Below are 57,671 nucleotides of genomic sequence, written 5' to 3' on the forward strand. Positions count from 1 at the left end.
GAAAAGGCAACCCGTTTCGTGCATACGCTCAACGGTTCGGGTGTTGCTGTCGGTCGCGCCTTGATCGCAGTGATGGAAAATTATCAGGAAGAAGACGGAAGCGTTCGCATTCCTGAAGCACTTCAGCCTTATATGGGTGGCCTCACGCGTATTGAAAAAGCCGCCTGACCAAATTTCCAGTCTCGATAAAGGAGTGAAGACGTGCGTATTCTTCTGACGAACGATGACGGTATCCATGCCGAGGGCCTCGCAGTTCTGGAGCGCATCGCACGCCAGCTCTCCGATGATGTCTGGGTGGTTGCGCCTGAAACGGACCAGAGCGGACTTGCTCACTCCCTGACGTTGTCGGAACCGCTGCGTCTTCGTCAGATCGACGACCGCCGCTTTGCTTTGCGCGGCACGCCAACTGATTGCGTCATCATGGGCGTGCGCCACGTCTTGCCCGAGCCGCCGGATTTGGTTCTGTCGGGTGTGAATTCCGGTGCGAATATGGCTGACGATGTGACCTATTCAGGTACTGTTGCCGGTGCCATGGAAGGAACATTGCTTGGCATTCGCGCCATCGCGCTTTCTCAAGAGTACGACTATGAAGGTGATCGGCGCATCGTTCCCTGGGAAACTGCCGAGGCTCATGCGCCTGCTCTGATCAAAAAGCTGATCAAGGCTGGCTGGCCCGAAGGCGTTCTGCTCAATCTCAATTTTCCCAACTGCGCGCCGGAAGAAGTCAAGGGCACGCGCGTAACCGCACAAGGCAAACTTAGCCACGATGCGCGGCTTGACGAACGTCGTGATGGACGCGGATTTCCTTATTTCTGGTTGCAGTTTGGCCGCACCAAGGCGGAAGTTGCGCAGGATAGCGATATTGCGGCAATCCGTGCGGATTACATTTCCGTCACTCCGCTGCATCTCGACCTGACGGCGCAGAAGGTACGCGCTGAATTGAGCAAGGTGCTTGAGGTCGAAGCATGAATCAGGCTGTGTCTGAACGCCAGCAGCTTTCGGACAGAGAAGGATTTGCATCCTTTGTTTTGCGCATGCGGGGGCGGGGTATTGATGATGCCCGCCTTTTTGGGGCAGTCGAATCGACGCCGCGCCAAAGCTTTCTGAGCGCATCCTGGTCGCATCTTGCCTATAGTCCGCGTACTGCCCCGCTCGATTGCGGTGCATATATGGAAGGCATTGACGATCAGGCACGCATTATTTCCGCGCTCCAATTGGAGTCAGGTCATCGTGTGCTTGAAATCGGCACGGGTTCCGGTTTTACCGCCGCTGTCATGGCGAGCCTTTCCGGTCGGGTGACTACGGTCGAACGCTATCGCAAACTGTGCGACCGCGCCTTGCAGCAGTTTGTTACGCTCAAGCGCGAAAATATCATGGTAAAACATGCCGATGGCCGTCATGGCTTTCCGGGCGGGCCATTTGACCGCATCGTTGTCTGGCTTGCCTGCGAAGAGGTGCCGCGCCAGTTTGTGGAACTTCTGGCAACTCATGGCGTCTTGATCGCTCCTGTTGGCCCCGGTGACGGTCAGCAGATTGTGACGCGCATCGCGAAAGTGGGAAGTCGTTTCGAGCAGGAAAACATCATGCCGGTGCGCTATCAGCCCTTTATAGAAGGGGTTTCAGCCGTGCTGTGAGCCTTCGCTGGAAGGTGCTTGTGTGATTATGGTGTCTAATTGATGAATTTTTTTGCGCGCAAATTTCGATTCTTAACCAGCGAGTAACATTAACGCGTTTTAATCAGTCCCAGTGAGTATCTAGAGTGTGGGCGAGTTGAACATGCGTTTTCCAATATTGCAGCATACGTCCGAGCGCCTTCTGCGGAATGCAGCCATCGTTCTGATTGCCGGGTTTGGTGCAGGATGCAGCGCCGATACGATGCGCTTTACCGATGGACTTTATACGGGTTCCACGTCCAGTCAGCGCGTCGTGCAGCAGTCCTCCAATAATGTCTATGCGTCCGCGCCAGTTGCTGCCGCGCAACCAGTTTCAAGCGGTTCGGTCCAGCGCAACAGCCTTCCGCCAGTCTCTTCCGCCCCTGTGGCCGCTGCCGCGACACAGGCGCAAAACCAGGTGTATGAAGCACAGAATACAGCCGCCAACCGCGTCAATAATGCCGCGGCAAATGCGGAAACCAGAGTGGTGAGTGCCGCTGGGGCGGCGAACAATGTCGCTGTTGGCACGAAGGTGCTGGGCCAGTTGCCCGCGACCGCAGACGGGGTTCCGCTGCCAGCCCCCAACACTGCCGCTGTCCCGGCGCCTGCGCCAGCTGCCAACAATGCACCGAAAACCGCTTCGGCGAGTGGCTATACGGTCAAGAGCGGAGATTCTCTTTTCTCTATTGCGCAAAAACACAGCGTTCCAGTCGAACAGTTGAAGAAGGCAAACGGCCTCACCAATGGGGCTATCCGCGTCGGGCAGTCACTGGTTATCCCTCCTGCCACTGGCGCTGCGACGCAAGTAGCCGCCGTCTCGCCGCAGCCGCAAAAGCCAGCGACTACCGGAAATGTAAAGACGGTTTCGGCGCCGCCAGACGCTGCGGACGTCAAGCCTTACACGCCGCCGCAGGCCAGCAACAAGGTCATTGAGGAAGCCGAAAAAGATCAGGCAGCTGTGCCGTCTTCCACCGGCATTTCGCAGATGCGCTGGCCAGTTCGTGGTCGCGTATTGGCAAGTTTTGGCCAGCGTGACGGCACGTCTGTCAATGACGGCATCGACATCATGGTTCCGGAAGGCACGTCGGTAAAGGCTGCTGAAAACGGGGTGGTCATCTATGCGGGTGATGGTTTGAAGGAGTTCGGCCAGACAGTTCTCATTCGCCATGATAATGGCCTTGTCACCGTCTACGGCCATAACAGCCAGATTCTGGTGCAGCGCGGCCAGAAGGTCCGTCGGGGCGAGAATATCGCTAAGTCCGGCATGAGCGGCAAGGCGAAATCACCGAAGCTCCATTTCGAGGTTCGCAAGGATTCATCGCCCGTTAATCCGGCTAAATATCTGGAATCCTGAGAAGATTAGAGCGTATCCCGAAAAGTGTGAAGCGGTTTTCGGATAAGATGCGAGTCAAAACAAATAAGAGCGTGAGAGCTTCAAAAAAGGCGGGTCAATGACCCGCCTTTTTTGATTACATCGTTTTTCCGAGCCGACCGGTAAGATCTTGAATATATTGCCATGCGACACGACCGGAGCGATTTCCGCGGGTGGTCGACCATTCCAGCGCTTCCGCATGCATTTTTTTCCGATCATAATCGAGCTTATAATGGGCCGCATAGCCGTCCACCATGTTCAGATAATCGTCCTGGTTGCATTTATGAAACCCAAGCCACAGGCCAAATCGATCGGATAGGGAAACCTTTTCCTCGATGGCTTCGGACGGATTGATCGCCGTCGAGCGTTCATTGTCGATCATATCGCGCGGCATGAGGTGACGGCGATTCGAGGTCGCATAGAAAATCACGTTACCCGGACGACCTTCCACGCCACCCTCAAGTGCTGCTTTCAGCGACTTGTAGGACGTATCGTCATGATCAAAGGAAAGATCGTCGCAAAACAGGATAAAGCGATAGGGCGCGTCTTTGATAAGGTTCATCAGCGCAGGCAGGCTGCCTATATCCTCGCGGTGAATCTCGATCAGCTTCAAAGGTGCCTGATTGGATAGTTCCGCATTGACGCTCGCCTGTGCGGCCTTGACGAGCGAAGATTTTCCCATGCCGCGCGCGCCCCAGAGCAGAACGTTGTTGGCCGGATAGCCTTTGGCGAAGCGGCGTGTATTATCCACCAACTGGTCGCGTACCAGATCGACGCCGCGAATGAGCGATATATCCACTCGATTGACGTTTTTGACTGGATCGAGCGTCAGGCGTTCGGGTGCCCAGACAAAGCAATCGGCGGCTTCAAGATCGGGAATCGCGGGTTGTGGCGGTGCGATGCGTTCGAGTGCGGCGATCAGGCGGTCAAGTTTCTGGCTGAGTATATTTTCGGTTGTCATTTAATGCCCTCAAGTGATGGACAGGGCTTAACATGCCACAGCTTACGGGAAAAGTGTGCGACCTTGGCGCGGTTGAGCCTTCGCCGGTTGCAATTGCCGCACCAACCATTGTAATGCCGTAAATAATTGTCTTCGTGATCTTAAAGGAGTTTCTGATGTTTGTAACACCGGCTTTTGCCCAGGCACCCGGCGGCGGCGCTTTCGGACCAGATATGCTCATGAGCATTCTGCCTTTCGTTCTTATTTTCGTAATCATGTATTTCCTTATCATCCGCCCGCAGCGCACGCAGATGAAGAAACGCCAGGAAATGCTGGCTGCTGTTCGCCGTGGCGATACGGTTGTGACTGGCGGCGGTATTGTCGGCAAGGTCCAGAAAGTCAACGATGACGGCGAAATCGAAATCGAAATCGCTGAAGGCGTCCGTATTCGGGTTCTGCGCAGCACTTTGATGGAAGTGCGCGTCAAAGGCGAGCCGGTAGCCGACAATAAGAGTAAGTAAGCTCTTTCAAGGAGCAACGGGGCTCCGGAAATCATCGGCCCTTTCGAGCTGGTCCCACACGCCTTTCGATGACCGGAGTTCGGCAAAGTGATGCATGGCGCGCAGCCATGCATATTCGCTGGAGAGCAATATGCAATTTGCGCTCTGGCTCCTTTGATTCAAGCCGAAACGGAATTGCCGCTCTATGCTTTATTTTTCACGTTGGAAAACGGCGCTGATCTGGCTGGCGGTCATTGTCAGCTTTATTATTGCATCCCCCAATTTTTTCTCGCGTGAAACATTGGCGAATCTGCCGGGTTTCCTGCCCAAACAGCAGGTTTCCCTTGGCCTTGATCTTTCTGGCGGCTCCCGTCTGGTTCTTCGGGTGCAGAATGCCGGCGAGGGTGATACAGCCCGCGCCGCCGCCATCATGCACCAGCGTCTTGAAGAGCTTGGCTATGGAAAACCCATTGTTGAGGAAGAGGGGCGCAACCGGATTCGCGTCGAGGTTCCAGGTCTTTATGACGCGCAGCTTCTCAAGGATATTCTCAGCATTCGCGGGGATTTGGCTTTCCGCGCCGTCGATGATTCCATGTCCTCGAATGACGCCATTCAGGGAATTCCGCCTGCCGATAGCGAGGTTGTCTATTCCTATGATGATCCCCCCATTGGATACCTGCTGAAGAAACAGCCGGTTTTCACCGGCGCGGATATCACCGATGCCAAAGCAACGCTATCGCCGGACGATGGCGAGCCGCTCATCACGCTGACGCTGGACGAGAAGGGCCGCAGCAATCTCGCCGCAGCGACCGGGCAGGCACTCGGCACGCGCTTTGCAATCGTGGTGGACAACCAGGTTGTTTCCGCACCGGTTGTAAATGAACCGCTTGATACCAGCGAATTGCTGATTTCTGGTGCGTTTGATTTGCCGTCTGCCAATAATATGGCCGTGGTTCTGCGCTCGGGTGCCTTACCGCAGGCCGTTTCGGTGCTTGAAGAACGCACGATTGCTTCCGCGCTTGGCGATGATTATGCGAGCGCCGCCATACTGGCCATCGTTCTTGCAGCAGTGCTTGTCGGCCTGTTTATGGTGCTTTCCTATGGCATCCTCGGCGTTATCGCCATGGTTGCCCTTCTCGCCAATATCATCATTCTGACTGCCATTTTGTCGATGATTGGAGCGTCGGTCAGCTTTGCGAGTATTGCTGGTCTCGTCCTTACCATCGGTATGGCGGTCGATGCGAATGTGCTCATTTATGAGCGCGTGCGCGAGGATCGCCGCAAGGGCTATTCCGTGGTACAGGCGATGGAATCGGGGTTCTATCGTGCGCTTTCGACCATTGTTGACGCCAATCTGACGACCCTGATTGCGGCGATGGTGTTGTTTCTGCTTGGTTCGGGCGCGGTGCACGGTTTTGCGCTGACAGTTGCCATCGGTATCGGCACAACGCTATTCACCACGCTGACTTTTACGCGTCTTCTCATTGCGCAATGGGTGCGGACAGCTAAGCCCAAGGAAGTGCCAAAGCGCCGCCTCAAACTCGTCCCTACGGTTACGAAAATTCCCTTCATGCGTCTCCAGTTCGTCACGCTGGGCATATCGGTTCTGGCCTGCGCTATCGTCGTCGCTCTGTTCGTCAATATCGGCTTCAACTATGGCATCGATTTCCGCGGCGGATCTATGGTCGAACTTCAGGCGCGTAGTGGCGACGCTGACCTTGTGGATATCAATGATCGCCTAGCCGAACTCAATATCGATAGCGCCCATGTCCTCCCCGCCGAATCGACCCGCTCGGCATTGTTGATCATTGGTAGCCAGGAAGTGGGCGACGATGCGGAGCAGACGGTTGCGGTCAAGCTGCGCGGTGAATTCGAGGAAGATTATTCATTCCGGCGCGTTGAAGTGGTCGGCCCTACCGTTTCCGAACAATTGTCGCGTGCAGGGTTGCTCGCCGTCATTCTTTCGCTGATCGGCATTTTTGCCTATGTCTGGGTTCGCTTCCGCTGGCAGCTCGCTCTTGGCGCGGTACTGTCGACCCTGCATGATGTCATCATTCTCGCGGGTATGTTCATCGTTTTCCGTATGGAGTTCAATCTGTGGAGCGTGGCCGCTATTCTGACGATTATCGGCTATTCTCTCAATGATACCATTGTGATCTATGATCGTGTGCGCGAAAATCTACGCCGCTATAAAAGCGCGCCCTTACCCGCAATCATCGATGCTTCCATCAATCAGACATTATCACGGACCCTGCTGACGTCCTTTGTCACTTTCATTGCGCATATTCCGCTCTATGTATTTGGAGGCGTGGATATTCGCAGTTTTGCGCTGGCGCTTAGCGTAGGCATCGTTGTGGCAAGCTACTCCTCCATTTTCATCGCAGCACCTCTCTTGGTGCAGTTTGGGCTCAAGCCGCGTGGGTCCGCAGATGACGATGGCGTGGGGGAGGATTTGGCGCAGTCACTCAATCTGGATAGCATGTAATGGCAAAAGGCATAGAAATCCGCGAAGCTCATTTTCCGGGCCGCGCACCTATTGATGCATATGGCAATGGCGGCTTTCGCTTTGCTGATATGTCGCACCGGGGATCGATTTTCTGCCTGCCGACGGGCATTCATGGCTGGGAGCCGCAGACGCCGCCGATCCTTTCGCGCCGGGACATCGACATGATTCTGGAACAGGCAGCGGATATCGAAATTCTTCTGGTCGGCACCGGGATGGATTTGCGGCGCATCCCCGAAGAGGTGCGCGCAGTCCTGCGCGCCCATCACATTTCATCCGACCCGATGAGCACAGGTGCCGCCGTGCGCACCTATAATGTGCTTCTGGCCGAAGATCGCGCAGTCGCGGCGGCGCTGCTTGCTGTAGACTGAAACCCATGAACCAGAATGAGGCACATTGCCTGACCCTTCTGCGCGAAGCGGACCGGGATCGTTATCTTAGCGTGCTCTATGCGCCCGCAGACAAGCGCGGCGCACTGGCGGCCCTTTATGCATTCAACGCCGAAATCGCCCGCATTCGTGACCTCGTGCATGAGCCGCTCCCCGGCGAGGTGCGCCTGCAATGGTGGCGCGATCTCATCAATGGAGAGGCGCGGGGAAGCGCCGATGCAAGCCCGATAGCAGCGGCATTGATCGCAGCAATCGAAAAATACGATCTGCCGCGCATTGCGTTCGACAATTATTGTGAGGCGCGTATCTTCGATCTTTACGACGATCCCATGCCGAGCCGCAACGATCTGGAAGGTTACTGCGGGGAAACGGCATCGGCTTTGGTCCAGCTTGCGGGTTTCATTCTGGACCGCGATGCGGCGCAGTCGCATACGGAAACAATCGGCCATGCCGGCGTTGCGCAGGCCGTGACCGGTTTGATGCGCCTTTTGCCGGTCCATCGGCGGCGCGGCCAGCTTTATGCACCTGCCGATATGCTCCAGGCCGTTGGCGTCACGCGTGGGGCGATGCTGGGGAATGAGGATCATTCCGCGCATGAACGCGTAATCCGCGCCATGCTGGCCTTGGCGCGCGAGCATTTCGCCATCTTCGAAAAGGCGAAGAAAGACTTACCCAAAAGCCTTGGTCCGGCATTTCTGCCGATGGCGCTCATTCCCGCTTATCTGAAGGCAATCGAGCGATTGGGTGACAAAGCTGCCGAGCGAGTGGCCGATCTTTCGCCCATCCGCAAGCAGTGGCTGATACTGCGCGCGAATTTCCAGAACTAATCGGCGATTCCCAGCCATTTGCGGCAATCGGCCAGTGCGCGGGCAGAAAGCGCCTGCTTCTTGGCGATAGTCTTTTCCTTGCCGCGCAGGCGCTTGCCTTCAGGTTTTGGCACGTCCACGGGCGGAAAAAGTCCGAAATTGACATTCATTGGCTGGAACGAGCGCTTGCCTGGTTCGTCCTCTGCCACAATATGTCCGCCCGTAATATGACCTAGCAATGCACCGAAAGCGGTTGTGACCGGCGGCGGAGTAAACGCAACTCCGAGTTTTTCCGCAGCGGTAAAACGCCCCGCCAGCAGGCCGATGGCTGAGGATTCGACATAGCCCTCGCAGCCGGTAATCTGACCGGCAAAGCGCAAGGAGGGGCGGGATTTGAGCCGCAACACATTATCCAGCAACACCGGTGAATTGAGGTAGGTGTTGCGATGCAGTCCGCCCAGCCGGGCGAATTCTGCGTTCTCAAGCCCAGGAATCATACGCAATATATTGGTCTGTGCACCATATTTCAGTTTCGTCTGAAAGCCCACCATATTGTAGAGCGTGCCAAGCGCATTGTCCTGCCGCAACTGCACGACCGCATAGGGCTTGACCGTGGGATTATGCGCATTGGTCAGTCCCATCGGCTTCATCGGGCCGTGGCGTAGCGTTTCCGCGCCGCGTTCGGCCATCACTTCGATCGGCAGGCAGCCATCGAAATAAGGCGTGCCTTCCCATTCCTTGAAGTCGGTCTTGTCGCCTTCGATGAGCGCCGCAATGAATGCCTCATACTGCTCCTTGCTCATCGGGCAGTTGATGTAATCCTTGCCCGTGCCGCCGGGGCCAACCTTGTCATAACGAGACTGGAACCAGCAAATATCCATATTGATCGAATCGAAATGGATGATGGGTGCAATCGCATCGAAAAAGGCCAGCGCATCTGAGTCGGTTTCTGCGCTGATGCTTTCGGCCAGGGCAGGAGCAGTCAGGGGACCGGTGGCAATGATCGTTGTTCCCCATTCTTCTGGGGGCAGACCAGCAATTTCTTCGCGTTCGATGGTTATCAGCGGATGGGCTTCCAGCTTTTCTGTGACCGCTTGCGAAAAACCGTCCCGATCTACAGCAAGCGCGCCGCCAGCGGGAACTTGATGGGCATCGGCGCACGCCATAATCAGCGAGTCGGCCAGACGCATTTCCGCGTGCAATACGCCAACGGCATTGGTTTGCGCATCATCCGAGCGGAACGAATTCGAGCAGACGAGTTCCGCAAGTTGCTCTGTCTTGTGGGCATCGGTACCGCGAACGGGACGCATCTCGTGCAACACGACGGGAATGCCTGCGCGCGCGATCTGCCATGCGGCTTCGGACCCGGCGAGGCCGCCGCCGACAATGTGAATGGGAGAGGAAGCACTATCTTGTGACATGGCGAATTCTTTATCTCCTTTAAAGGCGGTCTTCAATGGGAGAGAGGCAGGAGATTTCGCGATCACAAAAACAAATGGCATCCGTCGTGGGAGGAACGACGGATGCCATTATTGTAAGACCGGCATTGGGAGGAGGAGAAGCCGGTCTTGTTACCGCAAAATATGGGAGGAATATCTTGCGATGTGCCGGACCTGATGGGAGGAGGATTCAGGTCCGGAAATTCGAAGTTCGATTAACGATGCTTGGGCTGGCGTGCGACATGCGGAATATCGGCGCGGGAAATACCCAGATCGTTGAGTTCGCGAGTCGAAAGCTGGCTCAGCTCATTGACGGTCTCGCGGTAACGGCGCCAGTTATTGTAAGAGCGAAAAAGGTTCATGGTGCTATTCCTTCACGGTTGAGGAACTGGTGTTCGGTTCAATTCATCTCGTTTGTTGCCCATGATATAAGCCATTGTTTTCAAAGCTTGTAGGGCCGAGTTTGCATAGCTGCCCTGCTGGGCATGCAAGCCATGCTAAATCGATTAGAACAGCCGGGCACAAATCTGCCGCAAAGCGATTGGTTCTATCTGCTTGCTGGCGGCGCAGTTTCCTGTATGTTCTCAAATATTTGGAACTATAATTTGCAGGCGCGCCGATATTCAGGAGATGTTTTGTCGTTTTCAATTTCCGTAGAACGCCTCGTTGACCGATGGCAGCATGACGGTCTCATCGATGGGGAAACCGCATCGCGCCTTCATGCCGACCTTGAAAAGAGCGCACCACGTTTCAGCCTCGGTGCGGTGCTGGCCAGTCTTGGCGGGCTTTTGCTTGGGGCCGCCGTCATCATGCTTGTCGCTGCCAACTGGCAGGATATGCCGCGACTCATGCGCATTGGTCTGGTATTCGCTCTGATCTGGGCAGGCTATCTGGGCGGCGCGTGGCGGCAATCGCGTGGCGACAGAATCCTGCCGCCCGCTCTTTATATCGTGGGCGCGGCATCATTTGGCGCAGGCATAGCACTTGTTGGTCAGATGTATCATATGTCAGGCGATATGCAGTCGGCTGCAATCCTTTGGGCGGGAGGTGTTCTTGTATCTTCCTTTCTCTTGCGTGCACCCGTGCTGGCGGCGTTTGGGGCCGGGGTGGCATGTTTCTACCTGTCCACATATATGATCGATCCCGCTTATGGCGATCTGACTTATCGCTGGGCAGGGCCCTTGCTGGCTCTGACCGGCATTATAACCGCGCTTTTTACCCGCTCCCGGCACGCGGCTCACCTTTGGGCGCTGTTCGTCATCGGTTGGGCGGTGCTGATTTATAGCGAAAATGAAAGCCGCGCCGTTTTGGCATCAATGATTATCGCAGGCATCGCATTGATGATGGCCGATGCATTTGCCCATGAATCGCTTCAGAAGCTGACCCGTTTTGCGCATCCTCTGGCATCTTATGGTTTGCTTCTGGCGCTTTTAGCGCTTGGTATTCTGCAAATGGACCGTCTGTTTTCATCCACGGCCTATGGCATGCTGACCAATGACGTCTTGTGCGGAATCCTGATTCTCGCGCTTTCAGTGGGCGCGCTTGCGCTGTGCGGGCGGAAAAACGGTGGCTTGCGTTCCATCGCCTACGCGGCTTTTTCGGTGGAAGTGCTTTATCTGGCTTTTGCCACAGTTGGCTCGATGATCGGCACATCGGGTTTCTTTCTTACGGCAGGCGTTTTGGTGCTGCTTCTCGCAGCCTTCGTGCGCCGCATGGAGAAGCGTTTCGGGCATGCACATGCCAATGGAGGCCGGCCATGAAAATGTTTCCGCGCAAATGGCTTTATGCCGGAGCAGCAACTGCTGCAATGTTGCAGACAGGAATTCTCTATGCCGGAATCGAGAAACGGGCGACGGTGCTGCGTTCGGGCCATGAAGTCGTGTTGCAGACCGAACCTGTTGATCCACGAGACTTGATGCGCGGCGATTATGTGAACTTGCGCTATGAAATCTCGGCTGTTTCTCGCAGGGATATTCAAGGTCAGCCTGCACAAGGGGCCCGTTCTGTTTATGTCGTCCTGAAAGCTGGAGAGAACGGTGTCTGGCATTTCTCCCGGGCGTCATTTGCGCCTTTTGATGATTTGGCTTCTGGCGAGGTGCAGATTCGGGGAGACACTACCTATCCCATTTCGGATGTTCCGAACGCGGCAATCCATCTTCGCTACGGTATTGAGCGCTATTACGTACCCGAAGGTGAGGGACGCGCAATCGAGAACAGCCAGCGCGCGCTCAAGATAACAGCGGTCGTGGCGATTGATGAGGCCGGCAAGGCGGTAATGAAAGCGCTGCGAGACGACGGGCGGCAGCTTTATGAGGAGCCGCTTTACTGATCGCTTGGGCGGACTTGGCTCCTCTCGCCAAAACGCTATATAGAGAGGTACGCAGCCATGCGCGCTGGCTTAATGGATCGTGAGCCGGGAAAGCTGTCAGTTCAATGCAGGAAGCATGGCTTTTTTCCTTTGAACCGGCAAAATTGAATGATATAGAGACGCGCGCTTTCGAGGGCGGTTCAATTTCTGAGACGGATTTGTTGCGTTCGAATGAATGCTGTTTGGCTCAGAGGCGGATGTGGCGAAATTGGTAGACGCACCAGATTTAGGTTCTGGCGGGAGACCGTGGGGGTTCGAGTCCCTCCATCCGCACCAACTGCCATAAGGCAAAGGAATTTCTCTCCCGCGACGAGGCAGATAAGCCGATGACGGCGGGACAATGACAGAAGTGAAGGTTTGACATGCAGGTTACCGAAACGCTCAATGAAGGGCTGAAGCGCGAGATTAAAGTCGTGGTTCCGGCCGGAGATCTCGAAGCCAAGCTCGCTGAGCGGCTCGAAACCGCTCGCGGCAACGCACGCATCAACGGCTTCCGCCCGGGTAAGGTGCCGGCAGCTCATCTGCGCAAGATGTACGGCAAATCCTTCATGGCCGAGATCGTCAACGAGATCCTCAACGATTCCTCGCGTTCGATTCTCGCCGACCGTAACGAAAAGTCGGCAACGCAGCCCGAAGTAATCATGTCGGAAGACGAAAAAGAGGCTGAACAGGTTCTCGACGGCAAGGCCGATTTCGTTTTCTCGCTGAATTACGAAGTTCTGCCGGCTATCGAAGTCAAGGACTTCTCCAAGATTGCCGTGACTCGCGAAGTCGTCGACATTCCCGATGAAGAAGTTGACGAGCAGGTCAAGCGTATCGCTTCTTCGACCCGTACCTTCGAAACCAAGAAGGGCAAGGCGGAGAACGAAGATCGCGTGACGGTCGATTACCTCGGCAAGCTTGATGGCGAGCCGTTCGAAGGCGGCGCCGACAACGATGCGCAGCTCGTTCTTGGTTCCGGCCAGTTCATTCCGGGCTTTGAAGAACAGCTCGTCGGCGTCAAGGCCGGTGACGAAAAGGTCATCAATGTGACATTCCCGGCGGAATACGGCGCTGCGCATCTCGCTGGCAAGGAAGCCACCTTCGACATCAAGGTGAAGGAAGTTGCCAAGCCGAACGAACTGGAACTCAATGACGAAACCGCTAAGAAGCTCGGCATCGAGACGCTTGAGCGCTTGCGCGAGGTTGTTCGCGAACAGATCGAGAGCCAATATGGCCAGATCACGCGCCAGAAGGTGAAGCGCCAGATTCTTGACGCTCTTGATGGCGATTATCAGTTCGAAACGCCGCAGAAGCTTGTCGATGCCGAATTCAACAATATCTGGCAGCAGATTAATTTCGATCTGCAACAGGCTGGACGTACCTTTGAAGACGAAGACACGACCGAAGAAGCCGCGCGCGAAGAGTATCGCAAGCTCGCCGAACGCCGCGTTCGTCTTGGTCTCGTTTTGTCAGAAATCGGCGAAAAGGCTGGCGTTGAAGTTTCGGAAGAGGAATTGCAGCGCGCAGTCTATGATCAGGTTCGTCGCTATCCGGGTCAGGAAAAGGAAATCTACGAATTCCTGCGCAAGACGCCGGATGCCGTGGCTAACCTCCGCGCCCCGATCTTCGAAGAAAAAGTTGTCGACCATCTGCTCGCCAATATCGACGTAACCGACAAGAAGGTCACTAAGGAAGAGCTGACGGCAGAAGAAGACGAAGATACTGTTTCGGAAGCTAAGCCTGCAAAGAAGGCTGCACCGAAGAAAAAGGCCGCTCCGAAGAAAAAGGCCGACGAAGGCAAGTCTGAAGAAGCTTGATCGGCTCCTTCTCGATGAATATGGATTGGCCGCGCAATGCGCGGCCTTTTCGTTTTCAGTTCCTGAAATGGAGGGCTGAAAAGCTTGCATCACCAGAGGCTTTGTTCTAGCCAGTAGTGAACGAGTTTCAGCCCAATCAAAGTATTTACGAGCCAGCATGTCCCTTATCGATACGCGTACGCCAGAACCCAAACGTTTCATTTCAGGTGCCACCGGCGACTGGGAAGTCGTCATCGGCATGGAAGTTCACGCACAGGTCACGTCTCAATCGAAGCTGTTTTCTGGCGCTTCTACGGCTTTCGGGTCAGAACCGAATTCCAATGTCTCGCTGATTGATGCGGCCATGCCTGGCATGTTGCCTGTCATCAATATGGAATGCGTGAAACAGGCCGTACGCACTGGTATCGGCTTGAAAGCGCAGATCAATCTCAAGTCGGTTTTCGATCGCAAGAACTACTTCTATCCCGATCTGCCGCAGGGCTATCAGATTTCGCAGTTCAAGCAGCCGATTGTTGGCGAAGGCAAGATCATGATTTCTGTCGGGCCGGACAATAAAGGCCAGTTCGAAGACGTGGAGATCGGCATTGAACGGCTGCATCTGGAACAGGATGCGGGCAAGTCCATGCATGACCAGCATCCGACCATGTCCTATGTGGACCTTAACCGTTCTGGCGTGGCGCTGATGGAAATCGTGTCCAAGCCCGATCTGCGCTCGTCGGATGAAGCGCGTGCTTATCTGACCAAACTGCGCACCATCGTGCGTTACCTGGGCACTTGTGATGGCAATATGGACGAAGGCTCCATGCGTGCCGACGTAAACGTATCGGTACGCCGTCCGGGTGGCGAATTCGGCACGCGCTGTGAGATCAAGAACGTCAATTCGATCCGTTTTGTCGGTCAGGCAATCGAATATGAGGCGCGCCGCCAGATCGCCATTCTTGAAGATGGTGGCTCTATCGATCAGGAAACCCGCCTTTTTGACCCGGTAAAAGGTGAAACACGATCCATGCGCTCCAAGGAGGAAGCGCACGACTATCGTTATTTCCCCGATCCGGACCTCTTGCCGCTCGAATTCAATCAGGCTTTTGTGGATGCGCTTACCGCCGATCTGCCGGAACTGCCGGACGAGAAAAAGCAGCGTCTGGTCGAAAAGCAGGGCATCTCAGTCTATGACGCCTCGATCCTCGTGACCGAAAAAGCCATCGCTGACTATTATGAGGTAGTTGCCGCAGGTCGTGACGGCAAAGCCGCCGCCAATTGGATTATCAACGATCTGCTTGGTGCGCTCAACAAGGCGGGCAAGAGCATTGAGGACTCTCCGGTAAATCCCGGCCAGCTTGGCGCGATCATTGACCTGATCAAGGAAGGTACCATTTCCGGCAAGATTGCGAAGGATCTGTTCGAGATCGTATGGAACGAGGGAGGCGATCCGAAAAAGCTCGTTGAAGAGCGTGGTCTGAAGCAAGTAACCGATACCGGTGCTATCGAGAAAGCCGTCGATGATGTGATCGCCGCCAATCCCGACAAGGTTGAGCAGGCCAAGGCGAAGCCGACGCTGGCAGGCTGGTTCGTCGGCCAGGTCATGAAGGCGACAGGCGGCAAAGCTAATCCGCAGACTGTCAATGAACTGGTTAAGGCCAAGCTGGGAATTGAAGAATAATGTGGGTACGTAGCGCCAGTGAGGCAGACCTTCAGGCAGTTCACGAGCTGCTGGTTGAAACCTGGCATGCGACTTTCGACGATATTCTTGGCCGGGACATGGTGACTGCGATTACCAGCCAATGGCACTCGATTGCGGCTTTGAAAGCTAATCTGCGTAAGCCATATTCGGAATTTGTGGTTGCCAATAACAGCAAAGGCGGAATTGACGGTATGGCTTTTGCGAAGCAAGCCGACAAAAACAAGGTATCGTTGCACCAACTCTATGTCCGCCCGGAAGCACAGGTGCATGGTATCGGCACGATGCTGCTTGCTGAAGTCGAGATAGCTTTCCCGGATGTGAGTGCGATTCGACTTGAGGTTATCGAGCGTAATAATAAAGCTGTCCTTTTTTATGAACATAAAGGCTATGTCCGCATAGGCAGGAACGAGGATTGGGGTGCTCCCACTTGCAAGGAACCGGTGCTGGTCATGGAGAAGAAGCTTGAAGGCTGGAGCATGTAACTCTTAGTCCGGTAACAGCGGCAACTTGACCCTTGCCTTGGTGCGATGATGGGGCCATAAACAATGAAAATTTGGCGGCTTTAGCCGCAGGTGACAATATTGGATCTGGATAGGTCATGAAGAAATTTCTCACACAGGTCTTCACTTGGTGGAACGGCCAGACACTCGGAACCCGCTTTCATACATGGCGCAAGGGCGAGCGCGTTGGTGAAGACGAGTATGGCAATGTCTATTATCAGGGTGGCAAGGACTCTGAAGGACGCACGCGCCGCTGGGTGATTTACAACGGTTATGCGGAAGCAAGTGCTATTCCCGCTGGCTGGCACGGCTGGATGCACCATCGTGTCGACACTCCGCCCAGCAAAGAAAATTACAAGCCGCGTGATTGGCAGCAGCCGCATCTTCAGAACCTCACCGGAACTCCCTATGCCTATCGTCCGAAGGGCGCGATTGCGCTGCCCGGAAAGCAACCTGAAGAGCGTCCGCGCGTGACAGGCGAGTATGATGCCTGGACGCCGGGCAACTAAGCATATGCAAACAATCATATCCGGCGTGAATCTTTGCGTCGGATTTATATATCACCGTTTTTGACGCAAGCTCTTGAGGATAGAGGAGCGACTGGGACTGGCAGGCGTCATTGCCGCTTGCGGCAGGGCAACGAATCGTCACATTTCATACGTAGGAATTGTTGAGTGCGCATTCTGGCGCAAAGCAAACTTCTGAGGCGCCGATCTGGTTCAATCAGATCGAAACGTTTTCAGGCTCGCTGTTTAACCATTTTTGATGCGGAATGCTGTTTTGATGAAATATGCCTCCGGCATGTCCGGTAACGGAAAACAGAAATTTCACAAGGCCACGAGGATCGCACTGGTTTCGTTCCTGATGGGCGTAAGTATGCATGCGGCCAAGGCAGAGCGCATTTCCAATCCGGTGGCCGAATTTTCGGGTCTCGACAAGATTACGGGCCGCATTACCACATTCGATGTCTATATCAACGAAACGGTGCAATTCGGCGCGTTACAAGTGACGCCGAAGGTTTGTTACTCACGCACCGAAGATGAAGCGCCGCGTACGGATGGTTTTGTTGCGGTCGATGAGATCACTCTGGACCGCAAGATTCGTCGTATTTTCACAGGCTGGATGTTTGCGGATAGCCCGGGTCTCAATGCGGTCGAGCATTCCGTCTATGATGTCTGGCTGAAGGATTGCAAGCAGACATCGGACGTGCCGCCTCCGGCTCAGCGCAACTGATCTTAGAAGCGGGCAATGCTTTCCAATGCATGCTCAAGGATTTTCTCATATTCCTTTCGCTTAACTTCCACTGCTCCAAAGCGCTCAAGATGAGGCGTTGTGAACTGTGTATCGAGAAGCTCGAAACCTTGTTGCCTAAGGTGCTGAACTAGATAGGCAAGGCACACCTTTGAAGCATCGCGCTTGCGCGTAAACATGCTTTCGCCGAAAAATGCTCGCCCCAGCGTCACGCCGTAAAGGCCACCTACGAGCTTTCCCTTATGCCAGGCTTCGACAGTGTGGCAATGCCCGATTTCAAACAGCCGGGCATAGGCCTGACGGATCGGCATATTGATCCATGTCCGGGCTCGCTCGCCCGAGCCGCTGGCGCAGCCGTCGATAACACCCTCGAAATCACTGTCGAGCCTGATTTCAAATATACCCTGACGGATGATTTTCTGGAGGCTGCGCGGGATATGAAACCTATCCAGCGGAATTATACCGCGCTTTTCAGGCCGGACCCAGAATATCTCTGGGACGTCGGCCTCTTCCGCCATCGGAAAAACTCCGGCGGCATAGGCTCGCAGGAGCAGTTCCGGCTCGATCGAATATTCGTCCGAGAATGCTCCTGCGGCCACTTTCCTTAAGCGCCTTTGTTTTCGGTCTCGCCAGCCAGGTATTTTTCCAGCCAATGGATATCATAGTCACCATTGGCTATATCCTGATTGGAGATCAGATCCTGAAACAGGGGCAGGGTGGTTTTCACGCCATCGACGACGAATTCGTCAAGAGCACGGCGCAGACGCATCATGCATTCCACGCGATTGCGCCCATGCACAATGAGCTTGCCGATGAGGCTGTCATAATAAGGTGGTATGCGATAGCCTGAATAGACGCCTGAATCCACGCGAATGCCCAGCCCTCCCGGCGTGTGGTAATGGGTGATCAGGCCCGGTGATGGCGTGAAGTTGCGTGGATCTTCGGCATTGATGCGGCATTCAATGGCATGGCCGGAGAAGCGCACGTCTTCCTGCTTGATCGAAAGACCAAGCCCGGCAGCGACTCTGATTTGCTCATGAACGAGATCAATGCCGGTGATGGCTTCTGTGATTGGATGCTCCACCTGAAGGCGGGTATTCATTTCGATGAAATAGAATTCGCCATTCTCATAGAGGAATTCGATGGTGCCTGCGCCGCGATAGCCCAGTTCCGCGCAGGCATTGGCGCAGATCATGCCGATCCTGTCCCGAGCTTCCGCGTTGAGGGCCGGGGAGTTGGCTTCTTCCCATACCTTCTGGTGGCGGCGCTGCAAGGAACAGTCACGCTCGCCAAGGTGAATGGCGTTACCCGCACCGTCGCCCATCACCTGCACTTCAATATGGCGCGGCTTTTCGAGATATTTCTCGATATAGACGGCATCATCACCGAAGGCCGCGCCTGCTTCCGTACGAGCGGTGGCGAGCGCCACGGAGAGGTCTTCTTCTGTGTGCGCGACCTTCATGCCGCGCCCACCGCCGCCGGCCGAAGCCTTGATGATGACCGGATAACCGATTTCTCTGGCGACCTTCTTGGCTTCCTCATCGTCGGTGACGCCGCCGTCCGAACCCGGAACGACCGGAATGCCGAGGCGTTTAGCGGTGCGCTTGGCCTCGATCTTGTCGCCCATGACACGGATATGCGATGCGGTAGGGCCGATGAAAGTAATGCCATGGGCTTCGAGAATTTCGGCAAACTTGGCATTTTCTGACAGAAAGCCATAACCGGGATGGATCGCGTCCGCACCGGTGATCTCGCATGCGGCGACGATCTGATGAATATTCAGATAGCTGTCGCGCGATGGCGGCGGCCCGATGCACACGCTTTCATCCGCAAGGCGCACATGCATGGCGTCGGCGTCTGCGGTGGAATGAACTGCGACTGTCTTGATGCCCAGTTCCTTGCAGGCCCTGAGCACGCGAAGAGCGATTTCGCCTCGATTAGCTATGAGTATCTTTTGAAACATTACGCTTGCTGCCCGTTCCTTGAATAAGCCGGATTTTATTTAAGCAATACGGCTGTTATTCGATGACGACGAGCGGCTCGCCGAATTCGACCGGCTGGGCGTCTTCCACCAGAATGGCCTTGACCGTTCCGGCACGGGTGGCGGGAATCTGGTTCATGGTCTTCATGGCTTCGATGATGAGAAGCGTCTGGCCTTCCTTCACCTGCGTACCGACTTCGATGAAGTTGCGTGCGCCAGGGGCAGGGGCGAGATAGGCGGTGCCGACCATCGGCGAAGGCACGGCGTTCTTGGCAAGCTCGGCTTTGGCTGCTTCCGGGGTGGGAGTGGCTGCTGCCGGTGTGGCGGCAGTTGCTGCGGGTGCCGCAGGCATGACGGTCGCCGCTGCCTGAACCGTTATCTTGCGCGAAACGCGGATACGCAGATCGCCGTGCTCGACCTCGATATCGGTCAGGTCGGTCTCATTGAGAATATCCGCCAGGTCGCGGATGGTTTCCTTGTCGATGACAGAGTTTTTGCTGGACATATCAGGCCCCTTTTAAAGCTTGCCCGTTGTTTTCTTCTTCTTTGGCAATTGCCGCGAGTGCGCGCAGGCCGAGCAGGTATCCTTCCGCGCCAAAGCCGCAGATGACGCCTTTGGCGACTGCGGAGACATAGGAGTGATGCCGGAACGCTTCACGCGCATGAATATTCGACAGATGCACTTCCACTGCCGTAACCTTTGCCGAGCGGATCGCATCGTGAATAGCCACCGAAGTGTGGCTATAGGCGGCAGGATTGATCAGGACGTAGGCGTCCTTGTCGCCTGCCTCCTGAATCCAACTCACCAGTTCGCCTTCATGATTGGTCTGGCGAAAGTCGATCGTCAGGCCCAGTTGGTCGGCTTCACCTCTGCAACTCGCTTCGATATCCTCGAGCGTAGCAATACCGTATATGCCCGGCTCCCGTTTCCCAAGAAGATTGAGATTGGGACCGTTCAAAACAAAAACTGTCTTTACCATATCCGTCCGCGATCGATAACGGGCCTATCATGAAATTTCGACTGCACTTCGCATTCCATATAGAGGGCTTGAACGCAAGTCGAAACCCTCTAATTCATCGCTTATATTCTGCCCCGGCGCTTTTCCCGCTATTCTTTACGACCTGAACGTAATTTGCGGTAAATTTTAACGCCGGGCCATGTTGCCATTCAGGCCAGACTTTATTCTGTCAGCCGTCAGTTTTTTGCGGCTGCGCGTGCCGCAGCGATTCTCTCGATTAGGCCTTCCGCACCGATTGCACCCGGCACAAGTTCGTTTCCGACGATATAAGACGGTGTTCCGGTGATGTTGAGCTGGCTGGCAAGCTGATAGGTGTTCTGGAATGCGCCGCGGATTTCCGGGCTCTGCATTTTTTCGCGAAGCTGTGTCTCGTCTGCGCCAAGTTTGACGGCATCGGCAATTGCGGACTCTTCCGTCGCGCGTTCAGCTGCACTTAGAAGTATCTCGTGATACTGCGCATATTTCTCAGGCATCAAAGCCTTGAAAGCCTGCGCAACGATATGCGCACGCATGGAATCGGGACCGAGGATCGGAAATTCTTTCATGACGAAACGGACATTCGGGTCGTTCTTCAGAATGGCCTGCATATCGGGCAAGGCACGTTTGCAGTAGCCGCAATTGTAATCGAAGAATTCAACGACCGTCACATCGCCGTTCGGATTGCCGAATATGGCGTCGTGAGATGAGTTGTAAAGCTCGTCCTTGTTTGATGCGATGATTTCCTTGACGCGAAGCTGCGCCGCTTCTGCCTGCTTTCGCTCAAGCGAATCTTGAACTTCAACGATTAGTTCCGGATTCTCAAGCAGGTAATTGCGAACGATGGCCTCGACAGTCTGTCGAGGTGTGGATGCGGAAGCTGGTGGCTGTGTCGCAGCGGTCGGGATGGCCTGCTGCATCGTGCCTGCATAATAACCTGAGGCGAGGGCGGCAATGCCGATGACGCCACCTATCATGGAGCCTAAAATCGCATTCTTCATATTGGTCACTTTCATACGTTCTGAAAATCCACGTCAGTGATGCCGTGGTGCATTATTTTCGTGGCTTGGTGTTGATGATGTCCTGCGCGCGCAGCCAGTCGGGTGAACCGGACTTCATTTGCTTCTGGGCGCGGATGGCAAATATCTGCGCCTGTTGCAACCGCCCCGAATAAAAGTGCATATCGGCGGTGGCAAGGTTTGCGCGCGCCCTGTTACCCGACTGGCCATAGGCCTGCGCAAGAAAACCGTAACCGCCGGGAAACTCCGGATCGGACGCAATACCGGCTTTGATTTCCTTGATGGCGGTCGGCATATTGGCTTTTACCCCCGTCAGCATGAGTGCCCGCCCATAGCTCATCCGCAAAAGCGGTGATTTGCGAGGATCGAGAGAAACGGCTTTCTGAAAGGCTTTTGCCGCGCCCGCCGCATCATTGGCCTTGATAAGAACTTCTCCGCGCATTTCCTGGAAATAGGGGTTCTTGGGCTGTGCCTTGATGAGCGCATCGAATTTGGGCATGGCGGCGCGTGCCGAGCCATTCAGATAGGTGGTGATGGCGCTACCATAGCGAGCAGGGAGCCCGCCTGGATTGCTGCGGAACATGCGTTGCAACGCGCCCATAGTATTGGAATAGGCAGCAATCTTGGCGCGCACCATATCGTGCCGCAGTTGCAGGGCGGCGGAATCCGTCTTGTTGAAATGGGGGCTTTTCCTGGCCAGCTCTTCTAGATTGGCGATACGTTCGCGCGGCAGGGGGTGACTGATCCGGTATTGGTCGATCTGCGTACCGGACAGCGACAGAGCGGAAGCGAACCGCGCGAATGTGTCAAGCATCCCCTTGGCAGATTGGCCGGTTGCGTTGAGATAATTGACCGCCAGCCTGTCGGCGGTCATTTCTTCGGTACGCTGATAGTTAAGCAGGCTGCGCATGGCCATTTCGGAACTGCCTATGGCAAAACCTCCGCCTGCACCTGCCGCAGCGCCGCTGCCTGCGGCAGCACCTGCAACGCCCGCGCCCACGCCCAGAAGCGCGCCGATAATCGCCATTGTGCGGGCGCGGCTTAGCTGTTCGCGTAGGCGGTGCTGGTGTCCGCCTGCGAGATGGGCTGCTTCATGTGCGATAACGCCGATGATTTCATTTGGTGTTTCCGCCTGCATGAGTGCGCCGGTATTGATGAATATGCGGCGACCATCGACAAAGGCGTTGAAGCTTTGGGAATTGACGAGAATGACGCGAATGCCTCGGCTGCTTAAGCCAGCGGCTTTTAGAATGGGTCTGGCATAGTCCGCGACCAGAGCTTCGATTTCCGCATCACGAACAATCGGAACACTGCCGCCACGTGATTGCGCGGAAGCGGGCAGGACACCCGTCATAGCGATGGCTAGGGCCGCGAAAGCGGCCACAGACTTACGTACCACACCGCCGAATGAAAACTTTCTGGCCGGGGCAGTTGCACTCATCATCCCCATAAGCTCCTCATCCTTCTTCAAACTGGCGCGATTCTTATAGCTTGTGCGTCGATTTACCGATAGTGCCGCATTTTCCCTGCGTTCGCTGTTGCTTTACCAATCCGGCGATTATAGGGCGGGAGGCAGTGTCGCTTAATCAGTTCTGGAGGCCAAGTTGAAGAGACTATCCAACCGCAGCACGGTCGAGCCTTTCCACGCCATGGACGTTCTGGCAGAGGCCAATCGGCGTCGTGCCGCAGGGCATCCGATCATATCTATGGCGGTGGGCCAACCGGCAGATCCTGCACCGGCGGCTGTGCGGCAGGCGGCGGAGCGCGCCCTCGAAGACGGGCGTATCGGCTATACCGACGCGCTTGGCCTCATCGAATTGCGCGAGGCAATCGCCGCGCATTATGCGCAGCACTATGGCGTGACGATTTCGGCGGAGCGCATAGCTGTCACGACGGGATCGTCGGCGGCTTTCAATTTGGCGTTTCTGGCCTATTTCGATCCCGGCGACCGGGTAGCGATCACGCGCCCTGGTTATCCAGCCTATCGCAATATTCTGACTGCGCTCGGCCTGGAAGTGGTCGAAATCCCTACAGGCAACGATGCTTCCGCGTCCCTGACTGCACAGGCACTTGCTGACGTTCATGCGGAAAAACCGCTAAAGGGGGTCTTGTTCGCAAGTCCCGCCAACCCGACCGGAGCGGTGATTGGCAAGGCGGAATTGCAGGCGATAATCGAGAGGGCCGGTAGCCTCGGGATCCGGGTGATTTCTGACGAAATTTATCATCGGCTTTCTTATGAAATGGAAGATGTCACGGCGCTGCAAATTGCCGATGACGTTACGGTCATCAATTCATTCTCCAAATATTATTGTATGACGGGATGGCGCATAGGCTGGATGGTTCTGCCGGAAGGCGATGTACGTGCAATAGAGCGGATTGGCCAGAGTCTTTATATCTCCGCGCCGGAACTCTCGCAGCGCGCCGCAGTCGAAGCGTTTCACGCCACGGAAGAATTGGAACAGGTGAAAGATCGCTATCGCCAGAATCGGTTGATCCTGATGAACCATCTGCCGCAGATGGGGCTGAAGCTCGCAGCCCCGATGGACGGCGCTTTTTATGCCTATTGCGATGTTTCCCGCTTCACCAATGATAGTATGGAATTTGCCCGCCGCATGATCGCCGAGATCAATATCGCCGCCACACCCGGTCGAGATTTCGACCCTTTGGACGGCCACCGCACCATGCGTTTTTCCTATGCGGGCAAGGTGGAGGAAATGCTGGAAGCCATAAGACGTCTGGAAGAATGGCTTCCGCGGCAGCAAACTTGACTGCTCAATCGGTAAAACCGTTCTCAATGTGAAAATAAAAAGAAAACCGGCATTTATGCCGGTTTTCTTATGTTTCATAAAAGCTTAGAAAAAGCCCTTTTTCTGCCACCACCCGGCGCGTTTTGGTTTCTGCCCTTCGCTCTCGCTTGATGTTACGACCGGCTCCGTTGGCTTTTCAGCTTCTACAGCCGGGGCGTGCTGAGTTGCAGTTTCGGTTTCTGGCGCAGGCTCTGCGGCTTCCGGCTTGGCTGCTACCTTCCGGGTTCGGCGTCTGGGTTTAGCCTCTTCCGCATCAACTTCTGCTGAAGCAGGGGTTTCATCTGGTACGACAGTTTCTGCCGCAATTTCACCCTCGACCGCCTTCTTGCGCGTGCGAGTCCTGCGGGCCAGTTTTACCGGCTCCTCTTGCACCTCGTCGGCAACAGCTTCGACGCTGATGGCTTCTTCGCTTTTGGCAGTCCTGCGAGCGCGCGGCTTGCGCGCCGGTCGGGTCGGCTTTGTTTCTACTTCGTTAGTGACGGTTTCCGCCACTTCGACGGCTTCAACGCTGGCAGATTCTTCCTGAACGCTCGCCTCGGGCATTGCTGCCTCGTCGGACTGTTCTTCCGCCCTTACAGGCCAGACCGGAGTGAAACCAACTGGCTCTGCATCGGGAATCTTTGTTACATTAATCTCATCGTCACGGCGGTTCTTGCGACCGCCCCGGCGTCCCCGGCGGCGCTTCTTGCGCCGGTCTTCCTCGCTCTGGGAAGAGGTGTTTTGTGCGTCCGATTCCTCGTCGCTTTCTTCATTGGAAGTATCCGCGCCGGTTTCGGATTGTTCCGTCTGCTCTGACGCTTCGCGGTCACGTCCGCCGCGACGGCGACGGCGACGGCGGCGCTTGCGCTCAGCTTCATCGCCATTTTCCTCGCGATGCTGGATGTCAGTCTTGGTCTCTTCTTCGGCCTCTTCTTCCTCGACGGGGATTTCGGGATCTTCGATGTCGTCTTCATAGACCATCGGCTGAACCGGAGGTTGCGTCACAGGACGCGTCGACGGTCCGCCCTTGTCGATGGCGAATTGCTGATCCCCAACGCTTTCATCGGCATCGATGCTGATGGCAGCGCCGAAACGGCCTTCCAGATCGGCCAGTAACTGCCGTTTATGATTGAGCACATAAAGGGCGGAGGTTGCCGGAGTGCGCACAACGATATCATAACCGGAATGACGCAGCAGATAGTCCTCGATACCACGAATAATATGCAGCGCCATCGAGGAATCGGAGCGGATATGACCCGCGCCGCCGCAATGCGGGCAAATCTGCATCGTACTTTCAAGAACGGATGCGCGGATACGCTGCCGCGACATTTCCAGAAGACCGAAATGCGAGATACGGCCCACTTGAATGCGCGCACGGTCATCCTTGAGGCACTCCTTCATCTTCTTCTCGACAGCGCGGTTGTTGCGCTTTTCTTCCATGTCGATGAAGTCGACGACGATCAGGCCAGCAAGGTCGCGCAGGCGCAGCTGGCGCGCGACCTCTTCTGCGGCCTCCAGATTGGTCTGGAGCGCCGTATCTTCGATGGAATGTTCGCGCGTCGAGCGACCGGAATTGACGTCAATGGCAACCAGGGCTTCAGTCTGGTTGATGATCAGATAGCCGCCGGACTTCAGCGTAACCTGTGGCTGAAGCATGCGGTCAAGCTGCGCTTCCACACCATAACGCGTGAAGACGGGAATCTGTTCGCGGTAAGGTTGAACCACCTTGGCATGGCTGGGCATGAGCATGCGCATGAAGTCTTTTGCTTCGCGATAACCGCTCTCTCCTGAAACGAGAATCTCGGTGATGTCCTTGTTGTAAAGATCGCGGATGGACCGCTTGATGAGGCTGCCTTCCTCATAGACGAGGGCGGGGGCGCTCGATTGCAGGGTAAGCGAGCGCACATTCTCCCAAAGGCGCATCAGATATTCATAGTCGCGCTTGACTTCTGCCTTGGTACGGTTTGCTCCGGCCGTGCGCAAGATCACGCCCATGCCTTGCGGCACTTCGAGTTCCTTGACGATTTCCTTGAGGCGCTTGCGGTCCTGCGGATTGGTGATCTTGCGCGAAATGCCGCCGCCGCGCGCGGTGTTGGGCATCAGCACGGAATAGCGACCGGCCAGCGACAGATAGGTCGTAAGCGCCGCACCCTTATTACCGCGTTCTTCCTTGACTACTTGCACCAGAATGATCTGGCGGCGCTTGATGACTTCCTGGATATTATACTGACGGCGGTTGGTGCGGCTATGCGCGGGAAGTTCTTCCATTGCATCTTCCGAGCCGACCGACTCGATAACATCGTCCTCGCTGTCTCCATTATCTCCGTCAGGGTCGTCATCATCGTCGCCATTGCCATTTTCGATGGCCTCGGACACGACATCACCATTTTGCATCAAGCTTATGGCTGGTGTCCCCGGTACGTAATTTTCAAAAGCCGGTCCGACAGGTTCTGCGGCAGGTACGCTATTGCCTGCGCTGTCCGCCTGTGCATCGTTATTCTGGCCATCGCGGCGACCGCGACGGCGATGCCGGCGTGAGCGGTCGTTCTTTGCGCGTGGCTCTTCATCGTCGTCTTCCGCGCGGGCGGCTTTTGCTTCCGCTTCCAGCAGGGCCAGACGGTCTGCAACCGGAATCTGATAATAGTCGGGATGGATTTCCGAAAAAGCCAGAAAACCATGGCGATTACCGCCATATTCCACGAAAGCAGCCTGAAGTGACGGTTCGACGCGCGTGACGCGTGCGAGATAGATATTACCCTTCAGTTGCTTCTTATGTTCCGACTCGAAGTCAAACTCTTCAATCTTGTTGCCACGCGTAACGATAACGCGGGTTTCCTCCGGGTGGGAGGCATCGATAAGCATTTTGTTGGACATTAGTGTCTTTCCTGCCGGCATGAAGACGCAATCCGCGTACGCCGGACGAGGCCCTGAAGGCTGTCGTCCTGGCTGGGATGCATCTGCCGGGTGATTCTGGGTTCGCTGGAATGAAAGCTGCTGTCTTCGCGCGCGATGGCCTCGTGGCGATCACGGTCTTCAGGCTTGCAATGGTCAGTCTTGCTTGACCCATAGCTATTCCAAACGAAACGACCTCATATATGACCCGAAAAAGCCGGGCCGACCTGTTTGCTCTTTCCGAGCACTGGCGACAGCGCGTATCCATGCGCAGTCGGCCGATTGAGAACGAAAGCGGCAGAGAGCCGTATTTCCGTCGAATTCTGTGCGGTTATCGGGATGACGAAATTACATACGCCACTGTTTTTGCAGCTTTCCTCGCGGTTCTTTTAAAAAAAACCAGCAAACGATTCTTGCAGCTACTCCATAACCTACCTTAGCTTTTATGGCGTCGCTTGAGCTATGACAAGGGAGAATATCAATTGATGCCTGTCATCGCATTTTTGCCGAAAGCCACTTATAAACTCTGACAGGCCATTATAATCGGTGGAAAGCAGGCTCGAAAGCTTTCATTAACTAGAGTTTTATACGGATGATTTTATGATATCCCTACAGGTTGGGACGAAGCGAAATTCCGGGTCCGGAGTTATTGCTGTCAGACATTCCATAACGTTTCGATTGTGACGGTGAATGCATTATCTCGGTCATGGACATGGAAAAAGGGCGCAGCCTGCCGTGCAGATGCTGCTCGTACTTGCGTCGTTGCTGTGTGCGGCTTTGACAAGTATCGGTTTTGCGACGGCGGCGGAACCTCCGCAGGTACCTCTGTCTGCACTGACATTTCGTATGGCTGGAGACGATTTACGGATGCGTGTCGTCGTCATGTTCAACCGCAAGCCGTCCTTTTCAACACTCCTTTTGGATAATCCGCACCGTCTGGTGCTGGATCTTCCCGAAACACGATTTGGCTTCGACAAGAAAAGCCTTGAGGCGAGGGGGATTGTGTCCCGCGTGCGTTATGGTCTTGTCGGCAAGGGCCGCTCGCGCCTCATTTTGACATTACGCGGACCATTCAATGTCGAAAACATACGCGTGCTTCAAAACACGAATGCGCCGGGCTATCGCCTTGTTGCCGATATCGTGGCCGCATCGGATCGGGAATTCATCGAAAAACTGAATGCGCAACGCGATGTAACGGGTTCGACAGAGCGCAGCGAAGCGCCCGTTGCGGCGGCATTGCCAAGCCAAGTCGGTGAAACGCGGCCTTTTACCGTCATGATTGATCCCGGCCATGGTGGAATTGACAGTGGCGCCGAGAGCCTGAGCGGCATCAAGGAAAAAAACCTTACGCTGGCTGTGGGGCGTGAGTTACGGGATCGGCTAGCACAGGAAGATAATATCCGGGTCCTTATGACGCGCGATGACGACACGTTTCTGCGTCTTTCGGAGCGTGTGCGGCTGGCGCGCCAGCATGAAGCCGATCTCTTCGTTTCCATCCATGCCGATACGATAACGCAACATGATATTCGCGGCGCGACTGTTTATACGATTTCCGATAAGGCTTCGGACTCTGTCGCGCGTGCTATGGCCGAACGCGAAAACAAATCCGATAACGTCGCTGGTGTCGTTCCCGAAGAAGAGCCGGAAGTGACCGATATCCTGCTCGACCTTACGCGCCGGGAAACGCACACCTTTTCCCTAAGCTTCGCCGAAAAGGTAATCGAGCAGCTTCGGGGGCAGATCAATCTCATCAATAACCCGCATCGCTATGCCGGTTTTCAGGTGTTGCGCGCGCCAGATGTGCCGTCTGTACTGATCGAAATCGGCTACCTCTCCAATCCGGAGGACGAAAAGCTCATCAGAAATCCCCAATGGCGGAGCAAGCTGGTGGATCGGATTGCTCTGGCTATCAAATCTTTTGAGGTATTAAAACGCCCTGCGGCTTTCACAAAAGGGTAGGTGCATAAACTTTAGCAGGGGTTGATATTCGCCTCCTCTTATAAGATGCATGCTTGCAACAGTTTCCTCTATTTTTATCCCCACACTCCCCTTGTATGCGTTAAATTGGTAAAAACAGGGAAACGAACTTGCCTTTGACGCATTTGGTGGTCACTAACCAGCTATTGCCTCTATGGTAAAATGGATCGTAACGGCATAATGCATCGAATGGGAGGCTGTGATGCCGTTCCCTTTATATGCGAATAATCTGACGGCAGGATTCCGGATTTATGGTAAGGTTAATCGGATATTTCTTCGGGATTGGGACGGTTCTGATGCTGCTGGTGGCAGGCGGGGCGGCCCTTTACGTGGGAAGTCTCACAAACGACCTTCCGGATTATGAAGTGCTCGCAAAATACGAGCCGCCGGTTCTGACGCGCGTCCATGCATCCGATGGCAGCCTCATGGCCGAATTTGCGCGCGAGCGCCGTCTCTACCTGCCCATTCAGGCAATGCCGAATCGTGTGAAGGCTGCTTTTATCTCTGCCGAAGACAAGACCTTTTATGAGCATCACGGCCTCGATTTTGGTGGCCTTGCCCGCGCGGTCGTCACTAACCTCAAGAATATGGGTTCCGGTCGCCGCCCGGTCGGTGCATCCACGATTACGCAGCAGGTCGCAAAGAACTTCCTTCTGACCTCCAATCAGACCTACGATCGCAAGATCAAGGAAGCGATTCTTGCAATGCGCATCGAGCAGGCCTATTCCAAGGATCGTATTCTTGAACTTTATCTCAACGAGATTTTCTTTGGCCTCGGATCCTATGGTATTGCTAGCGCGGCTCTGTCCTATTTTGACAAATCGGTTGGCGAATTGACCATTGCGGAAACGGCTTATCTGGCAGCCTTGCCGAAAGGTCCAAACAATTATCATCCCTTCCGTCACCCTGATCGCGCGATTGAACGCCGCAATTGGGTTATCGATCGTATGACCGAGAATGGCTACATTACCACGGAAGAGGCGGATGAAGCGAAGAAAGAGCCGCTCGGCGTGAAGCCGCGCACTGCCACGCGCTATCTTTTCGCTTCCGAATATTTCACCGAGGAAGTGCGCCGCCAGATCATCCAGAAATACGGCGTCGACGCTCTTTATGAAGGCGGGTTGTCGGTTCGTACGACGCTCAATCCGGCCATGCAGGTTAATGCGCGCAAGTCTCTGCAAGCCGCATTGCTACGCTATGATGAGGCACGTGGCTGGCGCGGCCCCCTCAAGAATGCTGATCTCGGCAGCGACTGGGGTGCGGCATTCGGCGATATGCAGGCGTTTTCGGATGTGCCGGAATGGCAATTGGCCATTGTCCTCAATGTTTCTGCCGCAGGTGCAGATATCGGGCTGCAACCGCCGCTTGAGGGATCAGGCTCGCGAAGCAATGAGCGCAAGCGTGCCTTTATCGCTGCCGACGACATGAAATGGGCGATGCGCATTATCAATATAGGCGGCAAGCGCAGCAGCGCCAAATCGCCCGAAGGCGTCTTGCAACGTGGAGATATCATCTATGTCTCCAAAACCGATGGCGATTCCCGCTACCGTTTGCAACAGCCGCCGAAACTCGAAGGCGCGCTGGTCGCGATGGACCCGCATACCGGACGTGTTCTGGCTTTGGTTGGCGGGTTCTCCTACGCCGAGTCCGAGTTCAACCGCGCGACGCAGGCTTATCGTCAGCCAGGATCGTCATTCAAGCCTTTCGTTTATGCGGCCGCGCTCGATAATGGCTACACGCCCGCATCCGTGGTTCTGGATGGGCCGCTGGAGGTCGACCAGGGCGGCTCGCTCGGTATCTGGGCACCCAAAAATTATTCGGGAAAATTCTCCGGCCCATCGACCCTGCGCTATGGCATCGAACAGTCGCGTAACGTTATGACCGTGCGCCTTGCGCAGGATCTGGGCATGAAAACGGTTGCGGAATACGCGGAACGTTTCGGCCTCTATGACAAGATGCTTCCAGTTCTGTCCATGTCGCTGGGGGCGGGGGAAACCACTGTCCTGCGCATGGTGACGGCCTATTCCGTTATCGCCAATGGCGGGCAGAGCATCACGCCATCGATGATCGATCGTATTCAGGATCGTTATGGCAAGACCGTGTTCAAACACGATGCGCGCCAGTGTGAAGGCTGCAATGCTTCCCAATGGGCCAATCAGGAAGAGCCGACGCTGATCGATGATCGTGATCAGGTGCTCGATCCGATGACCGCCTATCAGATAACTTCGATGATGGAAGGTGTGGTGCAGCGCGGCACGGCACGACTTTTGAAGAGCCTCGACCGCCCAATCGCTGGCAAGACCGGCACCACCAACGACGAGAAGGACGCTTGGTTCGTAGGCTTCACGCCTGATCTGGTCGTCGGAGTTTTCATGGGCTACGACACGCCGACCCCGTTAGGACGCGGCAATACCGGCGGTGCGCTTGCTGCGCCTGTGTTCAAGGCATTTATGACGGATGCACTCGCAGGAACGCCGAAGACCGATTTCCGCGTACCCGAAGGAATGACCTTGATCGCTATCAACCGTAAGACCGGTATGCGTGCTAATCAGGGCGATCCGAATCTTTTTATGGAAGCCTTCAAGCCGGGTACTGGCCCTTCGGACACCTATTCAGTCATTGGCATGGATCAGTTTCGTGAAGGTGCACCGGTCAATCCGCAATCTCCGCAGGCTACGCGGGCAATTAATTCGGGTTCCGGCGGGCTTTACTGAACTGCCTCTTTACACCGCGCGGCGCGCTAATTATGGTCCGCCGCGCTTGAGGGCTTCTGATAATGGCCTCCCGAGCCTGGATGAAACGGAGCCTGCATTGTGTCGGGCTGGTGTTTTTCCATATATGTACCGCTTTAGTGAAGGAACGATTTGCCCATGCGCGCGGAAATCGAGACGCTGGTTGACGAAATCCAGCAGGCCATAAGCCTGCTGAGGAGGCATCTTTGACTGGGATCAGGCAATCAAACGTCTGGGCTATCTGAATCAGAGAGCTGAAGACCCATCCTTGTGGAACGATGCCCAGGAAGCCCAGAAGCTGATGCGTGAACGCCAGCAACTGGACGACAGTATCAATGGCATTAACAATCTGACTCAAATGCTCAATGACAGCGTCGAACTCATCGCCATGGGCGAGGAGGAAGGCGACAAGTCGGTCATCGAGGATGCGGAAAACACCATCCGCGAACTCAAGAACGAAACCGATCGCCGCCAGATCGATATGCTGCTTTCAGGAGAGGCGGACGCCAACGACACCTATGTCGAAGTGCATGCTGGTGCGGGTGGAACCGAAAGCCAGGACTGGGCTTCGATGTTGCTACGCATGTATACACGCTGGGCTGAGCGCAGCGGGCGCAAGGTCGAGGTCATGGAAGTGCACGACGGTGAAGAAGCGGGCATCAAGTCTGCCACCATTCTCGTCAAGGGACATAATTCCTACGGTATGCTCAAGACTGAATCGGGCGTGCATCGTCTGGTTCGTATTTCGCCCTATGATTCGAATGCACGCCGCCATACGTCGTTCGCCAGTATCTGGGTCTATCCTGTCATCGATGACAATATCGAGGTACAGGTGACGGAAGCGGATGTGCGTATCGATACCTATCGCGCTTCGGGCGCGGGCGGACAGCACGTCAACACGACCGATTCCGCCGTTCGTATCACGCATATCGCAACAGGTATCGTCGTGCAGTGTCAGGCCGAGCGCTCGCAGCACAAGAATCGCGAAAAAGCGTGGTCGATGTTGCGCGCCCGCCTTTACGAGGAAGAGCTGAAAAAGCGCGAGGATGCGACGGACGCTGCCAATGCCGGTAAGACCGATATTGGTTGGGGACATCAGATTCGCTCTTATGTGCTTCAGCCCTATCAGCTTGTGAAGGATCTGCGCACCGGTGTTGAAAGCACCAATCCGCAAGAGGTGCTGGACGGCACGGTGACGCCTTTCATGGAGGCGGCACTCGCGCACCGCATCCACGGTGGTGCCGAGTTTGTCGAAGACATCGAATGATATGATAAACCCGGCCAGATGCCGGGTTTATTCTTTGAATAGTTTACAATCGGAACATCAACTACGCTACGCTTTGGGCGCAGGCCCGGTTATAATTGGATCGATGCCAAAAGCCTCAAGGGCTTCCGTGGGGACAAGTGAATCTGGCTGATCAATCTCCTGCGGTGCGGTTTCCGAAGGCTTTTCCGGCAAGGGCTGCATGCGGGCTATCTGCTGCTCATCGGCATTTGCGCCAGCATAGCTAAGTAACACCACGACAAGCGCGGCGCAGAACCCGGGCAGAAAATGGCGGCGATGTTTATCGCTCATAGAGCCGTAATATCCACATATTGAATTGGCCTGATTCCATACCACGCCCAATTTAGGTAGCCTGAATATCATAATACCGATTACAGCGCATCAAGGTTAACAAAAACTTGGTGGGATAGGTATGCTTTCCGATCATCACGACTGGGGTCGCGGATGGCAGCCATTCATGGTCGAAGCATCCGAGCGGATTCGAGTACGGCTGACGCATGGTCGGCCACTTTCACCTTGTTCCAGACTTGCGCAATGCGCCCATCGGCATCAATCAGAAAAGTCGTACGCTCTACGCCCATATATTTGCGGCCATACATACTCTTTTCGACCCAGACGCCATAGGCTTCCAGAGCCGTTTTATCCTCATCGGCAACAAGATCGACGCTCAATCCGTGCTTTTTGCGAAATTTTGCGTGTTTTTCGATGCTATCAGGTGAGATTCCGATGATCTGCGTATCTATCTCGTCAAATTCTGGCTTCAATTGTGAGAAATCTAGCGCTTCTCTGGTGCAGCCTGAAGTGTCGTCTTTCGGATAGAAATAGAGAACTACAGCTTTGCCTTTCAGCGACGAAAGGGAGATCGTCTCATTATTATCGGAAGGCAATGTGAAGTCGGGTGCTGTGTCTCCAGGCTGGGGATGAGCCATATCAAAGCCTTTCTTTTATGGATATGCATGAAAACTGCCTGTTATATTTCGAGCTATCGCATTCGGGCCCCGCTTGTGCAACTATTCCTGCGCACCGGCTGCTGCTCGGGCAGAAGTAAAATGAAAAATAGGACATTATCGGGTTCTCACGGTCATTTCGTGAGGCCGTTATTTACGGAACGAGCTATTCGGCTGGAATATTGACAGGTAGACCGAGCAAAATCCGCTTCAGCAAGCGGGAGTTGAAGAGAATCGAACGCCTTGCCGAGGAAGGCGCGGCGGGTGTCGTGCAGACTCCGTTTCGCTCGCGTCGCTCCTTTCTTTCGTTGTGCTCCCACGCTTTTCTTTCTCTTTGCATTATTCTCATTCTGCTTGGCGGCGCAGGGTTTGTGGTCTTGCGTGAAGGCGTGAATAGTAATCTTCTGCGCGATGAGGCGCAAAAGGGCCTCATCGATATTCTTGGCCCCAAGGCTTCCGCTTCAATTGGCAGTGCCGCCCTTTCGCTCGACGGCAACAGTCTTGTGGCCATGGAAGCGCAGGATGTTTCGATTTTCGATCCCGAGCAGGGCATTGAAATTCGAAATATAGAATCCGTGCGGCTGGGCCTTGCGCCGCTGCCGCTTCTAACCGGCACACTTCGCGTTGCCGAACTGGAAGTTGATGGCGCTACTTTCGATGTACCCGAGCAGGAAGGGGCCGGTTTTTGGAAATCGCTGCCTTATGACAAGCGCGGCTTTATCGATTTCGATGCGGTTTCAGAAGAGATTTTCGCAGCGATGCGCCGCAACCTCGAATTGCTGCGCGATCAGAATACGCAGGCGATCGGGCTGATGAACAGCACGATTCGTTTCAAGACCGGCGATACGATACAAAGCCTTCAGGTGCAGAAACTAAGACTACTCGAAAATTCGGGCAAGATAGCAATCGAGGGCGCTGTCGTATGGAATGGCAAAACGATTATCCTGTCTGGCAATATAGATCGTAAAGATCAAAAGAACGATCTTGAGGCGTTCCAACTTGATATCAGAAATATTCCGGTTGATCTGGGTTCGCCCGAAGAAGTTGCACCAATTATCGGTAATCGCGTCAATCCCGCCCATTTTGAACTGGACGGCAATGCAACCCTGCGCTTGTCGGGGCAAGCAGCGAAGGGGGATGAACCGGAGCGTCTGACGGCGGAAGTGGAAATCGGCAGTATCGACATGCAGTTAGGGAAGGTAGAGGGTGTTCGCGGTCGCTCCCTGTTACGTCTCGAACATGCCGTCGGTAGCGGAAAGATCGAAATCCGGCCTTCCCACCTTGAGCTTGGTGGATTGCAGGTGCAATTCAACGGCGCTTTCGGACCCGAACCGGAAGCCGAAAATAATAGAGCAGGAACAGGCTATCGCTTTGAGGTTCTGACGAGTTCCGCGACCAGTATGCCGACGGAGTCGAGCGGCCCGCAATTGTCGTTTGGCGCGCGGATTGCGGGGCGCTTTCTGGCCGACCAGCAGCGAATTCAGTTCTCCGGCCTTGATGTTAAGACTGCCACCGGCGAGCTTTACGGGCAAGGCAGTATGGGCTTCGGGAATGGTTCACCGGAGATGATCTTCATGCTGCGTATTCCTCATATGCCAGTCGCAGATGCCAAGCACCTCTGGCCTATCGATGTGGCGGATGGCGCTCGGGAATGGGTGCTCAAGAACCTTTTTGGCGGAACATTGACCGACAGCCGCATCGATATTTCTCTTGCAGGCGGACGCTTCAATGGTCCGGGCCTTCCGCCGCCGCTGATGCGAGACGAGATAAAAGCTGATTTTAACATTTCGGACACGCGTTTCGACGTCATTGGCGAACTGCCGCCTGTGCGCGATGTTGATGGGACGATTTCGGTTCGCGGCGCTCATGCAACAATAAATCTGCAAAAAGGTGTGGCCTATACGGCTGATAACCGGCAGGCTACGGTTACGGACGGTACGCTGATTATTCCATGGGGGCCGCAGCGGCCGGTGATCGCCGACCTTGATTTGACGGTTTCCGGAGAGGCGGCGGCAATTGCTGAAATTGCCGGGAAAAAGCCCATCGACATTCTCAAGAATATTCCCTTCAAGCCCAAGGACGTGACCGGTGATGTTAGCTCGCGGGTGAAAGTCGCCTTCGCGGTGTCAAAGGGCGCACCGCCGGGAACGTTGAAATGGAATGCTGATATCGGCTTTTCAGGCCTTGCCATTTCGCAGCGCGTGGGTGGTTCGATGGTCAGTGAGGCGACGGGGAATATTAAAATCGATCAGGCAGCGGCAATCATCACTGCGGATGCGCGGCTTGATGGAGTTCCAGCGAAAATTTCAATGACGGAGCCAGTGGATCGTTCCGGTCCGGTGAAGCAGGATCAGAAAATCAGGCTTGAGATCGACGATAAGAGCCGCGGCAGGATTCTACCTGATTTGGACGGAGTATTATCCGGCCCCCTTATCGTTGATCTTGGTATGAAGGAAGGCGACAAGCGCCATGTTCAGGCCGATTTGAGCAAGACGCAGATTAGCCTTCCTTGGCTAGGATGGCGAAAGGGAAGCGGCGTTCCGGCAAAATTGACGTTTGACCTGATCGAGAATGGCGAGGGCAATTTCGATATTCGCAATCTTGTTCTGACCGGCGATACATTTGGCGCCAAAGGCGGACTTTCTATCGTCGACGGCAATCTGCAATCGGCGAATTTCAGTGAAATGCGTCTCAATCGCTCTGACAGGCTCTCAGTAAAAGCGGCAAGAAACTCGGGCGGCTATCGGATTAGCGTTAAGGGAACGCAGTTCGATGCCCGTTCGCTCATCAAGCAGGTGTCCGACCTCGACAAAAAGAGTGTAGAAGCGGAACGCAGTAATGTCCGCCTTGTTGTTAGCGCGCAAATTGACGAAGTGAGCGGGTTCCATGACGAAAAGCTACGCAATGTAGCCGTGTCCTATGAAAAGGCGGGAAGCAAGGTTTCCGGAATGTCGATCAATGCATTGACCTCTTCTGGCCAGTCTTTCGTTGCCACAAATAATGATCAGGGCGATGCGCGTTCCATTTCCTTGCAGTCCAATGATGCGGGTGCGGTACTGCGTTTCTTTGACTTTTATGACAAGATACGTGGCGGCAAGATCACGGTCGGACTGACGGGGCAGGGGAACGGCCCCTTGAGCGGTCAGATCGATGCTCGCGATTTCGCCATCATCAACGAACCACGACTGGCAAAAATTGTTTCCAGTACACCGGACAGTGGCGGCACAAGTCTCAATCAGGCAGTGAAGCGTAATCTCGATGTTTCGCGTGTCGATATTGAGCGCGGGTTTTCCCTGATCGAAAAGGGGGAAGACTATCTCAAGCTTTCCAGAGGTGTGGTGCGCGGTCCCTCTGTCGGAACCACTTTTCAGGGCACGCTTTACGATGCCAAGGGAGATATGTCGATTACCGGAACATTCATGCCTGCTTATGGAGTGAACCGTATTTTCGGAGAAGTGCCGATTTTCGGGGCCTTGCTGGGCAATGGCCGCGATCGCGGCTTGCTTGGCATTACTTTCAAGCTTGAGGGAAACGCCAAGCAGCCGCAGGTCATCGTCAATCCGATTTCCATCATTGCGCCTGGCATTTTCCGCTCGATTTTTGAATTCTGACCAAGAATCCGGGAGCCATGCCAAAAATAAAGCCGGGCTGTCCCGGCTTTATTGTTTCATCTCGTTGAAATCATCAGGCGGGGCGAATCAGCACATGGCGCTTCTTGCCCAGAGAGACCTTGATGACACCCTGATCGTTGAGAACGGTCGAGTTGATGATCATGCGCGGATCGCTGACGGGGTCGTCATTGATACGCACCGCACCGCCTTCGATGTGACGGCGTGCTTCGCCATTGGTGGTACACATCTCCGCCAGAACCATCAGTGCCAGAACACCAATTCCTTCGTTGAGGGTGGCCTTGTGAACGCCGACCGTCGGCAGATTGCTCGACAATTCGCCTTCCTCGAAGGTCTTTCTCGCGGTCTCGGCGGCTTCTTCGGCGGCATCACGGCCATGTAGGATGGCAGTAATTTCCGTTGCCAGTACCTTTTTTGCCTCGTTGATTTCAGCACCGCCCAGCGCGGCTAGCTTGGCGATTTCGTCCAGCGGCAAGGTCGTATAGAGCTTGAGAAAGCGTTCTACGTCTGCATCTTCGGTATTGCGCCAGTATTGCCAGAAATCATAGGCGCTGAGCATATCGGCATTGAGCCAGATCGCCCCGCCCAGGGATTTGCCCATTTTCTGGCCGGATGCGGTGGTCAGCAAGGGCGAGGTGAGGGCGTAAAGCTGGGGCGTGCCCATGCGGTGGCCAAGGTCGATGCCGTTGACAATATTGCCCCACTGATCCGAGCCCCCCATCTGAAGGCGCATGTCATAACGCTTGCTCAATTCGACAAAGTCGTAAGCTTGCAGGATCATGTAATTGAATTCGAGGAACGAGAGCGACTGCTCACGCTCAAGACGCAGCTTCACCGAATCAAACGAAAGCATCCGGTTGACCGAGAAATGACGACCTACATCACGCAGGAATTCGAGATAGTTGATATCGCGGAGCCAGTCGGCATTGTTGACCATCAGTGCGTCGGTCGGACCATCGCCAAAGGTCAGGTAGTTCGCAAAAACACGCTGAATGCCGGCAATATTTTCGGCAATCGTGTCTTCGGTCATCAGCTTGCGCGCTTCGTCCTTGAAGGATGGATCGCCCACCATGCCAGTACCGCCACCCATAAGGGTTACGGGCTTGTGGCCGGTCTGCTGGAGCCAGTGAAGCATCATAATCTGGATCAGCCCGCCAGCGTGAAGGCTTGGCGCTGTAGGGTCGAAGCCGATATAGGCGGTCACGGTTTCCTTGGCCAACAATTCGTCCAGACCGCTTTCATCGGAGATTTGATGAATGAAGCCGCGCTCGGAAAGCGTGCGAAGAAAATCGGATTTGAAACCGGACATGCCCTTTTCCTGACTGATGAGGCGAGATTGTAATTGGCGGTAAGTAAGTGCTTACTGCATTGAGATATTTTGCCTTTAACATCATTTAACCGGGAATAACAAGGAAACTCCCGTATGAGCAATCTAAAACGCGCCATAGGTCTGATGAGCGGAACTTCGATGGACGGTATCGACATCGCGCTATTGACCACCGATGGCGAAAACCGCGTCGAGCGCGGCCCCTCCCATGCAATGTCCTATTCGGACGGGTTTCGTGCGCGATTGAAGGCGGCGCTCCTTGACGCGCGGAGCATTGCCGAACGCGCTGACCGTCCCGGTATTCTGCAACGGCTGGAGCGCGACCTGACTTTGCTTCATGCCGTGGCCATTCAGGATTTTCTTCACGAATACGGGCTGAAGCCCGAGGAGATCGACGTCATCGGCTTTCATGGCCAGACGGTTTTACATCGACCGCAGGAGGCTCTTACCGTGCAACTTGGCGATGGCGCTCTGCTGGCCTCAGAGACGCGCATCCCTGTAATCTATGACATGCGTGCGGAAGATATGCGCAATGGAGGCGAAGGCGCCCCCCTGATCCCTGCCTATCATACGGCTCTGTCCGCAAATCTGCCAATTGGTCTCGAAGGCCCGGTCGTGTTCGTCAATATTGGCGGAATATCCAATCTGACCTATGTGGGTGAAGATGGCGCGCTGATCGCCTACGATAGCGGTCCGGGCAATATGCTGATCGATCAATGGATGGAATTGCACGAGCAGGGCAGTTTTGACGCGGGCGGAGCGGTCGCAATGAGCGGCCATGTGGTTGGGAATATCGCCAATCGCTATCTTGATCACGAGTTTTTCAAGGGCAATCGCCGTCGCTCTCTGGACCGGGGAGATTTCACGGTGCCTGCCAGGGAAGAAATGTCCATGGTGAATGGCGCGCGTACGCTGGCTTTTGTGAGTGCCGCCGCGATCCTGCGTTCGGCATCTCATCTGCCTGCGACGCCGCGCACCTATATTGTCAGCGGTGGCGGACGCAAGAATCAGGCCATCATGGCCGAGTTTTCAGCACTTGCCCAATGCGACGATGCTCGGGTTATCGACGCTGATAATGCTGGCTTTGACGGCGATGCGATGGAAGCGGAGGCTTGGGCCTATCTGGCCGTTCGCTCGTTACGGGGCTTGCCTTTGACCTATCCTTCGACCACTGGCTGCGACAGGTCGGTTTCAGGCGGTGTTTTGGTTGCGCCATAAAAAACCGGCGGGAAAACCCGCCGGAATGTTCTTTTGATGATCGCGCTTAACGCAGGCGTTTAGGACGCACTTCGACCAGTTCGCCCGCAAGACGGCGGTCGAGATATTCCGAGCATTCCTCGATCAGTTGATCGCCGAGGCCGGAAAAGAAATGATTGGCGCCAACAAGCGTATTCTGGGTGATGGTGATGCCCTTCTGTGACTTGAGCTTGTCAACGAGCGTCTGCACATCCTTCGGTGGTGCAACCTTGTCCTGATCGCCGTGGATGATAAGCCCGGAAGACGGGCAGGGCGCCAGAAACGAAAAATCGTAGATATTGGGCTGCGGCGCGATCGACATAAAGCCTTCGATTTCCGGGCGGCGCATCAGAAGCTGCATGCCGATCCACGCACCGAAAGAATAACCGGCCACCCAGCAGGTTTTGGAATCTGGATGCAGGGCCTGAACCCAGTCCAGTGCACTTGCGGCGTCCGAAAGCTCGCCCGCTCCGTGGTCGAACTCGCCCTGGCTGCGGCCAATACTGCGGAAATTGAAACGCAAGGTCGTGAAACCGCGTTGCTGGAACATATAAAACAGATCGTAGACGATCTTGTTATTCATTGTCCCGCCGAACTGTGGATGCGGATGCAAGATCAGGGCGATCGGCGCATTCTTTTCCCTGGAAGGCTGATAGCGGCCTTCGAGACGCCCTGCAGGCCCGTTGAAGATGACTTCTGGCATGTTTACTCCGCTCGTAACCGGAAGATCGGCTCCGAGGCGGTGCGCTTGACGTGAGGTCGCACCGCTTCTAGAACCGTTTTGAAATTACTATAGACTGAACCAGGTTCAGTAGCTGAAATGGCTTAATAGGCTTTTCCTGATTGAAAATTCAAGAAAATTGCGTTCGTAGCCGTCTGCTTAGGAGATAAGATCGGTGATCGCGACCGGCAAGAGGCTTTATCTGGATTATAATGCCAGCGCGCCTTTGCTCGATGAAGCACGCAAGGCGGTCATCGAGGCATTGGAGATAACAGGCAATCCATCGTCCGTGCACAGGGAAGGTCGTGCCGCGCGCGCGCTGGTGGAAGCGGCGCGGCGAAACGTGGCGGCACTGGTCAATGCCAGAGCAGATCATGTCTTTTTCACATCGGGGGCAACAGAAGCTGCTTCCACCATGTTGACGCCTCATTTTATGATGGGCCGCGCGCCGGTGCGGATGTCGCATCTTTATGTCGGCGCGACCGAGCATCCCTGCATGATCGCGGGCGGCCAGTTCGCACCTGAAAACATTACCATGCTCCCCGTCGATGAAAACGGCATCTTGCGGCTGGATGTGTTGCAGGAAGTATTGCAAGCCCATGACAAGGCCACCGGACTGCCGCTTGTTGCCGTGCAGGCAGCCAATAATGAAACGGGTGTGGTGCAGCCGATAGCCCGGATTGCGGCATTGGTGAAGGCGTCGGGCGGCGTCTATATTATCGATGCGGTTCAGGCGGCAGGACGGATTAAATTAGATATTACAGATAATTGCGGAGATTATCTCATAATTTCCTCACACAAGATCGGCGGCCCGAAGGGCGTCGGCGCTGTTATTGCTGTCTCCGATCTGATGATGCCGCGTGCGCTGGTGCGCGGCGGCGGGCAGGAAAAGGGGCATCGTGCTGGCACCGAAGCGCTACCGCTTATTGCGGGTTTTGGTGCCGCAGCCGGGCAGGCGCTGGCTCGGCTGGCTGGCGCTGGCTGGTCTCCCGCGATGCGTGACCGATTGGAGGCAGGGTTGATGCGGATCGCGCCCCGCGCCCTCATTCATGGCAGGAAGGCCGAGCGGCTTGCGAATACCACCTTCTTTTCCCTCGAAGGGCAAAAAGCCGAGACAGTGCAGATCGCATTCGATCTGGCGGGCGTAGCCCTTTCGGCCGGTTCCGCCTGTTCATCGGGCAAGGTAGGCCCAAGCCATGTGCTGGCGGCGATGGGCCATGAAGACGGCCCCGGCGCCGTCCGCATTTCGCTGTCCCCTGATGCGTCAGAGGAAACAATTGATCGCTTTCTCGAAATCCTACGCGGGATTGTGGAGCGACATGAGCGCTCTAAAGCGGGCTGAAAGCGCCTTTCGGCGCGGGCGCATAAATTATTCTTGAATTTTTGGGGCAAATTTTAGCGTTGACGCTTGAAATTTAGTTTAGAGAGGTTTTAAAGAAGGACTACGCGCACTATATGTGGTGACGATAGCGCAACTATCATTGCCCTGACGTTTGCAACTGTCGGCCCTTGAACCCGACGAGGATGGAGAACGCCAATGCCTGCTGTGCAGGAGACCATTGATCAGGTCCGCAGTTTAGATGTGGACCAGTATAAATACGGTTTCGAGACCGAGATTGAAGTCGACAAGGCCCCCAAGGGCCTCAACGAAGACATTATCCGTTTTATCTCAGCCAAGAAGAACGAGCCGGAATGGATGCTGGAATGGCGCCTGAAGGCTTATGAGCGCTGGCTGACTATGGAAGAGCCTGGCTGGGCGCGGGTCGATTATCCGAAGATCGATTTCCAGGACGCCTATTATTATGCCGCGCCGATAAACCAGGCAGGGCCGACGTCGCTTGATGAAGTCGATCCCGAACTGCTCAGAACCTATGAAAAGCTTGGTATTCCCTTGCGCGAGCAGGAAATTCTGGCTGGCGTGCGTAAGCAGGGCGAGCCGAGCGAAATCGACGGCAACCCTTCGGACAATGTCTATGCTTCGGGGCGTGTCGCGGTTGATGCCGTATTCGACAGTGTATCCGTCGTTACGACTTTTAAGGAAGAGCTCGCCAAGGCTGGCGTGATCTTCTGCTCGATTTCCGAAGCGATTCGGGAACATCCCGAACTGGTGCAGAAATATCTCGCATCGGTCGTGCCGGTATCGGATAACTATTATGCGACCCTCAATTCGGCTGTCTTTACGGATGGTTCGTTCGTCTATGTTCCCAAGGGCGTTCGCTGCCCGATGGAGCTTTCGACTTATTTCCGCATTAATGAGCGCAATACGGGTCAGTTCGAACGTACGCTCATCATTGCCGAGGAAGGCTCTTACGTTTCCTATCTCGAAGGCTGCACCGCGCCACAGCGCGATGAAAACCAGCTTCACGCGGCAGTCGTGGAACTGATCGCGCTCGAAAACGCAGAAATCAAGTATTCGACAGTTCAGAACTGGTATCCGGGCGACAGCCAGGGCAAGGGCGGAATCTACAATTTCGTCACCAAGCGCGGCGATTGCCGTGGTGATAATTCCAAGATTTCATGGACGCAGGTCGAGACCGGCTCCGCAGTGACCTGGAAATATCCCTCCTGCATTCTGCGCGGCGACAATTCGCGCGGCGAGTTCTATTCGATTGCCGTCTCCAACGGCTATCAGCAGATCGACAGTGGCACCAAGATGATCCACCTTGGCAAGAACACGTCGAGCCGCATCATTTCCAAGGGTATTTCGGCAGGCAATTCTTCCAATACCTATCGCGGACAGGTTTCTGCCCATCGCAAGGCGGAGAATGCGCGTAACTTCACGCAGTGCGACTCGCTCCTGATCGGCAACGATTGCGGTGCGCATACAGTGCCCTATATCGAAGCCAAGAATGCTACGGCACATTTCGAACATGAAGCGACCACCTCGAAGATTTCCGAAGACCAGCTCTTCTATGTGATGCAGCGCGGTATTCCGGAAGAAGAGGCGATTGCCCTGATCGTCAGTGGCTTCGTGAAGGAAGTTATTCAGGAACTGCCGATGGAATTCGCCGTCGAGGCGCAAAAACTGATCGGCATCTCACTTGAGGGCAGCGTCGGTTGATCCGGCGCGCTTCTGCTGCCTTTCCGCATATGATTTTTCTGGCCGGTTTTACTGGCACGAGCGATTTCCGGAAAAGTTAAAATGGTTTTCCGGTGAAACCGCATAAAGATACAAGGTTATACCCATGCTTGAGATCAAGAACCTTCATGCAAAGATCGCCGACACCGACACGGAAATTATCCGTGGCCTGAACCTCACCGTGAACAATGGTGAAGTTGCAGCCATCATGGGCCCCAACGGTTCGGGCAAATCCACCCTGTCCTACATTCTTGCAGGCAGGAGCGATTACGAAGTGACCGAGGGCGATATTCTTTATAATGGCGAGTCCATTCTGGAACTCGATCCGGCTGAACGCGCTGCCAAGGGCATTTTTCTGGCGTTCCAGTATCCAATGGAAATACCGGGCGTGGCCACGATGGAATTCCTGAAGGTGGCGATGAACAGCCAGCGCAAGGCGCGCGGCGAGCCGGAACTGAAAATCCCGGAGTTTATCAAGCGCGTCAAGGAAGCTGCCGGCGAACTGAGCATCGATATGAATATGCTCAAGCGCCCCTTGAATGTCGGGTTTTCGGGTGGTGAAAAAAAGCGCGCCGAAATCCTTCAGATGCAGCTTCTGGAGCCAAAACTTTGCGTGCTTGACGAAACCGACTCCGGTCTGGACATCGACGCTCTGAAGATCGTTTCGGACGGCGTCAATGCCCTGCGTTCGCCTGATCGCGCGATCATTGTCATCACCCACTATCAGCGCCTGCTCGAATATATCGTGCCGGACGCGGTGCATGTGCTCTATAAGGGCCAGGTCATCAAGTCGGGCGACAAGAACCTCGCACTTCATCTTGAAGAAAATGGATATGCCGATCTGATCGGCGAAGCTGCCTAAGGAGGTATGGATCACATGAATATCCAGACCGCACGGTCGCGAACGCCGGCTGAAAGTGCGCTGATTGACAATTTCATTGGCCGCATTGGCGAATTGCCGGGCAGCAGCGATGTTGCTGTGGCACGCGATACAGCACTTGAAACGCTCAAAATTCATGGCCTTCCGTCGCGCCGTATCGAGAGCTGGCACTACACCGATTTCCGCACGCTGCTGAAAAACGTGTCGGTATTCGATGCTGCCGCTGGCTCCGACGCGCTTCCTGCTCTTTTGGCCGGATCGTCGATTCTGCCGACCAGCAATGGCGTAGCGCTTGATGCGAAGGCACCGGCAGGCGTCTCGCTGACGCCGGTTCGCGATGCATTGAGCGACGGTTCGCTGCTTCCGCAACTCAATATACGCGGCGTTGACGACACGATTGGCCAGATTAATACTGCCTATGTCAGCGATGGCTGGGTGATTTCGATCGCTGACGGCACCGAGCTTGAAGCGCCTCTGGAAATCCAGAATATCCAGAAGTCGGGGCAGGGCCATACGCGCTTTCCGGTGCATATCGGAGCGAATGTCAAGGCAACCATCATCGAACGCCAGTCAGGCGGCGAGGGTGACAGTTTCTCGACATCGATCAACCATGTCACAGTGAGCGATGGTGCTGAAATCGTGTGGGTCATTCTGCGCGAATTCGGTCAATCGACCCAGCTTGCACAATTCAATGGCACTTTGGGTAAGGGCTCGAAGCTGACGCTCTATATCATCAATGCCGGTGGCAAGCTGGTGCGTCAGGAAGTGCATGTGGATGTCGAGGGCGAAGATTCTGATTTCGAGATGCGTGCTCTTAATCTCCTCGCCGATGACAGCCACACCGACATCACCATGACGGTTGGGCATCTGGTGGAAAACACCCAGTCGACGGAAATCGTGCGCAATGTCGTCAAGGACCGCGCGCGCGGCGTTTTCCAGGGCATGATCCGCGTTGCCCAGCTTGCCCAGAAAACCGATGCTCGCATGGCGTGCAATACGCTTCTGCTGTCGGATGATGGCGAATTCGATGCCAAGCCGGAACTGGAAATCTTCGCGGACGATGTGGCCTGCGGCCATGGTGCGACGGTGACAGAGATTCAGGATGAGCATCTATTCTATCTGATGTCCCGCGGCATTCCTGAAAGTGAAGCACGCGGCCTGCTGATCAAGGCATTTATCGCTGAAATCATAGAGGAACTGGAAAACGAGCCGTTGGTGGAAGTACTTGAAGAAATGCTTTCCGATTGGCTCGCCGCCCATGCCTGATTGAACAAGGTGGGGTGTGGCGCAAGGCTTCACCCCATCTTGCCTGCCCAAGAGGCAAAAGGAACGATCATGGACCAGAAGAATCCACTGATTGCAGCTTATGACGTTGAGGCAATTCGCGCCGATTTCCCTATTCTGTCGCGGCAGGTTCATGGTAAGCCATTGGTTTATCTCGACAATGGCGCTTCCGCGCAAAAGCCGCAAAGCGTTATTGACGCGATTACGCATGCTTATGCCCATGAATATGCAAATGTGCATCGCGGCCTGCATTTTCTTTCAAATGCGGCAACGGATGCTTATGAAAAATCCCGTGAAACGGTACGCCGCTTTCTGAATGCTGATTCGGTTGACGAGATCGTCTTCACAAAAAATGCCACCGAGGCGATCAATACGGTCGCCTATGGTTATGGGATGCCCAATATTGGCGAAGGCGATGAAATCCTCCTCTCCATCATGGAGCACCACTCCAATATCGTGCCATGGCACTTTATTCGTGAGCGGCAAGGGGCAAAGCTTGTCTTTGTTCCGGTGGATGATGAAGGCATTTTCCACATCGAGGAATTTGAGAAGCGCCTGACCGAGCGCACCAAGCTGGTCGCGATCACGCATATGTCCAATGCGTTGGGTACGGTCACGCCGATCAAGGAAATCGTCCGGCTGGCGCATGAACGCGGTATTCCTGTTCTGGTGGATGGCAGTCAGGGTGCAGTCCATCTGCCCGTCGACGTTCAGGATCTCGGTTGTGATTGGTATGTCTTTACGGGCCATAAGGTCTATGGCCCGTCCGGCATTGGTGTCCTTTATGGGCGCACGCAAATGCTCGAAAAAATGCGGCCCTTCCAGGGGGGCGGTGAAATGATCGAGGAAGTGACGGAAGAAAACGTCACCTATAATCATCCGCCGCACCGTTTTGAGGCGGGAACGCCTGCAATCGTACAGGCGATTGGCTTGGGTGCCGCTCTCGAATATATGGAAAGAATTGGCCGCCATGCCATTCTGGCGCATGAGGAAGATTTGCGCGATTATGCTCATGAGCAATTGAGCAGGATCAATTCCTTGCGCATATATGGCAATGCTCCGGGCAAGGGCGCAATTATCTCCTTCGCACTCGAAGGCATCCATGCTCATGATGTCTCTATGGTGATCGACCGGGCCGGGATCGCGGTGCGCGCGGGTACGCATTGTGCACAGCCGCTCTTGAAACGTTTCGGTGTCACCTCCACATGTCGTGCATCTTTCGGTATGTATAACACCCGCGCGGAAGTGGATGCGCTTGCAGAAGCCTTGGAAAAGGCGAAAAGGTTTTTCGGATGACCACTATGGAACAAAATCTAGGGCAGCAGGCTGAAACGAACCCCGCCGATGCGGCTACGCCATCAGACGGAAGTGCTGCATTTTCTGCCTCCGCCATCCCGCAGGATGAGCTTCTGCGGATGACAGATGATATCATTGCAGCGCTCAAAACTGTTTATGACCCGGAAATTCCTGCGGATATCTACGAACTGGGGCTGATCTACAAGATCGACATCGAAGATGACCACACTGTCAAGATCGAAATGACGCTGACCGCGCCTGGTTGCCCGGTTGCTGGTGAAATGCCGGGCTGGGTGGAAAATGCCGTGGGTGCTGTCGAAGGCGTTTCCTTTGTCGAAGTGACAATGACATTTGATCCACCATGGACGCCTGATCGCATGTCGGAAGAAGCGCAGGTCGCAGTAGGCTGGTATTAAAACTGCCGCTTATTGCCAGTAAAACACTTCAACGAACCCCGCTTGACGGGGTTTTGTTATATCTGGGTCAGAAGCCTGTTGTATTGGCATAATGCCGGGAGCTTTTTCCGAAACAGGCTTGTATCAGACCAACTATTCCCCCCAATGCCATTGCCGACGAAACAAGTGCCAGTCCGCCTTTAAACGGAATAGAGCATACGGCAATGATAAATTTGAGCATCCGGCCTAGAATTTTGACAGGAAGCTGCCGCAGTGCGCGCTTGGGATTTTCCCGGTATCGTGCACCAAATTCCGTGATGTTGTGATCACGATTACGGCGGAAATGATAGGCAAGTGTGAGGCGTGACGAGGGCACCGTCTCATAGACGATAGCGTCGCAGGCCCAGCCGGTTTTGGCTCCTTGGGATTTGGCTTGCGCCCACAGATTCCAGTCTTCTCCTCCAGTCAGGCCGAACCGGGAATCAAATCGCAGCCCGGTTTTACGGAAGAAATCGAGGCGCCCCATCCAGCTACCCGTAGCAACCTTAATTAAATCGCCCTGACCGTTATTGCACCTATGGCGGCATTTCCACTCTGATTTGAAGCCCATGCGTTCGATACCCGACCATACGATTCTTTGCCAAACGGTTAAGTTCGGGTCAAAAGGCTTGGGTCGCACCGGCGAACCCACAATGTCGAGATCAAGGCGATCCCGCTCAGCTAGCAAGTTGACAAGCCATGTAGGATCTACGAATTCATCATCATCGACATAAACAAGAAAATCGAAACCCTGTTCGATGGCATGATTGAGCGCGCGGTTACGGGCCGCGGATATGCCGATATTACGTTCAAGAAGATATTCGATGTCTTCATCGGGCATCATAACCCGGAAACCTTGTATGGTATCGTCCAGGGTGTAGGCCGAATTATTCTCCACGATGAGAAAAGATAGACGGATATTCCCCGGCTTTACAATAAGAGCCAAAGAAGAAAACAGCTCGCCAAGCATTTTTGGCCTGTTGCGGGTGACGACAGAAATACAGATACGGCGCTGTGTCATATATTAGCATATCCGATAATATCAATTTCTATAGTATGTAAACTTATTATGTAGAAAATATAAAGACAATTGTCCGCGCGTATACAATTATTACGATGTCCATAGATAGGAGAAGTTTTGTGCAGCAGAAATTGTTTACCGAAGCAGAAAAAATAAAATTATTAATGCCGGCATGTTCATGAAGTGCTTAATGGTGCCCCCAGAGAGACTCGAACTCCCGACCCCCTGATTACAAATCAGGTGCTCTACCAACTGAGCTATAAGGGCACTTGCGTCCGATTAGCATATATGTGGCGCGTGTAAAGCGAAAATTCACATGATTGGATCATGGTAAGCCAGTTCTTCCTATGATAGCCAATTGGATACTCGAAAAGAAGCCGCTTTAGCGCACCGAGACGGAAAATATGAAAGATAGACCCCTGGCGCTCCATTTTCTCTCATCAGGGACCGAAGAATCGCTCTCGGCGCAAAAGGATCTGGTAAAGCGCTACGGACACGCTGCAGCGGAAGATGCGGATGCAATCGTGGCGCTTGGCGGCGATGGTACCATGCTGCAAGCACTGCGCGATTTCATGAATAGCGGCAAGCCGGTTTATGGCATGAACCGCGGCTCGGTCGGCTTCCTGATGAATGAATTCAGCGTGGACGACCTGCCTGAGCGCATCCATGCCGCACAGAAAGAGACGATTCGTCCTCTTGAAATGATTGCGGAAACCGAAAATGCACCGCCTTTTGTTGCTTTGGCTATCAATGAGGTTTCGCTTTTCAGGCAATCTTATCAGGCAGCTAAAATTCGCATCACTATCGACGGCAAGATGAGGCTCGAAGAGTTGGTTTGCGATGGGGTTATGGTCGCTACGCCCGCAGGCTCTACTGCCTATAACCTATCAGCGCAGGGACCTATTTTGCCGCTGGAGGCGCAGCTTCTGGCGCTTACGCCGGTTAGCCCTTTTCGTCCGCGCCGGTGGGGTGGGGCGCTTTTGCCGAAATATGTGACGGTTCGGATGGACTTGCTGGAGACGGAAAAGCGCCCGGTCAATGCGGTCGCAGACAATAGTGAAGTGAAATCAGTACGATCCGTTACCGTTCGCGAAGATCCCGACAGCCAGGTTGCTATCCTGTTTGATAAAAACCATTCCTGGGACGAACGAATTCTGACAGAACAATTCAGGCATTAACTGACTTTGATTTGAGTATTTTCACGCTTTAGAATGACGTGAAACATAACAAAATACATATAAAGGACCGTTTTTATATTTTGCGTTGGTATTTTGGTTGACTTTTGCACGTTCCGGACGTAGGCGATGCTGTATGAAGACGCTCCTGGCGTCGCAGATGCCTTTTCTGCCTTGGTTCCTGCGCCCGATGACGCGGCTGCGATGACAGGATGGGTGGACCTCATTTCCAAAACAGAGAGCTACGCCTCCATTGACGACATTTGCCGAACTCGGTCTTTCTCCGAAAGTGCTTGCTGCGGTTGAAGCGGCAGGATACACCGCACCCACGCCCATTCAGGCGGGCGCCATTCCCCCTGCGCTTGAGCGCAAGGATGTGCTTGGCATCGCCCAGACTGGAACGGGCAAGACGGCTTCGTTCGTTCTGCCGATGCTCAATCTGCTGGAAAAGGGCAGGGCTCGGGCCCGTATGCCGCGCACGCTCATTCTTGAGCCGACGCGCGAACTAGCCGCGCAGGTTGAAGAAAACTTCGTAAAATATGGTGTCAATCAGCGTCTGAATGTGGCCTTGCTGATCGGCGGCGTTTCTTTTGATGAGCAGGAGCGCAAGCTTGAGCGCGGTGCGGATGTGCTGATCGCAACGCCGGGTCGCCTTCTCGATCATTTCGAGCGCGGCAAGCTTTTGCTGACTGGCGTTGAAATTCTCGTCATCGACGAAGCGGACCGTATGCTCGATATGGGTTTTATTCCTGATATTGAACGCATCTGCAAGTTGATTCCCTTCACGCGTCAGACACTTTTCTTCTCGGCTACCATGCCGCCGGAAATCACTAAGCTCACTGAGCAGTTCCTGCATTCGCCAGTGCGTATTGAAGTCGCCAAGGCGTCCTCCACCGCCAAGACAGTTACTCAGCGCCTGGTCAAATCGGGCAGGAAAGATTGGGACAAGCGCGCAGCGCTGCGCGATCTCATTCGCACCGAAGGCGATACGCTCAAAAATGCAATCGTCTTCTGCAACCGCAAAAAAGATGTATCTGAATTGTTCCGCTCGTTGATTCGGCACGAATTCGATGCTGGCGCCTTGCATGGCGATATGGATCAACGCGCCCGCATGGCGATGCTGGCAAATTTCAAAGATGGCAAGTTACGGATTCTGGTGGCGTCCGATGTTGCTGCGCGTGGACTCGATATTCCCGATGTCAGCCACGTTTTTAATTTTGATGTCCCTATCCATGCGGAAGATTACGTGCACCGTATTGGCCGTACAGGGCGTGCTGGCCGCTCCGGCAAGGCTTTCACGATCGTGACTCCCTCCGATACGAAATATCTTGCGGCAATTGAGAATATGATCGGTGAAAAGATCGAATGGCACGACGGCGATCTTTCCACGCTGCCTGCCGCCGACGAATCCGCAGATACGACGCATAAGGGCAGGCAAGCCCGTGGCAAGAGCAAGGCTACCAAGCCGAAAGCCGGGCAAAAGCCAGAGGCTGCGGTCTCCGAAGAAGCTGCACCAGCTGCAACAGAGCATAAGGAACGCCGTGAGACGATCCGTGCTTCCAATGAGGAGCGGCGTAGCAAGCCGCATCATGAGACGCATAAGCGCCGTCGTGATCGCGATGATGATGATGGTCCGGTGCCGGTTGGTTTCGGCAATGATATTCCGGCTTTCATGCTGATCCCGACCGGGGTCTAAGCATTTTCAATGGAGCAAAAATCAAGCCAGCGGAGAAACCGAATTGTTTCTCCGCTGGCTTGTCATGTCTGAAAATAGTTGAATAGGCCTTTTTAAGGGATGAGGAATGAGTTGCTCCAGAGCGGCTCCAGTTTGATGGGACCGTCTATCTATTTTTGCTCTAAGCAGCTCCCTGTGCCTGTTGCAGGCTTTCCGGCGAAGCCGGTCGCAACTCGACCGATTCTCCGCAGCCGCAAGCCGAAGTCTGGTTCGGATTGTTGAAAACGAATCCGGTGCGCAGGGTCGTTACTTCGAAATCCATCTGCGTTCCGAGCAGGAACAGCATCGCTTCGGGAGCCACATAAACCGTGGCTCCATCCTTTTCGACGATATCGTCGCCTGGCTTTGCTTCGGTGACGAGGCCAACCGTATATTCCATGCCCGCGCAACCGCCCTTTTTGACGCCGACGCGAAGGCCGAGGGCACCTTTATGCGAAGCCATGATTTCACTGACGCGCGCTACGGCTGCATCGGTAAGTGTCAAGACTGAGAAACGGCCCATTTTATCTTCCGCTGTTATATTCGTGAAAACCGGAGAATTATCCAGCATTGCGCGGCGGCAGGATTTTAACTAGCGTCGCCACGTTTTCATTACAGTTAGTGTTGTAACATCATTACCGCAAGACACCAAATCGAGAGCATCGATCGGGATTTGCAAAAAAGATTGCTGAAAGAGGAGAATTCAATGTCACATGAACGGATCAAACCTCTGTTATATGCCGGAATTGCCGGTCTTTTGAGCGCGGTCATCGTTCAATCCGGCGCGCAGGCTCAGGAAGCGCCCAAACAGGAACAATCGAATCCTGTCGAAGAAACAGCGCCATTCGAGCAGGCACAAGACGCCGCCGATGGGATCACTGTCCCCGATTATCGTGATGACCGATCAACCCCGCAGGCACTGATTGAATCCTATTACAATGCGATCAATCGCAAGGAATATGGCCGTGCCTACAGCTACTATCAGGAAGACGCGCGCGAGCCGGATTTCAACAACTTTGTAGAAGGTTATAAAGGCACCAAAAGCGTAAAAGTGGCCGTGCGCAAAACCGAGCCGGATCCGGGAGCGGGACAAATCTACTGGAGTGTGCCAGTCGCTATAGAGTCGGAAAACGACGATGGTAAAAAAGAAGTTTATAGCGGTTGTTACACGATCCACCTTTCAAATCCCGGCTTTCAGGACGAGCCACCCTATAAGCCGATGCAGATCATGACCGGTTCGTTGACCAAATCCCCGCTGGCGATCGAAAAGAGCGTTCCGGAAATCTGTGAAGCGCCATAATTGCGGCTGCATCAGTGATTTAGAAAACGCGCTTGACCTTACCACGATGGGAAGCTCCATCTTGCCGCTGTTCCAACATGGAGTAGTAAATATGATGAGATTTTCAGTTCCCAAGATGAAATGCGGCGGTTGCGCGGAAAGCGTGACCTCCGCGTTGCGCAACCTTGATGAGAATGCCCTTATAGAGATTGATCTCGATAAAAAGGAAGTTGAATTTGATGGCTCAGCCTCACGTGAGGATGCGCTGGCGGCTCTTGTAGCGGCGGGCTATCCCGCGTCGGTTTTGTAATAATGTGATTGCTGTGGAAAGGTGGCCAAGTGTTGCGGTGAATGTCACAAATTCTGTGTTTCATTGACTGTGGCGGCGATTTTTGCCACATCAACGGTAAATCTCGTTTATGGTGCCTCTTCGGCAAGGTGCTGATATCTGCCGTGAGGGGCACCAGCAGGCGCAATCATCGCATGAGGCGATCAAGAAGGATGTAAGGCATGGCTATGGCAGCCGATTTTCAGGATCTTCGCACGAAGATGGTCGATAACCAGATCCGCACCAGAGATGTGACCGATCTGGGAGTCATTGATGCATTTCTGACCGTTCCGCGCGAAGCTTTTGTTCCGGCAAACCGTCAGGCGCTTGCCTATATCGATGAAGATCAGTTGCTTGACAGCGAAGGGTCCGCGCCACGTTATATCATGGAGCCTTCGGCTTTCGCCAAGCTCGTGCAACTCGCGCTCATCAACAAGAGCGATGTCGTTCTGGATATTGGCTGCGGCACGGGTTATTCTTCTGCCATCCTTTCGCAACTCGCAGGTTCTGTTATTGGCCTCGAAAGTGATTCCGCATTGTCGGCGGTGGCGACCGCTCGTCTTCAGGAACTAAGCTATGACAATGTTGTGATCGTTTCGGGGGATTTGCATGTGGGTTATGCTTCCGAAGCGCCTTATGACGTCATCCTGATCGAGGGCGCGGTGGACTTCATTCCTGAAGCTTTCTTTGATCAGCTCAAGGAGGGAGGTCGCCTGGTTGCCGTCGAAGGAAGAGGAAATGCGGGAACTGCGCGGATTTACGTCAAGGAAGACGGAGTTGCCTCTGGTCGCGGTGTTTTCAATGCGGCGGTGAAGCCACTTCCTGGTTTTGAGCGTATCGAGCAGTTCGAGTTCTGAATCCGGTGCATGGGTTAAATCTGCAACGCCGGGAAAATTGTTTGTGAAAGTGCCGCCGTCAGCAATGGAAATGACGCAATTTACGGGTTATTAAGGGCACCCCGAACTGATCGGTTCGATTGATGGATTCGTTTGTTCTAAAATGAGGTATACGGTGTTCAAAGCGTGCAAAAGACTCATGGCGGCCGGAGTATTGCTGTCTGGCACCGTTTTAGCGGGGCAGGCCGCTTGGTCGGAGACGTTGAGCGGCGCTCTCGTGAAAGCCTATAAGAACAATGCTACCTTGAATTCGTCACGAGCCGGGGTGCGTATTGAGGACGAAAACGTCGCCATTGCCAAATCCGGCTATCGGCCAGAGATTACCGGTTCTTATAATATCGGCCGCAGCAAGGCTCCGACATCAGACGCCCGCACAACGGGTACTTTTGGAATTCAGCTGAACCAGATGCTGTTCGACGGTTTCCAGACCAAGAACAATGTTGCTGCCGCCGAGACGCAGGTTTATGCGCAGCGCGAAAACCTGCGTAATGATGAGCAGAACACGCTGTTTCAGGCCGTTCAGGCTTATATGGACGTTTATCAATTGCGCCAGATTGCAGCGCTGCGTGAAAAGAATCTTGCCGCCATGAATGAACAGGTTCGCGCGTCGCGCGCCCGTCTCGATGTTGGCGAGGGTACGCGCACGGACGTCGCTCAGGCAGAATCGCAACACTCGACGGCGATAGCCGAACTCAGTGCGGCACGCGCTGATGTCAAATCTGCTGAAGCAACCTACATGCAGGTCATCGGTGCGCAGCCGGGCAAACTTTCCACCGCTTCCATAGCGCGCAATCTCCCGAATTCGCCAAATGTTGCCTATGCCAGCGCTTTGGCTTCGCATCCTGGCATTGTGGCGACGAAATATGCGGTCAATGCGCAGGGCTACACGGTCAAGGCAAAAGAAGGTGCCCTGCTGCCAAGGGTTGGCTTGACGGCCAGCGCGAGCCATCTTGATACCTACGCCGGAACCAATGTCGGTGACGGTAATTCGGCCTCCGTTGGAGTGGGCGTCAGCATCCCGATTTATACTGGTGGACGCTCATCGGCACAGGTGCGTCAGGCTAAGGAGCAGCTTGGCCAGGCTCGTATCGAAGTCGATATCGTGCAGGACAAGGTGCGTCAGGCCATCAGTTCGGCATGGTCGCAGCTTGAAGCGGCACGCGCATCCGTCAAAGCGAACCGCGACGCTATCGCCGCGGCACAACTTGCGCTGGATGGCGTGGTTGAAGAGCGTAAAGTCGGCCAGCGCACCACCCTGGACGTCCTGAATGCGCAGAATGATTTGGTCAAGGTCCAGATCGCGCTTGTTATGGCCGAGCACGATGTCGTGGTGGCCAGCTATGCTCTGTTGAATGCGACTGGACGCATGACAGCCCAGCATCTCAATCTTCAGGTCGCCGAGTATAAGCCTGAAGAGCACTACAACGCTGTGAAGGACAAGTGGTTCGGCTTGCGCACACCCGATGGTCGCTGACCGATTGTCCTAAGAATTATAAACGGCGCTTCGGGCGCCGTTTTGTTTGATTCGCAAAGCGTCTGATAAATCTTAACAAATCGATAAAGCTGTGAGTTCAAATGGGTCTGCCCCTGTGAGGGATTCTCAAATCAATAAAGGTCCGTTACCCTTAATCCATTGATTCTCTGCCTTTGTAAGCAGTTGGCAATATGGGGAAGACGGACAGCTATGGCACAAGCATCCAGCGCAGCACGGGAACCGTCAATGGAAGAGATTCTGGCTTCCATTCGCCGGATTATTGAAGATAGTGATGTCTCGCGCCATCCCATGCCCCCCATTTCGCCGCGTGGCGAGGTCGCCGAATTCCGCCGCCCGCTTGTGGCGGAGGAAGCGGAAAAAGCTGACAACAGGAAACAGAAGAAACCTGATCAACCTGTGGTCGCCAAGGGCGATGTTTTTCCTGAAGAGCCGGCGCTGCGCGGAGTAATTTCCGAGCCGGGGGAACGGACATCCGATATCAAGACGGAAGAAGATGGGGATGATCCTATTCTCGACGCCCAGAATGACGATCACCGTAATGATGAATGGGTGCCGCCGGTTTCCGCTTCCGGAAAGGTGGTGTTGGACAAGGTGGAGAATGACGCAGCCAGTTCTGTTATGGAGTTGAAAGCTGAAGCCATGAATGAAGACCTTTCGCCTGCTGTGGGGAAGCCGACTGCCGTCGCATCTCCTTCCAAGGCTGGTGGTGCGACGCATATTTTATCGGAAGTGGCAGAACGGCAGGTTGCGGCAGCATTTCAGGATCTCAGCCATGCGGTCCATTCCGAACCGCGGCGTTCTTTCGATGATATTGCCGCCGATATTCTGCGCCCGATGTTGCAGGACTGGCTTGATAGTAATCTGCCTGATCTGGTTGAACGCCTTGTTCGTGAAGAAATTGAACGTGTGGTCCGTAGCTAACGCTAAAGCGTATCGCGTTTAATCATACTCATACGGCATGCCCTAATTTTATCTAAATACCGATATGTGGCCCGTCTGCCTTACAGGCGGGTTTTCACTTTTAGGGTGATTTGTCAGCTTTTAGTTGCTATTGAGCCCATAATCCTTTTTGCGCATAAAGACCGGACGTTTCCATGCTTGATAAGACTTATGATGCAGCGGCTACCGAGCCGAAAATCGCTGAACGCTGGGACGATGCCGGCGCATTCAAGGCGGGGGCCGGCGCGAAGCTGGGCGCGGATCCTTTTGCCGTTGTTATTCCGCCTCCGAACGTGACTGGATCGCTGCATATGGGCCACGCGCTCAACAACACGATTCAGGATATCATGGTTCGCTTCGAGCGTATGCGCGGCAAGAACGTCTTGTGGCAGCCAGGTATGGATCATGCGGGTATTGCTACGCAGATGGTCGTCGAACGGCAACTGGCTGAGCGCAAGGAACCTAATCGCCACACGATTGGTCGCGAGAAGTTCATCGAGCGCGTCTGGCAGTGGAAGTCCGAATCCGGCGGCATGATCTCCAATCAGCTTCGCCGTCTGGGCGCGTCGTGCGATTGGTCGCGCGAGCGTTTTACGATGGATGAGGGGCTGTCGCGTGCCGTTTTGGAAGTTTTTGTAAACCTTCACAAGCAAGGCCTCATCTATCGCGATAAGCGTCTGGTTAATTGGGACCCAAAGCTGCTGACGGCGATTTCCGACATTGAGGTCGAATCGCGCGAAACAAAGGGGCATCTGTGGCATTTCCGTTATCCGCTGGAAAACGTGCCATTCGACCCTGAAAACCCGCACACCTATATCGTGGTGGCGACCACCCGCCCGGAAACCATGCTGGGCGATACCGGCGTTGCCGTTAATCCCAAGGACGAGCGCTATCACGCGCTTGTAGGAAATGATGTCGTTCTGCCGCTCGTCGGTCGTCATATTCCTATTGTCGCCGACGATTATGCTGATCCAGAAGCAGGTTCCGGTGCAGTGAAGATTACGCCCGCGCACGATTTCAACGATTTTGAAGTCGGCAAGCGCAATGATCTGAGCGCGATCAATATTCTTACGCCCGATGCTGCTATTACGCTGAAGGACAATGTCGATTTCCTCGAAGGGCTT

At 54.6% G+C, this 57,671-nt stretch carries 51 protein-coding genes, 2 tRNA genes and 1 pseudogene (2 of these 54 running past the window's edge); 37 read left to right on the plus strand and 17 right to left on the minus strand.

Going from position 1 to position 57,671, the window contains the following annotated elements; translation table 11 throughout:
- From serS to dipM, 4 genes are all read left to right on the plus strand, one after another.
- Positions 1-168 carry the end of a serine--tRNA ligase gene (gene serS, locus KUG47_RS05180; protein WP_217676833.1) on the plus strand. 1,116 nt of this gene lie to the left of the window's left edge, so only the last 168 of its 1,284 coding nucleotides appear in the window; the start codon falls outside the window, past its left edge; it ends in the stop codon at positions 166-168.
- A gap of 33 nt (positions 169-201) precedes the next feature.
- Positions 202-969 carry a 5'/3'-nucleotidase SurE gene (gene surE / locus KUG47_RS05185; protein WP_217676834.1) on the plus strand — a complete coding sequence of 256 codons (768 nt, stop codon included), beginning with the start codon at positions 202-204 and terminating at the stop codon, positions 967-969.
- Positions 966-1,634: a protein-L-isoaspartate(D-aspartate) O-methyltransferase gene (locus tag KUG47_RS05190; RefSeq protein WP_217676835.1), complete on the plus strand. Its 669-nt coding sequence runs from the start codon at positions 966-968 to the stop codon at positions 1,632-1,634. The genes surE and KUG47_RS05190 overlap by 4 nt, the downstream gene beginning before the upstream one ends.
- Positions 1,635-1,776: 142 nt before the next feature.
- Positions 1,777-3,006, plus strand: coding sequence for a cell division endopeptidase DipM (dipM, locus tag KUG47_RS05195; protein ID WP_254799277.1), 1,230 nt, complete (start codon positions 1,777-1,779; stop codon positions 3,004-3,006).
- Between the two features lie 115 nt (positions 3,007-3,121).
- On the opposite strand, the gene KUG47_RS05200 is transcribed toward dipM, so the two are convergent.
- Positions 3,122-3,985 carry an ATP-binding protein gene (locus KUG47_RS05200; protein WP_217676837.1) on the minus strand — a complete coding sequence of 288 codons (864 nt, stop codon included), beginning with the start codon at positions 3,983-3,985 and terminating at the stop codon, positions 3,122-3,124.
- 155 nt (positions 3,986-4,140) lie between these two features.
- On the opposite strand from KUG47_RS05200, the gene yajC reads away from it, so the two are divergent.
- The 4 genes from yajC (at position 4,141) to KUG47_RS05220 (ending at position 8,183) form a co-directional block, all read left to right on the plus strand.
- Entirely contained in the window at positions 4,141-4,485 is a 345-nt protein-coding gene (yajC, locus tag KUG47_RS05205; protein WP_217676838.1) for a preprotein translocase subunit YajC, read from the plus strand.
- 184 nt (positions 4,486-4,669) lie between these two features.
- A complete protein-coding gene (secDF, locus tag KUG47_RS05210) occupies positions 4,670-6,949 on the plus strand; it encodes a protein translocase subunit SecDF (RefSeq protein WP_217676839.1) in 2,280 nt (759 codons plus the stop codon).
- A complete protein-coding gene (locus tag KUG47_RS05215; RefSeq protein ID WP_217676840.1) occupies positions 6,949-7,338 on the plus strand; it encodes an Mth938-like domain-containing protein in 390 nt (129 codons plus the stop codon). The genes secDF and KUG47_RS05215 overlap by 1 nt, the downstream gene beginning before the upstream one ends.
- A 5-nt stretch (positions 7,339-7,343) precedes the next feature.
- Positions 7,344-8,183 (plus strand): phytoene/squalene synthase family protein, encoded by an 840-nt coding sequence (locus tag KUG47_RS05220; protein ID WP_217676841.1) that lies wholly within the window; start codon positions 7,344-7,346, stop codon positions 8,181-8,183.
- Here the strand turns inward: KUG47_RS05220 and trmFO are convergent.
- Entirely contained in the window at positions 8,180-9,583 is a 1,404-nt protein-coding gene (gene trmFO / locus KUG47_RS05225) for a methylenetetrahydrofolate--tRNA-(uracil(54)-C(5))-methyltransferase (FADH(2)-oxidizing) TrmFO (protein ID WP_217676842.1), read from the minus strand. The two genes, KUG47_RS05220 and trmFO, sit on opposite strands and share 4 nt — an antisense overlap.
- Before the next feature lie 233 nt (positions 9,584-9,816).
- A complete protein-coding gene (locus KUG47_RS05230) occupies positions 9,817-9,963 on the minus strand; it encodes a DUF1127 domain-containing protein (protein ID WP_217676843.1) in 147 nt (48 codons plus the stop codon).
- Positions 9,964-10,236: 273 nt separating this feature from the next.
- Between KUG47_RS05230 and KUG47_RS05235 the strand changes: the two genes are divergently transcribed.
- The 8 genes from KUG47_RS05235 to KUG47_RS05270 all read left to right on the plus strand — a co-directional run bounded on the left by KUG47_RS05235 (position 10,237) and on the right by KUG47_RS05270 (position 17,182).
- Complete coding sequence (locus tag KUG47_RS05235) at positions 10,237-11,361, plus strand: DUF2157 domain-containing protein (RefSeq protein ID WP_217676844.1); 1,125 nt, start codon at positions 10,237-10,239, stop codon at positions 11,359-11,361.
- Positions 11,358-11,930, plus strand: coding sequence for a GDYXXLXY domain-containing protein (locus tag KUG47_RS05240; protein WP_422718052.1), 573 nt, complete (start codon positions 11,358-11,360; stop codon positions 11,928-11,930). The genes KUG47_RS05235 and KUG47_RS05240 overlap by 4 nt, the downstream gene beginning before the upstream one ends.
- 232 nt (positions 11,931-12,162) lie before the next feature.
- Positions 12,163-12,245: transfer RNA gene (locus KUG47_RS05245), tRNA-Leu, on the plus strand.
- 86 nt (positions 12,246-12,331) lie between these two features.
- On the plus strand, positions 12,332-13,768 hold the full coding sequence (tig, locus tag KUG47_RS05250; protein ID WP_217676845.1) for a trigger factor: 1,437 nt from the start codon (positions 12,332-12,334) through the stop codon (positions 13,766-13,768).
- Positions 13,769-13,925: 157 nt separating this feature from the next.
- Positions 13,926-15,428, plus strand: a complete 1,503-nt coding sequence (gene gatB / locus KUG47_RS05255) for an Asp-tRNA(Asn)/Glu-tRNA(Gln) amidotransferase subunit GatB (RefSeq protein ID WP_217676846.1) — start codon at positions 13,926-13,928, stop codon at positions 15,426-15,428.
- Entirely contained in the window at positions 15,428-15,931 is a 504-nt protein-coding gene (locus tag KUG47_RS05260; protein WP_217676848.1) for a GNAT family N-acetyltransferase, read from the plus strand. Before gatB ends, KUG47_RS05260 begins: the two co-directional genes overlap by 1 nt.
- A gap of 116 nt (positions 15,932-16,047) precedes the next feature.
- Complete coding sequence (locus tag KUG47_RS05265; protein ID WP_217676849.1) at positions 16,048-16,458, plus strand: NADH:ubiquinone oxidoreductase subunit NDUFA12; 411 nt, start codon at positions 16,048-16,050, stop codon at positions 16,456-16,458.
- Positions 16,459-16,714: 256 nt separating this feature from the next.
- Positions 16,715-17,182, plus strand: a complete 468-nt coding sequence (locus KUG47_RS05270; protein ID WP_217676850.1) for a DUF2155 domain-containing protein — start codon at positions 16,715-16,717, stop codon at positions 17,180-17,182.
- Between the two features lie 2 nt (positions 17,183-17,184).
- On the opposite strand, the gene aat is transcribed toward KUG47_RS05270, so the two are convergent.
- From aat to KUG47_RS05300, 6 genes are all read right to left on the minus strand, one after another.
- Positions 17,185-17,754, minus strand: coding sequence for a leucyl/phenylalanyl-tRNA--protein transferase (aat, locus tag KUG47_RS05275; protein WP_217676992.1), 570 nt, complete (start codon positions 17,752-17,754; stop codon positions 17,185-17,187).
- A gap of 50 nt (positions 17,755-17,804) precedes the next feature.
- Positions 17,805-19,163: an acetyl-CoA carboxylase biotin carboxylase subunit gene (gene accC, locus KUG47_RS05280; protein ID WP_217676851.1), complete on the minus strand. Its 1,359-nt coding sequence runs from the start codon at positions 19,161-19,163 to the stop codon at positions 17,805-17,807.
- Between the two features lie 55 nt (positions 19,164-19,218).
- On the minus strand, positions 19,219-19,686 hold the full coding sequence (accB, locus tag KUG47_RS05285; protein ID WP_217676852.1) for an acetyl-CoA carboxylase biotin carboxyl carrier protein: 468 nt from the start codon (positions 19,684-19,686) through the stop codon (positions 19,219-19,221).
- Between the two features lies 1 nt (position 19,687).
- Positions 19,688-20,161 carry a type II 3-dehydroquinate dehydratase gene (aroQ, locus tag KUG47_RS05290; RefSeq protein ID WP_217676853.1) on the minus strand — a complete coding sequence of 158 codons (474 nt, stop codon included), beginning with the start codon at positions 20,159-20,161 and terminating at the stop codon, positions 19,688-19,690.
- A gap of 215 nt (positions 20,162-20,376) precedes the next feature.
- Complete coding sequence (locus KUG47_RS05295; RefSeq protein ID WP_217676993.1) at positions 20,377-21,177, minus strand: DsbA family protein; 801 nt, start codon at positions 21,175-21,177, stop codon at positions 20,377-20,379.
- Between the two features lie 52 nt (positions 21,178-21,229).
- The gene (locus tag KUG47_RS05300; protein WP_217676854.1) at positions 21,230-22,645 is read right to left on the minus strand and encodes a M48 family metalloprotease; all 1,416 of its coding nucleotides are present in this window, start codon (positions 22,643-22,645) and stop codon (positions 21,230-21,232) included.
- A gap of 154 nt (positions 22,646-22,799) precedes the next feature.
- On the opposite strand from KUG47_RS05300, the gene KUG47_RS05305 reads away from it, so the two are divergent.
- A complete protein-coding gene (locus KUG47_RS05305; protein ID WP_217676855.1) occupies positions 22,800-23,963 on the plus strand; it encodes a pyridoxal phosphate-dependent aminotransferase in 1,164 nt (387 codons plus the stop codon).
- A gap of 84 nt (positions 23,964-24,047) precedes the next feature.
- Here KUG47_RS05305 and KUG47_RS05310 read toward each other — a convergent pair whose 3' ends face one another.
- Positions 24,048-26,855 carry an Rne/Rng family ribonuclease gene (locus tag KUG47_RS05310; protein WP_217676857.1) on the minus strand — a complete coding sequence of 936 codons (2,808 nt, stop codon included), beginning with the start codon at positions 26,853-26,855 and terminating at the stop codon, positions 24,048-24,050.
- Positions 26,856-26,857: 2 nt separating this feature from the next.
- On the opposite strand from KUG47_RS05310, the pseudogene KUG47_RS16830 reads away from it, so the two are divergent.
- From KUG47_RS16830 to prfB, 4 genes and pseudogenes are all read left to right on the plus strand, one after another.
- A pseudogene (locus KUG47_RS16830) lies at positions 26,858-27,043 on the plus strand (hypothetical protein).
- A gap of 520 nt (positions 27,044-27,563) precedes the next feature.
- On the plus strand, positions 27,564-28,832 hold the full coding sequence (locus KUG47_RS05320) for an N-acetylmuramoyl-L-alanine amidase (RefSeq protein ID WP_217676858.1): 1,269 nt from the start codon (positions 27,564-27,566) through the stop codon (positions 28,830-28,832).
- Positions 28,833-29,101: 269 nt separating this feature from the next.
- A complete protein-coding gene (locus tag KUG47_RS05325) occupies positions 29,102-31,564 on the plus strand; it encodes a penicillin-binding protein 1A (protein ID WP_217676860.1) in 2,463 nt (820 codons plus the stop codon).
- A gap of 156 nt (positions 31,565-31,720) precedes the next feature.
- Positions 31,721-32,849 (plus strand): peptide chain release factor 2 gene (prfB, locus tag KUG47_RS05330; RefSeq protein WP_217676861.1). Its coding sequence is split into 2 segments (ribosomal slippage): positions 31,721-31,789 and positions 31,791-32,849, totalling 1,128 coding nucleotides; the frame shifts between segments, so codons are not numbered across the junction.
- Positions 32,850-32,915: 66 nt separating this feature from the next.
- Here the strand turns inward: prfB and KUG47_RS05335 are convergent.
- The gene (locus KUG47_RS05335; protein WP_217676863.1) at positions 32,916-33,158 is read right to left on the minus strand and encodes a hypothetical protein; all 243 of its coding nucleotides are present in this window, start codon (positions 33,156-33,158) and stop codon (positions 32,916-32,918) included.
- A gap of 164 nt (positions 33,159-33,322) precedes the next feature.
- Complete coding sequence (bcp, locus tag KUG47_RS05340) at positions 33,323-33,796, minus strand: thioredoxin-dependent thiol peroxidase (protein ID WP_217676864.1); 474 nt, start codon at positions 33,794-33,796, stop codon at positions 33,323-33,325.
- A gap of 242 nt (positions 33,797-34,038) precedes the next feature.
- On the opposite strand from bcp, the gene KUG47_RS05345 reads away from it, so the two are divergent.
- Positions 34,039-37,425 (plus strand): AsmA family protein, encoded by a 3,387-nt coding sequence (locus KUG47_RS05345; RefSeq protein WP_217676865.1) that lies wholly within the window; start codon positions 34,039-34,041, stop codon positions 37,423-37,425.
- 73 nt (positions 37,426-37,498) lie between these two features.
- Here the strand turns inward: KUG47_RS05345 and tyrS are convergent, their stop codons facing one another.
- On the minus strand, positions 37,499-38,752 hold the full coding sequence (gene tyrS / locus KUG47_RS05350) for a tyrosine--tRNA ligase (RefSeq protein ID WP_217676866.1): 1,254 nt from the start codon (positions 38,750-38,752) through the stop codon (positions 37,499-37,501).
- A gap of 114 nt (positions 38,753-38,866) precedes the next feature.
- Between tyrS and KUG47_RS05355 the strand changes: the two genes are divergently transcribed.
- Positions 38,867-39,988 carry an anhydro-N-acetylmuramic acid kinase gene (locus KUG47_RS05355; RefSeq protein WP_217676867.1) on the plus strand — a complete coding sequence of 374 codons (1,122 nt, stop codon included), beginning with the start codon at positions 38,867-38,869 and terminating at the stop codon, positions 39,986-39,988.
- A gap of 46 nt (positions 39,989-40,034) precedes the next feature.
- Here KUG47_RS05355 and KUG47_RS05360 read toward each other — a convergent pair whose 3' ends face one another.
- Positions 40,035-40,709 (minus strand): alpha/beta hydrolase, encoded by a 675-nt coding sequence (locus KUG47_RS05360; RefSeq protein WP_217676868.1) that lies wholly within the window; start codon positions 40,707-40,709, stop codon positions 40,035-40,037.
- A 193-nt stretch (positions 40,710-40,902) separates the two neighbouring features.
- Between KUG47_RS05360 and KUG47_RS05365 the strand changes: the two genes are divergently transcribed.
- The 6 genes from KUG47_RS05365 to KUG47_RS05390 all read left to right on the plus strand — a co-directional run bounded on the left by KUG47_RS05365 (position 40,903) and on the right by KUG47_RS05390 (position 47,682).
- Positions 40,903-42,069 carry a cysteine desulfurase family protein gene (locus tag KUG47_RS05365; RefSeq protein ID WP_217676869.1) on the plus strand — a complete coding sequence of 389 codons (1,167 nt, stop codon included), beginning with the start codon at positions 40,903-40,905 and terminating at the stop codon, positions 42,067-42,069.
- A 195-nt stretch (positions 42,070-42,264) separates the two neighbouring features.
- Entirely contained in the window at positions 42,265-43,788 is a 1,524-nt protein-coding gene (gene sufB / locus KUG47_RS05370) for a Fe-S cluster assembly protein SufB (RefSeq protein WP_217676870.1), read from the plus strand.
- A 124-nt stretch (positions 43,789-43,912) separates the two neighbouring features.
- Complete coding sequence (gene sufC / locus KUG47_RS05375; protein WP_217676871.1) at positions 43,913-44,668, plus strand: Fe-S cluster assembly ATPase SufC; 756 nt, start codon at positions 43,913-43,915, stop codon at positions 44,666-44,668.
- A gap of 15 nt (positions 44,669-44,683) precedes the next feature.
- A complete protein-coding gene (gene sufD / locus KUG47_RS05380) occupies positions 44,684-45,952 on the plus strand; it encodes a Fe-S cluster assembly protein SufD (RefSeq protein WP_217676872.1) in 1,269 nt (422 codons plus the stop codon).
- Between the two features lie 69 nt (positions 45,953-46,021).
- Positions 46,022-47,266 carry a cysteine desulfurase gene (locus tag KUG47_RS05385; protein WP_217676873.1) on the plus strand — a complete coding sequence of 415 codons (1,245 nt, stop codon included), beginning with the start codon at positions 46,022-46,024 and terminating at the stop codon, positions 47,264-47,266.
- A complete protein-coding gene (locus KUG47_RS05390) occupies positions 47,263-47,682 on the plus strand; it encodes an SUF system Fe-S cluster assembly protein (RefSeq protein ID WP_217676874.1) in 420 nt (139 codons plus the stop codon). Before KUG47_RS05385 ends, KUG47_RS05390 begins: the two co-directional genes overlap by 4 nt.
- 67 nt (positions 47,683-47,749) lie before the next feature.
- Here KUG47_RS05390 and KUG47_RS05395 read toward each other — a convergent pair whose 3' ends face one another.
- Both KUG47_RS05395 and KUG47_RS05400 read right to left on the minus strand, forming a co-directional pair.
- Positions 47,750-48,721: a glycosyltransferase family 2 protein gene (locus KUG47_RS05395; protein WP_217676875.1), complete on the minus strand. Its 972-nt coding sequence runs from the start codon at positions 48,719-48,721 to the stop codon at positions 47,750-47,752.
- Positions 48,722-48,912: 191 nt separating this feature from the next.
- Positions 48,913-48,988, minus strand: a tRNA-Thr gene (locus KUG47_RS05400).
- A 137-nt stretch (positions 48,989-49,125) separates the two neighbouring features.
- Here KUG47_RS05400 and KUG47_RS05405 point away from each other — a divergent pair.
- Positions 49,126-49,899: an NAD kinase gene (locus tag KUG47_RS05405; RefSeq protein ID WP_217676876.1), complete on the plus strand. Its 774-nt coding sequence runs from the start codon at positions 49,126-49,128 to the stop codon at positions 49,897-49,899.
- Between the two features lie 250 nt (positions 49,900-50,149).
- Positions 50,150-51,592: a DEAD/DEAH box helicase gene (locus tag KUG47_RS05410; protein WP_217676877.1), complete on the plus strand. Its 1,443-nt coding sequence runs from the start codon at positions 50,150-50,152 to the stop codon at positions 51,590-51,592.
- A gap of 160 nt (positions 51,593-51,752) precedes the next feature.
- Here KUG47_RS05410 and sufA read toward each other — a convergent pair whose 3' ends face one another.
- Positions 51,753-52,133 carry a Fe-S cluster assembly scaffold SufA gene (gene sufA, locus KUG47_RS05415; RefSeq protein ID WP_217676878.1) on the minus strand — a complete coding sequence of 127 codons (381 nt, stop codon included), beginning with the start codon at positions 52,131-52,133 and terminating at the stop codon, positions 51,753-51,755.
- A 183-nt stretch (positions 52,134-52,316) separates the two neighbouring features.
- On the opposite strand from sufA, the gene KUG47_RS05420 reads away from it, so the two are divergent.
- The 6 genes from KUG47_RS05420 to KUG47_RS05445 form a co-directional block, all read left to right on the plus strand.
- A complete protein-coding gene (locus KUG47_RS05420; RefSeq protein ID WP_217676879.1) occupies positions 52,317-52,910 on the plus strand; it encodes a hypothetical protein in 594 nt (197 codons plus the stop codon).
- Positions 52,911-53,001: 91 nt separating this feature from the next.
- Positions 53,002-53,199 (plus strand): heavy-metal-associated domain-containing protein, encoded by a 198-nt coding sequence (locus tag KUG47_RS05425; RefSeq protein WP_217676995.1) that lies wholly within the window; start codon positions 53,002-53,004, stop codon positions 53,197-53,199.
- 206 nt (positions 53,200-53,405) lie between these two features.
- Positions 53,406-54,074, plus strand: a complete 669-nt coding sequence (locus KUG47_RS05430) for a protein-L-isoaspartate O-methyltransferase family protein (RefSeq protein WP_217676994.1) — start codon at positions 53,406-53,408, stop codon at positions 54,072-54,074.
- Positions 54,075-54,216: 142 nt separating this feature from the next.
- Complete coding sequence (locus KUG47_RS05435) at positions 54,217-55,587, plus strand: TolC family outer membrane protein (protein WP_217676880.1); 1,371 nt, start codon at positions 54,217-54,219, stop codon at positions 55,585-55,587.
- 210 nt (positions 55,588-55,797) lie between these two features.
- Positions 55,798-56,529, plus strand: coding sequence for a PopZ family protein (locus KUG47_RS05440; RefSeq protein WP_217676881.1), 732 nt, complete (start codon positions 55,798-55,800; stop codon positions 56,527-56,529).
- A gap of 173 nt (positions 56,530-56,702) precedes the next feature.
- A protein-coding gene (locus KUG47_RS05445) for a valine--tRNA ligase (protein ID WP_217676882.1) crosses the window boundary here: on the plus strand, positions 56,703-57,671 show its 5' end (the start). Its footprint extends 1,764 nt past the window's final position; the window shows 969 of its 2,733 coding nt (coding positions 1-969); the start codon lies at positions 56,703-56,705; its stop codon lies beyond the right edge, outside the window.

This window comes from Falsochrobactrum tianjinense (assembly GCF_019100495.1).
Classification (GTDB): domain Bacteria; phylum Pseudomonadota; class Alphaproteobacteria; order Rhizobiales; family Rhizobiaceae; genus Brucella; species Brucella tianjinense.

Coding starts and splice junctions, on each gene's coding strand:
- KUG47_RS05190 (WP_217676835.1), top strand. CDS start 966: ATGAATCAGGCTGTGTCTGAACGCCAGCAGCTTTCGGACAGAGAAGGA.
- dipM (WP_254799277.1), top strand. CDS start 1,777: ATGCGTTTTCCAATATTGCAGCATACGTCCGAGCGCCTTCTGCGGAAT.
- KUG47_RS05200 (WP_217676837.1), bottom strand. CDS start 3,985: ATGACAACCGAAAATATACTCAGCCAGAAACTTGACCGCCTGATCGCC.
- yajC (WP_217676838.1), top strand. CDS start 4,141: ATGTTTGTAACACCGGCTTTTGCCCAGGCACCCGGCGGCGGCGCTTTC.
- secDF (WP_217676839.1), top strand. CDS start 4,670: ATGCTTTATTTTTCACGTTGGAAAACGGCGCTGATCTGGCTGGCGGTC.
- KUG47_RS05215 (WP_217676840.1), top strand. CDS start 6,949: ATGGCAAAAGGCATAGAAATCCGCGAAGCTCATTTTCCGGGCCGCGCA.
- KUG47_RS05220 (WP_217676841.1), top strand. CDS start 7,344: ATGAACCAGAATGAGGCACATTGCCTGACCCTTCTGCGCGAAGCGGAC.
- trmFO (WP_217676842.1), bottom strand. CDS start 9,583: ATGTCACAAGATAGTGCTTCCTCTCCCATTCACATTGTCGGCGGCGGC.
- KUG47_RS05230 (WP_217676843.1), bottom strand. CDS start 9,963: ATGAACCTTTTTCGCTCTTACAATAACTGGCGCCGTTACCGCGAGACC.
- KUG47_RS05240 (WP_422718052.1), top strand. CDS start 11,358: ATGAAAATGTTTCCGCGCAAATGGCTTTATGCCGGAGCAGCAACTGCT.
- tig (WP_217676845.1), top strand. CDS start 12,332: ATGCAGGTTACCGAAACGCTCAATGAAGGGCTGAAGCGCGAGATTAAA.
- gatB (WP_217676846.1), top strand. CDS start 13,926: ATGTCCCTTATCGATACGCGTACGCCAGAACCCAAACGTTTCATTTCA.
- KUG47_RS05260 (WP_217676848.1), top strand. CDS start 15,428: ATGTGGGTACGTAGCGCCAGTGAGGCAGACCTTCAGGCAGTTCACGAG.
- KUG47_RS05265 (WP_217676849.1), top strand. CDS start 16,048: ATGAAGAAATTTCTCACACAGGTCTTCACTTGGTGGAACGGCCAGACA.
- KUG47_RS05270 (WP_217676850.1), top strand. CDS start 16,715: ATGCGGAATGCTGTTTTGATGAAATATGCCTCCGGCATGTCCGGTAAC.
- accC (WP_217676851.1), bottom strand. CDS start 19,163: ATGTTTCAAAAGATACTCATAGCTAATCGAGGCGAAATCGCTCTTCGC.
- accB (WP_217676852.1), bottom strand. CDS start 19,686: ATGTCCAGCAAAAACTCTGTCATCGACAAGGAAACCATCCGCGACCTG.
- aroQ (WP_217676853.1), bottom strand. CDS start 20,161: ATGGTAAAGACAGTTTTTGTTTTGAACGGTCCCAATCTCAATCTTCTT.
- KUG47_RS05295 (WP_217676993.1), bottom strand. CDS start 21,177: ATGAAGAATGCGATTTTAGGCTCCATGATAGGTGGCGTCATCGGCATT.
- KUG47_RS05300 (WP_217676854.1), bottom strand. CDS start 22,645: ATGGGGATGATGAGTGCAACTGCCCCGGCCAGAAAGTTTTCATTCGGC.
- KUG47_RS05310 (WP_217676857.1), bottom strand. CDS start 26,855: ATGTCCAACAAAATGCTTATCGATGCCTCCCACCCGGAGGAAACCCGC.
- KUG47_RS05320 (WP_217676858.1), top strand. CDS start 27,564: ATGCATTATCTCGGTCATGGACATGGAAAAAGGGCGCAGCCTGCCGTG.
- KUG47_RS05325 (WP_217676860.1), top strand. CDS start 29,102: ATGGTAAGGTTAATCGGATATTTCTTCGGGATTGGGACGGTTCTGATG.
- KUG47_RS05335 (WP_217676863.1), bottom strand. CDS start 33,158: ATGAGCGATAAACATCGCCGCCATTTTCTGCCCGGGTTCTGCGCCGCG.
- bcp (WP_217676864.1), bottom strand. CDS start 33,796: ATGGCTCATCCCCAGCCTGGAGACACAGCACCCGACTTCACATTGCCT.
- tyrS (WP_217676866.1), bottom strand. CDS start 38,752: ATGTCCGGTTTCAAATCCGATTTTCTTCGCACGCTTTCCGAGCGCGGC.
- KUG47_RS05355 (WP_217676867.1), top strand. CDS start 38,867: ATGAGCAATCTAAAACGCGCCATAGGTCTGATGAGCGGAACTTCGATG.
- KUG47_RS05360 (WP_217676868.1), bottom strand. CDS start 40,709: ATGCCAGAAGTCATCTTCAACGGGCCTGCAGGGCGTCTCGAAGGCCGC.
- sufB (WP_217676870.1), top strand. CDS start 42,265: ATGCCTGCTGTGCAGGAGACCATTGATCAGGTCCGCAGTTTAGATGTG.
- sufC (WP_217676871.1), top strand. CDS start 43,913: ATGCTTGAGATCAAGAACCTTCATGCAAAGATCGCCGACACCGACACG.
- sufD (WP_217676872.1), top strand. CDS start 44,684: ATGAATATCCAGACCGCACGGTCGCGAACGCCGGCTGAAAGTGCGCTG.
- KUG47_RS05385 (WP_217676873.1), top strand. CDS start 46,022: ATGGACCAGAAGAATCCACTGATTGCAGCTTATGACGTTGAGGCAATT.
- KUG47_RS05390 (WP_217676874.1), top strand. CDS start 47,263: ATGACCACTATGGAACAAAATCTAGGGCAGCAGGCTGAAACGAACCCC.
- KUG47_RS05395 (WP_217676875.1), bottom strand. CDS start 48,721: ATGACACAGCGCCGTATCTGTATTTCTGTCGTCACCCGCAACAGGCCA.
- KUG47_RS05405 (WP_217676876.1), top strand. CDS start 49,126: ATGAAAGATAGACCCCTGGCGCTCCATTTTCTCTCATCAGGGACCGAA.
- sufA (WP_217676878.1), bottom strand. CDS start 52,133: ATGGGCCGTTTCTCAGTCTTGACACTTACCGATGCAGCCGTAGCGCGC.
- KUG47_RS05420 (WP_217676879.1), top strand. CDS start 52,317: ATGTCACATGAACGGATCAAACCTCTGTTATATGCCGGAATTGCCGGT.
- KUG47_RS05425 (WP_217676995.1), top strand. CDS start 53,002: ATGATGAGATTTTCAGTTCCCAAGATGAAATGCGGCGGTTGCGCGGAA.
- KUG47_RS05430 (WP_217676994.1), top strand. CDS start 53,406: ATGGCAGCCGATTTTCAGGATCTTCGCACGAAGATGGTCGATAACCAG.
- KUG47_RS05435 (WP_217676880.1), top strand. CDS start 54,217: ATGAGGTATACGGTGTTCAAAGCGTGCAAAAGACTCATGGCGGCCGGA.
- KUG47_RS05440 (WP_217676881.1), top strand. CDS start 55,798: ATGGCACAAGCATCCAGCGCAGCACGGGAACCGTCAATGGAAGAGATT.